This is a genomic window from Clostridium arbusti SL206 (genome assembly GCF_000246895.1).
Classification (GTDB): domain Bacteria; phylum Bacillota; class Clostridia; order Clostridiales; family Clostridiaceae; genus Clostridium_I; species Clostridium_I arbusti.
Map to the genome: position 1 here is coordinate 1 of NZ_BAEV01000010.1, position 57,139 is coordinate 57,139.

A 57,139-nucleotide genomic window follows, 5' to 3' on the forward strand; every position below is an offset into this window, starting at 1 on the left:
ACACGTATATTATTTGGATACAAATGAGAATGTATTAAATTTTCTTCTGAAATAAATAATTTTCTTGGTAAAATCAGTTCCCATTTCTCGAAAGAATATTGGAAATTAATATTTAATGTAAATAGTTTATAAATTTTATATTTAATTCCATATTCTTGACAAAATAATCATTTGACCTTAAAATTTAGTTAGGTGATATTATGAATAGAGAAGTAAGAATACCTATACAGAAAAGATCTATTGAAAAGAGAAAAAAAATTATCGATACTGCTAATAAGATATTTAATGATAGAGGTTATTTTAATACTAATACCGCAGAAATTGCAAAAGAAGCTGGTCTAGCCACTGGAAGTGTATATGCTTATTTTAAAGATAAAAAAGATATATTTTTAGAAGTTTCTGATATGTATGCTAGGTTAGTATACAATAATACAATTAAAAACTTAAATAAAATTAAAGAAAAGAAAGATTTAAAATTATTTGTAAAAACCATCATAAATTCAATAATTGAAAAGCATAAACTTTCACCAAGACTTCATAAAGAGATTACAATGCTAGCTTCTATGGACAGTGAAATTAAAGATTATTATGCTAAACAAGAACAACTTCTAATAAATAAATATCTTGAGAAACTTAAAGAATATAATTTAAACTACTCTCACTCAAAAGAAAAACTATTCTTGGTACATTCTTTAATCGAGGAAATGTGCCATGAAATCATATATAATGACAAGTCAAATTTAGATAAGAATATTTTAATTGGTGAATGTACTAAAGCTGTCCATAAAATATTAGAATGATACCTTTATATAAGACTATAGCTATCTTATTTACTATAATTAGCCATAGTCTTTTTCATATATTTTTATCATCATTATCAATTATCTTTCAACTCAATATAAGATGATCTATTTAAGTATTTACAAATAGCAATGATTAAAGATAGAATTGCAACAATACTTAATATAAAACAAATAGTTCTTCCTTTTTTCATAATAATCACTCCTCATACAATACAATAAGCTTTATATTTATATATATTATAACATAGTTAGAGTAATTTTATTATCTTCTATTACATAAAGCAATGCCTTTATATACGCATGGAAATTCCCCTCTATATGTAAATATCCACCTTCTACAAAAAACCTTTTAGTTTATTTAATTACTATTTCACTGCTATCCTCATTCTGTAACAAAAGTACACCTCAAATTCACTATCACGAAAGATATTCTTAATATTATTTTTAAAATCTATTAGATATGGATTAATTTCAGATATCTCATTTTTTATAATAGACTGAAGACCCCCTTGACTTAAAGCAAGATTAATAAACCTCGCTGCACTACAATTTTCACTATTTGAAAATACTATTTCTCTTACATATCTAAATTTATTACTATTTTTTATATTAGAAAGATGATTATCTTTACTCCATTTTATAAAACTATCCTTAATCTTTGTATTAGAAGACTCAATATTATTTACCTTTTCAAAGAGCTTCTTATATTCAAGTTCAGCTTCCCAATTACATACTGGAGGCCAATCGCAATCATAGACTGCAAAAACTCCACCTTTTTTAAGTATTCTTTCCACTTCCGGTATAGTAGTTTTCGGATTCATCCAGTGAAAAGATTGTGAGCAGGTTACAACATCCGCACACCCATCCTCTAATCCCGTATTATCTGAGAATCTAGAAATAAAGCTTATATTTTTTAATTTGCTCGACTCTTCTTTTGCAATTTTCATCATATCCTTACCTGGTTCTATTCCTATAATCTTGTCACTGGTATCACTCCAGGCTCTTGTAGACAAACCAGTTCCACAACCTATATCAACTACAAGTCTTGGTTTATAACCTAAATAATTTAATATTATTTCTTTAACTTTTTCTGGGCATGTAGGTCTCGCATTGTTATACACATCTGCGAATCCTAAAAACCTATCTGCATTGAGCTGAACATTTTCTTTCATAACATAACATCTCCTTTATATATTTCATATAACATACGTCACACCTATTGATTTTTATTACTTATCTACCATAATTTCATAAAATACATATTTTTTCAATGCTTATATTATTAACATTCTCAATAAATCTTATTTATTGAGAATTTATACTACCTCTAAGTTTATATACTAATTATATTAGTCATGTAAAAATCCTGCTATTATGTTCCTAATGATTACTTATATCTATCATTAGAAGTTTTTAGCAGGATTTTTATCATATATATATGAATTAAAAAAATAACTTTTAATCTTTTTTAACTATATCCGAACTTTTCTGTAGATGTTTATTGTTTGCTTTTCCCTTTTTTGTACCCTTCACCATCATAAAAATCATAAATCCCATCATTATAGGACAAATAAAGGGTGAAATAGTCAATATAACTGCATTAAGTCCTCCATTTAATTTTAGAAATGGAAGGGCTGCAACTAAAATAATTGGAATAGCACAGCAAAGAATCATATGAAGCACATGTTTTAAAGGTCTATGTGGTTTTTCTTGATTACTTTGATTATCATTTTTACTATCATGACAATTCATAGTCTACCTCCTGAAATTTTAATAAAAATCATCGATTAATTTAAATTTTTACCCCAACTTAATCTTAAAATTCTGTCTATCTGTAATCTTAGTTTTATAATAATTTTTATTTTCTTTTGTTTTCTAAGGGTTCATCCTTGCAACAACTATTCATATTTTTTTCAGAGTTAACCTCACTTGCTTCCTGATGGGAATGACTTCCACAGCATCCTCCTTTTCTAAACATCATAAATACCATTGCAAAAACAATTAAGAAATACCACCAGTTCTCAGCTAGAAATTTCAAATCAATCACCTCTCTTTATATTAAAAACACAAATACATTTATGCATATTAAAAGAAATGGCCAGTCATTATACTAATCTACACCTTTGACCTTTACTCATTTTCATGTTCCTTAATTTATTGTCTATATGTATTATATATATAAATTGTGTAGATAAGATGAAGAATTTAAAATCACAGCTTTTTACTAATTTTATCTCACTCTCCTAGCTGTTAAATAATCACTTCTGCCTAAAGGTGATATTTTAACAACATCTCCTGTATGTGGTGCATGTATATACATACCATTCCCTACATACATACCCATGTGATGTGGATTATCATAAGTTCCAAAGAAAACTAAATCTCCTGGCTTAAGCTGATCTCTTGACACTCCTACTCCATCTTTTATTTGATCATAGGTAGTTCTTCCAACTGATACACCAAATTTTTTATATACATATTGGGTAAATCCAGAACAATCAAAACCAGGACTTGGAGACGTACCTCCCCATACGTATGGTGTGCCTAAAAAGCTTGATGCATATGCTATAACTGAATCATTTGAAACAGATCCACTAGTACTTGCTGGTACTGAGCCTCCTCTATTTATACTAACATTTCTATTTGAATTGTTATTTGCCGTAATATTCTTAGATTTATTTGCTTCACTATTCTGATTATTCGAACTATTATTTTGACTTGCATTTGCAGCTGCCTGTTGCGCTGCTTGCTCAGCTACTTTAACAGCTGAAATTCTCTGCTTTATTTCATCAATTTTAGCCTTTGTAGACTCACTTAATTCAACTGCTGAGTTCTGCTGTGCTTTAGCCTCTGCAATAAGTGGCTGCTGCTGTGCTTTTTTATTATTTAAATCATTTAGTTTTTTCTCACTATCATTTCTTAAAGCAATTAATTTTTGTTTATCACTTGCAAATTTATCCTTTTTCTGCTGTACAGCTTGTCTTCTTTCACTTAAATTTGATATTATTTTGTCATTATATTCAACCACATTCCTTATTGTTTCTACTTTTGAAACAAAGTCACCCATTCCTTTAGAATCTAATAGAACGCTTACATATCCACTACTTCCATTAATATACATGGCTCTCATTCTCTTATTATAGAGTTCTTTTTCAGCCTTTATATCTTGTTCAGATCTCTCGATACTTTTTTGTGCATTGTTTATATCTGCCTCTGATTTACTTATTTTACTCTTAAAATTATCAATTTCAATCATGCTCTGCTGAATTTGGTCATCCAACATTTCTATATTCGCTTCTATATTACTAATCCTTTTTTGTGCTTCATTTAACGTATTTTTACTTTGATTATATTGATCCTGTGATGTATTTAATTGTTCATCTAACGCTGGAGCAGCTAAAGTTCTAACATTCATTGTAAGTACTATTCCCAAAGCCATAACAGCAGATAATATTCTTTTGTTCAAATTGTTATCCCCCTAAATTCATGTATTTAATACTAAATAAAATTTTGCTTATAACCTCCCTATATTAATTTCTAGGTTATTTTATCACATTAATATGTAGAACATATGAAGATTTGAATTAATAAAGACAAAAAATTACAAAACCCGATACTTTTATAATATAGAGCTTTGTAAGATATTAAATGAGTAATGATATTATTTTACTTATATAATTACTTATTTCAAACAAAAAAATCAAAGTAACATACCTAGCTTTTATACCATAATTGATATTAGTAAACCCACAATCACAGCCAAATGATATTTTAGTCCGACCTGACCAATGAGACCCATTGTTCTTCCTTTTGTATGAACATTTTTATCATAGGATAAAAAATTAGAAATTGATTTATATGGGAAAAATAAAATAACAGGTGCCAATACAACAATAGGATAAATATGTATTACCACTAAAACAACAGTTAATACAAGTAGTCCTATTACATTAAATATCCAAAGCTTCTCAGCATTTTTAATCCCAATAATTATAGGTAAAGTTTTCCTTCCAACTACTTTATCCTCTTCTAAATCACTTAAATTGTTAGATAATAATATGGTACCAATAAATATTACAGTAGGCACTGCTACTAGCACTGTATTCAAATTAAATACACCTGAATGAATATAAATCACCGTTGTAGTTATACCAATACCCATAGTTACTCCTGAAACGACTTCACCTATGGGTGTATATGAAATAGGTAAAGACCCAAAAGCATATAAGATTGAAACAATACCTCCCACAACAGCAACCAGTAAAATATAATAGCTTGTTTGGCTAGCTATAAAAATGCCAATTATAAAAGCAATCAATTCATATATAAATATAATAAACACTACTTGCTTCGGAGTAATCTCGCCACTTATTAAAGCTTTTTCATCGCCACTCTTCTCATTATCTGCTCCTCGTTTAAAATCAAAATAATCATTAATCATATTAGTGGAACTTTGAATCAACATCATAGCAAATATTAGTAATATAAAATATATAATATTAAATTTTTTAAAAGCATAAAATGAATAAATTGAACCTAAAATTACAGGAATAGTTCCTGCAACAAGAGTTTTTATATCCATAAGTTTTATTATTGACTTAAAACTCATATTCTTACCACTCCTCACTGAAGGGTCTATTCTTAATATAAAAATAGCTTTCTAGTAAAACATAACAACTAATCTTTATTTAATTTAATAATAACATTTGTAACAGTTAAATATGAAATTAACACCTTATTTTCATCAAGCATTTCTATGCTCCAAACATGAGATGTCTTTCCCTTATGCATAAGCTTTCCTTTTGCAATAATATAACCTTCTATTATTTTTGGTCTCATATGATTTGCAGTGATATTTTGACCTACTGCCATTTCATCTTCATCTATCTTTTTATTTGAAGCATAGCCTGCAATAGTTTCTCCAAATGCAATGGTTGCACCACCATGCAAATATCCAAAAGTTTGATCATGGAATTGGGTTAAATTCATTTTAGCCTCAAGTTCACTTTCATATACATGGACATATTCAATATTTAAACCTTTTATTAAGTTCATATACTATTCACCGCCTATTTTTTCGTAGTCAATTGTATAATTTTTTAATAAAGTTTCATCAATATCTACGCCTAAACCATAGCCTTTTGGTATTTTAATAATACCATTTTTAGCTATTATTTCCGGTTTAATTATATCTCTTTTAAAGTACCGGTTTGATGATGACAAATCTCCAGGAATATAAGTATCTTTTAAACTGGCTAAATGTACATGCAATATTTTAGAGATGCCACTTTCCACCATACTTCCTACCCAATACTCTATATTGCTTTCTCTGCATAATTCAATCATTTTCTTTACATAGTATAGTCCACCTACACGTCCTACTTTTATGTTTAATACTTTAAAAGCTTTAAGTTTAATGGCTGTTACTAAATCATTAATTGTTTGAATACTTTCATCCAAACATATAGAAGTTTGCAACTCTTTTTGAAGGCTTTGATATTCTAAAAAATCCACTGAATCCAGTGGTTCTTCAATACAAAGTAAGTTTAGTTTATCCAATTTCTTCAATTCATCAATTTGTTCAATCTTATAACTTTTGTTAGCATCTGCTAACAATTGAATATTAGTATATTTTTCTCTAATAGCCTTTAATTTTAAAACTCCATCTTCTGGTTTAATCTTTATTTTAAATCGAATATATCCTTCCTTCTTATAATGATCAATTTGTTTAATTAATTCCTGAACATCTTGATCCCCTAATACAATTCCTCCATATATATCATCATTAATTTCTTCATTAAATACAACATCCATAATGGATTGCTTTTCCCTTTTAGCATATAAATCCACCAAAGCATTTTCCAGTGCTGCAAGCGTCATTGGATAAGATGGCTTGATCCATTTATGAATATCAAATGGATGTTTAATATCTTTGTGTATTAGATTTGGAATATAATTATATATTAATACATACTTAGAATCTATTAATGTTTCATTAGTATAAAATGGTTCAGTAAATGCAACTACTTCACCATAACCTTTATTCTGAAGTTCATCAGTAATTTTAATTATAATTGTCTCACGGTGATCTATAGCAGTTTTTGATGTTTTAAACATAAAATTTAAAGGAATTTTCACATGAAAAAGTTCTATTTTATTAATCCGCATTTAATTAACCTCTTTTGAAGCAAGTTCTTAATTCAGGTGGGGATTCTTTTACCCCATCTGAATTTTAGAGCTGCAAATTCATGGCTTACTTGGCGTTGAACTCCCACTTTCACAGCGTGCAAGCAAAGTTTTGATTTTGTGTGGGGGCTGTACAGAATGCGTGGGAGACTTACGCCAAGTTAGTCAGGTTAAATTCTTTTTCAATATTTTTCCCGAAGCATTTCTAGGTAGTTTCTCTAGATAAATAATTTTTTTAGGTAATTTATATTTTGCTAATTTATTTGAAAGATATTCTAATATTTTTTGTCTATCCATTGAAGAAACCACATATAACACAGGAACTTGTCCCCATCTTTCATCCTTTTCTCCCACCACTGCGCATTCATATATTTTGGGATGTGCATATAAAATATTTTCAATCTCTTTTGGATATATATTCTCTCCACCGGAAATGATTATATTTTTGCGGCGATCAAGTATATATAAAAATCCATCCTCATCCATATAACCCACATCTTCCGAATTAAAATAATTAAAAACTTTTTTCTTTCCAACGTATCCGGCCATTAACATTGAACTTTTAATTACAATTTCACCTATACCTTTTTTATCGGTATTTTCAATGTGAATAACAACTTTCTCAAGTGGCACTCCCACAGAATCAATTTTTTCTGGATAATCTAATACAGAAAATGTTGTAACCTGACTTGTTGTTTCTGTCATTCCGTAGGTTTTATAAATTGGAATATTTTTTACTATACTTTTTTCAATCAATGGTTTAGGAATAAATTCACCACCTACCAATACTACACGTAAATTATGTTTCTCAATTCTATCCACAATTCTATTTAACATCGTTGGTACAATAGACAACATGTTTATTGTATTGCTCTCAATTAATTTTATAACTTCTTCTTGGTGAAACTTTTCTAATATGGTAACAGAAGTTCCATTGTATAAGCTTCGTATTAAAATGGATAGTCCACTAATATGATACATTGGTAACACCACAAGCCAATTATCCTCATCTGTTACTCCAAGACTTTTTTGAGATGCTTTTACATGGGAATAAAACTGTTTCCATCCTATGGGTACTGATTTAAATTCCCCTGTGGTAGCACTGGTATTCATAATAACTGCAATACTTTCTTCCTCAAAATTTTCAATTGATTTTATATCTTCCCTCTCACCTTTATACACTTTATCAAAAGATATAAATTTATTGTCACAAGAAAAAATAACTTTAATATTTAATGCTTTTAATTGTTTTGCTATTTCTTCATCTGTCAAACATGTATTAAGCATCAATACTTCTTTTTGTAAAAATTGAAATGCTAAAAAGAAAAGTGCCATATCAACTGAGTTATTTGAATAAATGGCAACTCTTTTCTCATTTTTTACATATGAAAATAGTTTTTTAGCCAAATCTACTACACTTTCATATACTTGTCTAAATGTTAGATCATTAATAAACTTTTTATAAGGTCTTTCAATACTATACTTTTTAAGCCAATTCATACTATCACCTTTATCAAATTCATTTCCACTATTTTTTACTCTTATCACATAGTTATATGTTTTATCTATAACTAACCTCGGTAACAGGAACTTTACGGAAATTTAGGAAATTGCTCAAAATCAGGATTTCGCTTTTCTTTAAAGGCATCCCGTCCTTCTTTTGCTTCCTCTGTGGTGTAAAATAATAATGTAGCATCTCCAGCTAATTGCTGTAAACCAGCCAATCCATCCGTATCTGCATTAAAGGATGCTTTTAAGAACCGTAAAGCAGTAGGTGAATGTTGTAAGATTTCTTTTGCCCATTGTATTGTTTCTTGTTCCAATTTATCAAAAGTCACCACTTTATTCACGAGTCCCATATCAAGTGCTTCATTAGCAGTGTATTGACGACATAAATACCAAATTTCACGTGCTTTTTTATGACCGACAATACGTGCCAAATACCCAGCCCCATATCCACCATCAAAGGAACCTACCTTAGGTCCTGTTTGTCCAAACTTAGCATTTTCAGAGGCAATTGTTAAATCACATACTATATGCAGTACATGTCCACCTCCAATTGCATAGCCATTTACCATTGCAATAACTGGCTTTGGAAGAATTCTAATCAAATGCTGTAAATCTAGAACATTTAGACGTGGTATATTATCATCCCCTACATAGCCACCATGACCACGTACCTTTTGATCTCCTCCAGAACAAAATGCTTCTTTATCCTGACCTTGTCCATGATTTGCACCTGTTAAAATAATTACACCTACGTTCTTATCTTCACGAGCTAGTGTAAAAGCATCAATTAATTCCATAATTGTTTTGGGACGAAATGCATTACGCAGCTCAGGACGATTGATTGTAATCTTTGCAATTCCATTATAGGTTTCATAAATAACATCTTCATAATTACGTTTTAATTCTCTCCAAGGAAATTTATTCATTTTGTGACCCCTTTCTAAATTTCAATATTTTATAATTTTTTATAGACTATTAATTATTATTACTGCATTAAAAACTGAATATATGATTTTTACTGTGAAAAATTCCTTATAAGAATTTACTTAAAACTTCAATAAAGGCATTAGGATCTTCAATATGAGTGTTATGTCCAACACCTTTTATTGTTTCATGTTTGATATTGGCATTGAATTTTTTAAAATTTTCACCTACATGCCTATATTTTTTATCATATTCTCCACTGATGTATAATAGAGGCATAGATAATTTACGTATATTACTTTTCATACATGGAAATTTTCCTTGCCCACTGCACATCAATGTATTTGAAAGTGCATAAGTTCTGTTAGATAAACGTCTTTTTCTTATTTCATCTGTAATAGACTTTGATAATTTCCTTTGTGATTCAAATATACTCAAATTTGACCAATAATCATCAAACCATTCTATTCCATCTTTCAGTATACTTTTCGCCAAGTTCAAATCCTTTCTCCGCCGTTTTAAGCGGTTTATGAACCCAGCTTCACCATAAGATGTACTTTCCAAAATCAGTTTGTCAATTTCATTTGAATAAGCTATTGCATAAGCTAAGGCAATTCTTCCACCCATAGAATAACCTAACATTGAATATTTTTTTAAGTTTAATTCATAAATAATCTTGTTTAGGTGTTTAATCATTACTTTCAAACTATAATATTTACGCGAGTATGGTTTATCACTTTTTCCATGTCCAATAAAATCTATCAATATCAATTGATATCCCTCTAATTTAAGTAAATTCCATGTACTTAAATTTTCAGAAAAACCATGTAAACAAATAATTGGTTTTCCTACACCTTTTATTTGAAAATAATATTTAATATTTTCAATTTCAATAATCATACTATCACCCTACAAGGTTGTATATTTATCACTCTTTTTATTTTCTCAAAACTTATTTTACAAAATACTTATAAAGATTTTATGAAGAAAGTAGCTTTTATTTATAATCTGCAATATAAATATATATCTTTCTCTATAATAAATTTCATTTTGTGTTTTATATTTTAATTTTTTAGCCATAATGAGAAGCAGTTAACCATTTAAAGTTTATATTCAATAAATATTTGATAATTATTTTATTAAAATCATCATATTTCCTACCTTTTTGAAACTATCCTACCGAAAAGTGGCTTCTTTTTTTTTGAAATTAATAGGTTTATACTAATACTCGTATCAATGTCACAAAGAAAAATTAATTTAAGGGGGAAATGTAAATGCAAAGATTTACTATACCAAGAGATGTTTATTTTGGAGATAATGCTATAGATCATCTAAAATCAATAAAGGGAACTAAGGCAATGCTTGTTATTGGTTCTGAAAGATTAATAAAGGATGGAACAGTTCCCAAAATACAAGAATTATTAAAAGAAGCTAATATTGAGACAACAGTCTTTTCAGGAGTTGAAAATGACCCTTCAGTTTCAACGGTTAAAAGAGGTGTTGAAGCTATGGAAAATTTCAATCCAGATTTAATAATAGGTATTGGCGGCGGTTCACCAATCGATGCTGCTAAAGCAATGTGGATATTTTATGAATATCCAGAGTTCACATTTGAAGAGGCTGCTAAGCCATTTAACTTACCGGAGTTAAGACAAAAAGCTAAATTTATAGCTATACCAACTACAAGTGGTACAAGTACAGAAGTTACTTCATTCTCAGTAATAACTGATAATGAAACAGGAGTTAAATATCCAATAGCTGACTATAATATAACTCCAGATGTTGCTATAGTTGATACTAATTTAGTTCAAAGTATGACAAAAACATTAGTTGCTAATACAGGAATGGATGCTTTAACTCATGCTTTTGAAGCTTATGTTTCAACAGTTAGAAATCCAATAACTGATGCATTGGCTATGAAATCAATAGAAATGACTGTTGATAATTTAATTAAATCCTTTAAAGAAGAAGAGAAAGCTAGAAAAGCTATGCATATATCCCAATGCTTAGCTGGTATGTCATTCTCTAATGCAATACTTGGAATAGTTCATTCAATGTCTCACAAGACAGGAAAAATATTCAATATTCCTCATGGTTGTGCAAATGCAATATACTTATCGTATGTTATACAGTTTAATGCAAAAAAAGCTGGAGCTACTTATGCTGATATAGCTAAGAGATTAGGGTTAAAGGGAAAAACAGTAGATGAATTAGTTCAATCATTAATTCAATTAGTTAAAGATTTTAGAGTTGCTATGAATATGCCTGCGACTTTAAAAGAATTTGGTTTGTCAGAAGAAGAATTTAAATCTAAATTAGATGAGATTTCTAAAAATGCGGTAGCTGATCCTTGTACAGGTACAAATCCAAGAGAAATATCTTTAGAAGAGATGAAGAAATTATTTGAAGCTACTTATTATGGAACAGAAGTTAATTTCTAAATTTATACAAAAGTTATAGCTGGTTAATAACTAACTATAACTTTAATTATTTATAGAATCAAATAGATTTTAAGAGGTGAAATTTGAGTGTTTATAATTATCTACAAAATACTTTCCCCATTTATCCATCGCTTCCAAAATAGGAATTAAATCTTCTGCCATTTTAGTAAGTGAATATTCAACCATAGGGGGTACTTCATGATAAACAGTTCTATTAACTAGTCCATTTTGTTCTAAATCTTTTAATTGTTGACTTAACATTTTTTGAGTTATTCCTGGAATTAACCTTTTGAATTCATTATATCTTATAACTTTATGTATGCTAAGATTCCAAATAATAAGAGCTTTCCATTTACCACTTAAAATTTCTAAAGTAACTTCAACTTCACATCTATAGGAACTACAACTAACTTTATTTAATCTATCTTTTGGCATAATGTCACTTCCTTGTATAAGATAATTTAGTTGTCTAGTTTATTGTAATCTATCCATCTCTATCAAGTGTATAAAAGTATAGTATAATTATATACAAAGGCGCTAACGAAAGCAAATAATGATATCTTGACCATAAGTTATAAAAGTACCTGCAAAAACCATATTTTTACGCTCTGACAAACTAGTTTTAGGGTCTGTAATAATAACACCACTAGAACTGTCCACACGAAATTCATTTAGAATCTCATTGATTGACTTTTGAAAAAACTCCATTTATTCTCCTCCATTCAATATTAATTATCTTTTTTCAGATAAAATATTTATGCACCTCCTCTAGTTTAATAGAAAATTTCATTATAAGAAAAGACTTTCAACACAATGGAACACTAATAGTGTCCTTGTGTTGAAAGCCTCACTGTGGCAAATGCCATGACAAAGCCAGGTTAAAAAACCAGTATGTTGACTTTATCTCCCTTACTGGTAGTTACTCCCTTTTAACAATATATAAATTATAACAAAAAAATAAATAAATGTAAATAGTTTGTATCAATTATATCTTTTATTATAAATACTAACATCTTTATAAAATCTACACATCTTTTTTGTATAGTTTAAATTGAAATTTATAAAATTAGAAAATTAATCTTAATATTCTATTCATAAAACTTTTAACATAAAAATTAATTGAATATAACATTATTCTCACACAAAATAACTATATTAAAAACTTTCAGGAGGTTTAAATTTGAGTATTAAAAAAGAAAAAATAAAAGTCTTTGACATGACATGTACATCCTGTGAATTAAGAGTAGAAAGAGTAGTTAAAAAATTAGATGGCGTAAAAAATGCTATGGCAAGCTTCAGCGATGAATCTCTAACTATAGAATATGATACAAAACTCTGCAATTCTGATAAGATTAAAGCTGCTATAAAGACAGCTGGCTACAGTATGAAAAGTTCAAATAACTACAAAATTGCAGGTATATTTGTAATCGTAGCTGCAATTATATTAATTGGGAATTCATCAGGTGGATTTGATATAACGTCTAAACTTAATGGTGCTACATATTTTGTTCTATTCATTGTTGGAATACTTACATCAATACATTGTGTTGGTATGTGTGGAGGAATAATGCTATCACAAAGTATGAATAGGGATAGCAAAAGTAAATTTGATTCTATTAAGCCTGCTATTCTATACAATGCCGGAAGAGTTCTATCCTATACAATAATTGGCGGATTAGTTGGTGCTCTGGGTTCAGTACTTTCTCTATCTATATCCATGAAAGCTGGACTTCAAATATTTGCTGGTATATTTATGATAATAATGGGATTTAATATGAGTGGTTATAGTATTTTTAGAAAGATCAATTTAAAGCTTCCATGGTCTGCTTGTTCAGTTAAGAAAAAACCCAAAACACCTTTTTTAGTTGGTGTTCTCAATGGACTTATGCCCTGTGGACCACTTCAGACAATGCAGCTGTATGCCCTAGGAACTGGAAGTGCTTTTAATGGTGCATTATCCATGTTTATATTTTCTCTTGGTACAATACCTCTAATGTTAACCTTTGGTGCATTATCAGGTGTATTAAGCAAAGGATATACAAAAACTCTATTAAAATTCAGCGGAATCCTAGTTGTAGTTTTAGGTATTGTAATGGGAACTAGGGGGCTGGCTTTAGCTGGTGTAAACGTACCGACTCCATCTACACTTACTACTAGTTTATCTAGTAATAAAACATCAGCATCTTCATCAGCTGCTAAGCCAATTATAGAAAATGGAGTTCAAGTAATTAAAATGACGGCGGATAATGCAGGATATACTCCAAATGGTCTATATGTTCAAAAAAACATGCCTGTTAAATGGATAATAGACGGTAAAGCATTGAATTCCTGCAATGGGCAAATCATTGTACCATCCTTAAATATTCAGAAAGATTTACAATCTGGTGAAAATATAATTGAATTTACACCAAAGGACAAAGATATAAGCTTCAGCTGTGGAATGGGTATGATTAGAGGTTTAATTAAAGTAGTTGATAATATTTCAACTGTAGATACCTCAAAACCTGATTCTTCAATACCAGCCCCATCCAGTGGAATGCCTGGTTGTAACATGAATGAGCCAGCTTCATCACCTGCTGCTCCTGAAAAACCAAGTATTTATGGAACAGATTTAAGTAAAATTGAAACTAGTCGATTTATCCACAAGGCTGTAGTTTCTGGAAATATACAAACTGCTTCACTTAAAGGCATAGGCTATGAGTTCGAACCATTAATCGTAGTTGTAACAAAAAATGTTAATACAACCTTAAACTTTGATTTAAATAGTTTTGATAATCCAAGCGGAACTTTTACAATTTCATCTGCAACTACAGGTAGTCCAGTTACTTCTTTTGAAGGTAAAAAAGGGATTATTAAAGTTGATACCTCTTTTAATGAAAATGACATATATCCAATCTCAAAGGATGGTAGTGTTATAGGTGCCGTAGTTGTGGTAGATGATCTGAAAAATGTAGATTTAGAAAAAATAAGAAAAGATTATATAGGTGGTTAAATTAACCACCTATTGTTCAATAAAATCAAGCTATTAAATTCACATAATAGCCTGATTGCATTGAATAAACTAATTCCATCATATCCTTTAGTTGTACAATGTACTTTATAACCTTTTTTTCGAAATAAGCTTTAATTATCTCTGATACTTTTTCTTCAATATTGATTGGGATGGCTTTTACTGCTGGTCGTACTTCCTGCGCAGGTCCTATATTATCATCTCTTAAAATTATGCATTTTCAAAACGCAGCATCTTCCAAATCATGTAGGATACTCCCCATGATACAATAAATAAGCCTACTAGTAAATATCCAATTCCACCGAACTCAAGATTTTGTATCCATTTCCAAATTCCACTATCCAAGCCCAATTTAGGTGTTAATATTTGAGCTAATTCAATAAACCCTATACATAATGCTGCTACAATAGACAATCCAGTAACCGATAAATTATAATAAATTTTACGTAAAGGTGTTGAAAATGCCCAATTATACGCAGTAGTCATAAATACTCCATCGGCAGTATCCATTAAGCTCATTCCTGCAGCAAAAATAATAGGTAAAGATATTATCATGGAAAATGGAACAGCTTGGATAGCTGCATTTGCTGAAATAGCTAGAAGTGCTACTTCAGAAGCAGTATCGAATCCTAAACCAAATAGAAAACCAAGTGGATATACATGCCAACTCTTATTAATGAAGCGATATAATGATCCGAAAAAACGTGAAACAAATCCGCGTTGTAATAAAAGCTGATTCATATGTTCTTCATTAACTTCCCCCTTATGTACTCCAATAAAAAGTTTGTAAATATCAAACCAGATATATAGGTTTAATATCCCTATAAGTATAAGGAAAGTACCTGATACAGTAGTACCAATCATACTACCTATCACTTTCATATGAGGGATATTGTATTGAGCCCATTTCATTGAAAATGCAGTCAATATTGACATTACAAATACTACAGAGGAATGTCCAATGGAAAAGAAAAAACCAACACCTGTAGGTTCTTCTTTTTGTTGTACTAATTTACGAACAGTATTATCAATAGAAGCTATATGATCTGCATCAAAAGCATGTCTTAATCCAAGTGTATAGGCTAAAAATGCCAATCCAACTATCTGAGGGTATTTATAGACGTTAGATAATAAAAGTATTACTCCTATAATATGCAATAGTACCACTATAGTACCATAAGGAAGCCATTTAGGATATTTTTTTAATGGGACCTTCATTTTAAACTCCTCCCTATCATTAATTTGTGGTAATAAATCACATCAATTTCTTAGCTTGATAAGCCACATATTTTACAATAAACTGCAGGCTATCTATTGAATACATTCTTCTATACTAAATGTGCTAGTTAGATACAATGATTTAGCAGCACTTATAGCAAAATGATTTACTGTGGTGCCACTGACTGCAATGCAAGTTTTCATCTGCTCTTTAAAAAATATAAGTTAACTGTTATACCTATAATAAGCCGCACAAGTTCCTTCAGAAGATACCATACAAGAACCTACAGGATTTTCTGGTGTGCACGCCTTCTTAAATAGTGGACATTGAAGCGGAGTTATTTTTCCTTTAAGTATGTCACCACATCTGCAGCCCGGACTGCCATCATACTCCTTATACTCTATATTAAAATGCTTTATGGCATCAAATTCTTCATATTCTCTATTAAATGTATATCCGCTATTTGGAATAGTACCAATTCCCCTCCAAGTGCTATCACTAACTTCAAAAACTTTGTGTAAATACTCTATAGCCTGAGAATTTCCATCATTTCGTACTATCCTTTTATATTCATTTATTATATTATAATCCCTATTATTTATCATGTTTATAAGTGAATTTAAGCCCTTAAGTATATCTAAAGGTTCAAAGCCAGTTATAACTCCAGGTATACTGTATTCACTGCTTAAAAATTCATAGGGCTCTTTACCTATAACAGCACTAACATGCCCTGGAAGTAAAAAACCACTGATATTAAGTTCCTTATCATCTACAAGAGCTCTCATAGCTGGTGGTACAATCTTATGCGCAGTGAGGAAAAATAAATTTTTAACCCCCTGTTTTCTTGCCTCTATAGCCGTTATAGCCGTCATTGGTGTTGTTGTTTCGAATCCTACTGAAAGGAAAACTATTTCTCTTAATGGATTATTCTGTGCTAATGTCAATGCATCCATTGGTGAGTATACAATTTTAATGTCAGCGCCCTCTGCTTTTCTTTTCATTAAAGAAGTTTTATTTCCAGGTACCCTTATCATATCTCCAAAAGTTGCAATAATAACATCCTTATTTAATGTCAGTTCTAAAGCAGTATCAATATAACTTTGTGGAGTAACACAAACTGGACATCCTGGTCCAGAAATGAGATTTATGTTGCTTGGAAGTATATCTCTAATGCCATATCTAAATATAGCCATAGTATGGGTACCACATACCTCCATTATATTTATTTTTTTATCAGTAATATTTTGTATTAATTTTACCAGGCTTTTAGAATAATCTCCATTTCTAAATTCATCAACATATTTCATTCACTTATATCCCCTTTATTATTCTAAAATTTTGTTGCTTCTTTAGCTTAAATTATTTGAATTGTATAATCCTATATAAACTAGAAGATCAATGAATCTTACTTGGTGGGAGTTTGTATTCCCACCAAGTTTAGATGAATTATCCAGCGACTAGTCATCGGATAAAATATTGCAACTTCAAGTCTTAATTACTTATCACTTAAAACCTTATTTGCTATAACAATTTGTCCTAAAGCCACTCCACCATCATTTGCAGGTATTAATTTATTTATATAAACAATAAACCCTTCATTTTTTAATTCATCTTTTAAATTTTCTAGTAAATAATAGTTCTGAAATACCCCACCACTTAATGCTATTTCGTTAACATCTGTATCTTTTCTAATTAGTTTGCATATATCTTTTGAAAAATTGACTATTGTGTTATGAAATTTATCTGAAATAACATTATCTTGTTCATCCAGCAGTTTATCTTTTATAATACCCATAATAATCTTTTCTGTCTTCACAATATAACCATTCTCTTTGACTACATCATAGTCATAGAAATCTGAACTCTTTTGAGAAGCAACAGCTTCAAGTTCTATAGCCGCCTGTCCTTCATATGTAACACTATCCCTAATTCCAATTAAGCTTGCAGCAGCATCAAAAAAACGTCCCATACTTGATGTTTCAGGGCAGTTAATATCTGCTTCAATCATAGCTATAATATTGATTGCCTTATTTCCATATAGCTTAATCAATATTTCTCTTAACTGTTTATTAGTGTTAAGTTCATTATACTTACTAGACTTGAACGTGTTATAAATGTGAGAAACGGCCATTCTCCATGGTTCCTTCACTGCCATTTCACCACCAGGCATCTTTACATAATTCAAATGTCCCAGCCTAGTAAATTCCTTATTATCGCAGAGCAGAAACTCTCCTCCCCATATTCTTCCATCAACACCGTAGCCTGTTCCATCATAGGCAATTCCAATAACTTTTCTATCTATATTGTTTTCTGCTAAACAGCTTACTATATGTGCATGATGATGCTGAACTTCAATTCTAGGCAGCGACGATCTATATGCATATTCACTTGATATGTAGTTTGGATGCATGTCACAAGCTATATACTTTGGAGTAAAATTAAATATATTCTTAAAATGCTCAATGTTATTTTTATAATGTTCAATTGTTTCTACATTCTCCAAATTCCCATTATGTTGGCTCAAAAATATAAAATTCTCCTTTGCTATGCAGAATGTATTTTTCATATTTGATCCACAGGCCAGAATTTCTCTTATATTATCTTTTTTTATGGGTTCCGGTACATATCCTCTCGCCCTTCTTATCATATGGATCTCATTATCTATTACCTTTACCACTGAATCATCTATAGCTGCATTAATATCTCTATTGTGTTGTAAAAAATAGTCTGCAATATGCCCTAATTTTTCAACTGCGCTTTCATTTTTATATTCCAAAGGCAATGCATTACCATTTGCACTAGTCATGATTAAAGCTTCTATGTCATTTCCAAATAGTAGATGATGTAAAGGTGTATATGGAAGCATAACTCCTAATGTTTTCTGATGTGGTGCTATACATTTTGGCAAATCATATCCATTAGTTTGATCCAGTATTACTATAGGCTTTACATAGCCTGTCAATATCTTTTCTTCCTCCACAGTTACAGCACAATGCTTTTTCACAGTTTCTATATTTCCTAACATAACTGCAAAAGGTTTATGAGGTCTATTTTTTCTGATCCTCAGTAATTTCACTGTATGCTCATTTGTTGCATCACAAACTAGATTAAATCCACCCAGTCCCTTGATAGCAAAAATTTTCCCATCCTTAAGCTTTTGCCTTGTCCAATCAATTACATCCTCGACTTCTATTTTTATACCATTAGAATCCTCAATCCAAATATGCGGCCCACAAGCTTTACAGGCGTTAGGTTCAGCATGGAATCTTCTGTTAGTTCGATCAGTATATTCTGTATTACATTCTTCACACATATTAAATTTTTTCATTGTTGTCTTGTCCCTATCATAGGGAATAGATTTTATTATAGAAAATCTTGGACCACAGTTTGTGCAACTAGTAAATGGATACATGTATTTTTTATTTAATGGATTTGTGATATCCTGAATACATTCTTCACAGATAGCCACATCAGGAGCAATAAGAGTAATTTTTTTATTACTTATCTCACTCTCCCTTATTTCAAAACTATTGTAATTTACAGTTTTTCTTTCCTCTACAGTTATGTTTTCTATTCTAGCCAAGGGAGGATGCTTATATTTTAGTTTTTCTATAAAACTATTTAATTTTTCTTCTTCACCCTCTATATCAATATGTACTCCCTGGGAGTTATTATTAATCCATCCTTTTAGTTTAAAGGAAAGTGCCTCATTATAAACAAAAGGTCTAAAACCTACACCCTGGACAATTCCTTCCACCTTTAAAAATAGTCTTTTCACACTAACACCCTCTAGCATATTCTAGGTAACTGCTGCCCCGATGGCATATCTACTATTCTTCTTCCACCGATAATAGTTTTCAAATAAACATTTTGTGATACCTGTTCTACAACTTTACCAATAATTTTAGCATTAAATCCTAATTGGTGATTTCTCATCTGCTCCAATACTTTGTCAGCATATTTTTCTGGTACAAAGCAGCATAGCTTTCCTTCGTTAGCAATGTATAAAGGATCTAATCCCAGTAATTCACAGGCACCCTTTACTTCTTCGCTTACAGGAATAGCATCTTCTTCCAATTCAATAGATACTCTGCTGGTTTCCGCAATTTCATTTAGAACTGCTGCAACTCCACCTCTAGTAGCATCCCTAAGCACATGAATATCCTTACATATGTTTAATATTGAATCTACTAGTGTATTTAAGGGAGCACAATCACTTTTCAATTCACCATATATATCTATTCCACTTCTTTCACACATAATAGTCATTCCGTGATCTCCAAGCATTCCATTTACAATAACTACATCTCCAACTTCAGCGTTATTTGCTTTAATATTAACACCTTCATAAATTGTACCTATTCCAGTAGTATTAATGAATAGTCCATCTACTCCACCTTTTTCTACTACTTTTGTATCTCCTGCTACAATTTGAACTCCTGCTTCCTTTGCCGTTTCAGCCATAGATTTTACAATTGTCTCAAGACTTTCAATTGGATAGCCCTCTTCTATAATAAATGCACTGGTTAAATAACGCGGTTTAGCACCACTCACTGCTAAATCATTTACTGTGCCACATACTGCAAGCTTACCAATATCTCCACCTTTAAAAAAGGATGGTGTGACTACAAATGAATCTGTAGTGAAAGCAATTCTATTGTGTTCTAAATTAAGCTGTGCAGAATCATTCATTTGTCTTATGGTTTCATTATCAAAATACTTTATAAATAGATCACTTATTAAATTATTAGTTTGTTTACCGCCACTTCCATGACTTAATAATATCTTATCCTCCATTTTATCTCCCCGCCTTATTAAGTAATATTTCTGATTTTACACACTGCTTTTCTCATATTAATAACTAGTTGTTATTACATCATATATTCAAAATTTGCAATTATAATACTCTATGCACACCTACCTTGTTCTTTAGTATAATCTTCGCTCCGAAATTCATCAGCATATTTCATTCTCTGATAGCTCCTTTATTATTTCCAGAGTTTTTGCTGCTTCCTCCTCATCAATTGTTTCAATTGCACAGCCTGCATGAACTAAAACATATTGACCAACTTTTATATCTGGAATAAGGTGCATAAATACTTCTCTTTTCATATTTCCTATTTCTACAATACCTTTATAGTTATCTATTTTTAAAACCTTGCCTGGAACTGCTAAACACATACTAATCCCTCCAAATTGACATATTAACTTTTACTTTTTTCTTTTCTAACCTTTTTTCTGTAAAATAAACAATCCATATGCTAGTCTCATACAATATCAATATAGGAGCTGCAACAAGTATACAAGTAATTAAGCCCGCATTTGAAATAAATAATCCTTCAAGTGTCAGCGTAGCTATAATAATATACTTTCTCCACTTTCTAAGACGTTTTGAATTTATTAATGACAACTTACCCAAAAGTACAATTATATAAGGAATCAAAAATACAATTCCAGTAAAGAAACAAAAAATACCTATGAAATTGAAATATGTACTACCTGAAAGCAGCGGATTCATATAATTTTCTCCATAAGATATTAAAAAATTAAGAGCATAGGGCAGTACTAATATATATCCAAAAGTCATACCAGTAAACAGTAGAATAGCCATAAAGAATAAATTTTTATATACTAACCTTTTCTCATTTTTAGACAATCCTGGGTTAACAAAGGCAGCTAATTGGTATAATATAATGGGACTTACAATTATACTCCCAGCGAACAGTGATAGTCCCATTCTTGTCATAAAACCTTCTGTTAAAGAAAAATATACAAGCTCCAATCTAAATTTGGCTATAGGCAGCATTAAAAATTTGATTAAATAATAAGCTTTCTCATAGATAATTCCAGTAGCAGCAGCTATTGCTATTATAATAATTATCAATCTCTTTCTAAGTTCACTGAGATGATCTACCACAGACATATCTTTTATATTTTCATTAGTCATATATTCACCTCTAATGTTGACATTTAAGCACTTTTTTCAAGTTTAGATGATTTCTTCTTTTTATCACTCTTTTCTAAAAAGTATACACACCAAATACTGATTTCATATAGTCCTATTATTGGTAAAGTTACTAAAATGAAAGTCATAGCATCTAGTGAAGGTGCTATAAGTGCTACAGCTATAAGTGAAATCATTAAAGCAATTTTTCGTTTTCCCTTTAGCATTTTTGAATTAACAATATTTATTCTGGATAAAGCTATTAAAACCAATGGGAGCTCAAAAATTAGACCTACGGCCAGAAGTATAGTCTCTACAAAGGAAAAATAATTATCACCAGACAAATTTGCTTTCATAAAATCATTTCCAGAACTCATCAAAAAACTAATTGTGGAAGGAAGTAATAGCTTATATCCAAATAAAATTCCACCACTAAAAAGCAGTAATGCAACTGGAGTTACAAAAAAATAAAGAATCCTTCTAACTTTTCCGGTTAATCTTGAACCTGCTTGATAAATTAATAAATATGCTATAAATGGAAATGAAATCACTATTCCTCCTAAAAAGGCAATCTTCATTTTCACCATCATTCCTTCAGCTGGCGTCATAAAATATATTTTAATCCCATGAAGTGGTTCTGTTAAAATACCTATTATAGAATCAACTTCAAAATACATAAGGGAGGCTGCAATAATAACAATGACAAGCATTGTTATTATTATCTTTCTAAATTTCTCCAGTAGCTTTGCAACACTAACAATTTGTTCACTTTTTATCATGATATACCTCTAACTAATCTTCTTTCTTTTCTTCTGACTTTGTTGCAGCAGCGGTACTTTCAGCAGTACTTTCTTTAGTAATTTCACTTGAAGCTTTCTTAAACTCCTTAATTGATTCCCCTATAGACTTACCTACTGAAGGTAACTTTCCTGGTCCAAAAATCACTAATGCAATTACTAATATCATAATTAACTCTGGAAATCCTATTCTTGGCATAATATTCTTCCTCCTAAAAATTTATTTTATATGTTGAATTTTTACTTTTTCTCTTTTCAAAAACCTTATCTATTAACCATGCACATAATTCAGCTATTCCTTCATCTTTTATACAGCTTGTTTCAAAAGTAATAGCGTTAGCATTTAAAGAATTAATATCTGAATAAAATTCTTCTCTATTAAAATTAGTAAATGGCATTAAATCTACTTTATTCAAAATAACTGCCCCACTTTTTTCAAACATTAAAGGATACTTAAGTGGTTTATCATTTCCTTCAGTTGTGCTTAAAACGCATACCTTTATATCCTCACCAATCTCAAATTCAGCAGGGCACACAAGATTACCTACGTTTTCTATAACAAGCAGATTAACCTCATCTAAATTTAATGAATTTAGTGAATTTTTAATCATATCTCCATCTAAATGGCAGGCTCCGCCTGTATTAATTTGTACAACCGGTATCCCCTGTGCTTCAATTCTCTCTGCATCCTTTGTGGTATAAATATCCCCTTCTATAACTGCAATTTTTATATCATCTTTAAGTTTTGCAATAACTTTTTCTAGTATTGATGTTTTACCTGAACCAGGTGAACTCATCAAATTAACAACATATATACCCTTTTCGTCTAATATTTCTTTATTCTTTGCAGTTATTTCGTCATTGGTTTGAAGTATATTTGTTACTACCTTAATCTCACTCATTCTTTATTCTCCTTCAATTGTATTAACATAGAGTTCATATCCACTTAAAATGTTAGTTGAAAACTTATTGCAATTTGGACATAATTTATTAAAATGATCTATTTCAAATGTAATACCGCAGTCATCACACATAGCTGTTGCATCAACTTTTTCTATTAAGAACTTTGCTCCTTCAGCTATAGTTCCTTTAGATAAACTGTTAAATGCAAATATTAGTGAATCAGACATTACTCCAGAAAGTTCTCCAATCTTTATAGTAATTTTAGATATATTATTTAAGTTATTTTCCTTAGCCTTTTCTAAAACAATCTTTATAGAATTTTGCATAATTGAAACTTCATGCATATTTATCACCTAACTTACATTTTCTTGCTTTTCTTTAAGATTTAACTCCATCTTAAGCAGTTTTATAATTTCAGGTATTTTATTCTTCATAGTTTCTGTCATTTCCGTATCTAAACATATTTTTTCAGGCTCTATTCCGAATATTGTGACCTTTGGAAACTTACCTAACATATTTGCTATTTTGACTACATCCAAAATTTGAACATCATGTATAGATAAATTTTCACTTTTATAGCTTTTTATGTCTTCTGGATTAATCTTATATATAGTACCAGGTTCATATCCAGCTTTTAAACAGTCTACAATAATTACTTTTTTATAATCTAGAAAATAACTTAATGTATCCAGTGTAGAAGTACCTCCATCTACTAATTCTATAGTAGATGGAAGCTTTTCATTCTCTAACTCTCTTATTGTACAGACTCCTACACCGTCATCTTTTAAAAGTATATTACCTATTCCTATGATGACAGTATCTTTCATAATTAAACTCCTGGTTGTACTATAAATTTAGACATTTCTACTCCTTCAGGTGACATTACGTGTACTGAACATCCTGTACATGGGTCAAAGGAGTGCACTATTCTTAGTAATTCTACTGGCTGAGTTGTATTAGCTACATGAGTTCCTATTAGTGCTTTTTCTATTGGACCAACATTACCGCTGTCATCCATTGGTGAAGCATTCCAGCAGGTTGGTGTAATAATCTGATATTTTGATATTTTAGAACTTGATACTGATACCCAGTGTCCAAGAGCTCCTCTTGATGCTTCTGTTAATCCTATTCCACTTCCTGAAGTTGGAGTTCCTATATTAGTGTATCCACTTGTACCAGTTACTATCTCATTTATCCAAGTACTCATATTGCTTACAAGTTTAGCTGTTTCTGTATATTTTGCCATATGTCTGTCCATAACTGATACACCATGTCTATAATCTCCACTTACCCAAGTTCTTGCTAATGAACCTGCCTCGTAAGGTTGTCCACTATATCTTGGTGCCTTAAGCCAAGTATATGCTCCTGATTTTCCATAGCTTGGTGTTGTTGTCTCACTAGCTGGATTTACTCCAGATGGTGAGGAATACCAGGAATTTCCTACATATTCTTTTATATTAGCCTGACTAAAGCTTCCTAATGTTCCATTAGTTACTATACCAGCTGGAAATAACTTACCTCCAGTGGTATTTGTATCAAATACACCATAAGCTATTAAATTACCATAGCCAGCACCTATGCTATAGTAATCACTATAGGTGGAAGCTAAATTATTAACATCCCCTTGATATGTATTTGTAATAAATGATGTTATTGTAGTTAAATAATTTTTGAAATTAGTTATATCTGTTGAGGTTGGTATTGCAGTTACACCACCTGGTACAACATTAGCAACGTGTGGAAGCTTACCACCAAATATTGCTCCCATTTCGTGAGCTTGTCTCCTTATTGATAGTGCAGTTATATAATTGTTAACCAAGTTTTGGTTATCTGTTGAATTAAATCTGTAATCCTGGCTGTATCCTGGTGTCCATGGGGACATTTGTGGTCCTTGAACATAATCCATTAAAGATAGATGATAAAAATGTAGAAGATTGTCTGCTATATAATTGGAACCTTGAATAAGATCTCTTAAAAGTAATCCTTGTAGGGTAGGTGTAAATCCAGCTGCTTGCTCTATTGCCTTTGATGAAGCTATAGCATGTGAAACTGGACATAGTCCGCATATTCTCTGTGTTAAAAATGCTGCATCCTTTGGCACTCTATTTAGAAGCATATTTTCAAAATCTCTGTAAAGACCTCCTGAAGCCTGTGCTGCTGTTACATTATTATTTGAGTCAAGTGTTACATTAATTTTTAAATGTCCTTCTAATCTTGTTATTGGATCTAATACTAATGTACTCATTTATATATCATCCCTTCCTTTTTTTAATTATTAGTCATGATTAGCACAATGGATTTGTAGGGAACGTTGGATTAGCACAACCAATACATGGATAATTTGATATAGTACAAAAACTTACTCCATTATTCCACTGCATAGTAGAACATACATTTTCACACCCTGGCCCTTTACATCCTATGCTTTTGTAACATCCATATACACCTGGCTGACCTGCAGATCCTGCTCCACGTCTAGGACAGTTAAAGTGAAGAGCAGTCCCATAGTACTGAGTTGGTCTATTTTCGCTATCTAAAGCTGGCATTCCAGTTAATATAAGATTCAAAAGTGTTTGAACCATAACTGTTGGATGAACTGGACATCCTGAAAGGTTTATAACTGGATTAGCAGTTTTACCACTTAATAATGTTTCTACTGATTGGCAGGAAGTACTATTAGGGCTAGCTGCCGATACTCCTCCAAAAGCTGCACAAGTTCCTGCTGAAACTACATATTTAGCCATAGGACCATAATTTAATAAAGCCTGCTGTAATGTTAAAGGTAAACCATTTTGCTCACCAATTATGCAGTAGTTTCCACTTGAACCTGTTGGTACTGCACCTTCAACTACAAGTATAAATTGACCATTGTAAGTATTTGCAGCTTGATCAAGAGTCTGTATTGCAGAATCCCCAGATTGTGTCATAAGTGTAGTATCGTACTTTAAGCTTATTTTGTTTAAAAGTACATCATCAATAGTTGTTGGATTAGTAACATTTAAAGTTGATATGGTACATCCTGAACATCCAGCTCCATTTAACCAGATAACCGGAGGATCTGTTTCTGCTGCAAATACTGTATTAAACTTATCCATATCCAGTTCAAGATTTAGAGCTACTGCTGTAGCTGCAGACCACTTTAGAAAGTCTCTTCTGCTAATTTTCATAGTAACACTCCTTTAATATTTTTTATGATTTCATGCATGGATTAACATTGTTATCCTAATTGGAGATAAAACTATAACTCTATTTCTTCCTCTTTTACCGACTAATAACATATGTCTAATACTAGGATAAAACACATTTCCTATTTATAAGTTATGTAATGGTTAAATTATTTTTAATTTAAAGTTAAATATAATTATACTTTTCATTATATTTAACTTTATAAAACGAAGCTGCAATAGAGCTTCTATTTTAATCTACAGGCTAGAATTTCTCTTATTTTATCAATATGCTTAAATTTCTTGTCACTAATCTTGATTAATTTGAGTTTATCATTGGATTATACAGAGTTGTATATTTATCACTATCTTTGTTTTCCTAAGACTTGTTGTACAAAATACTTATAAAATTTTATGAAGAAATGTAATGTTAAAAATTGTTTATACCTTTATCCTTATTAAAAAAGTCATGTAAAAAGAGAATTACTCTTTTCACATGACTAATAAAGCACAATATTAGTTTCCCATCATGTCCTGATGCATTTTTGTCATATTGTCTTTGCCCACAGATTCCATCATCTTAGCCATAAATCCATATCCATTGTTTTGCATTATATCAATCATCTTTTTATAATCATCATCATTCAAATTATTCATAAACTTATTCATAGCATCATAATCTCTATTTTGCATAGCCTTTGCTTCATCACTAAAACCATTATCTTGCATTATCTTTATCATATTGTTAAAGCTATCATTTGACTGAGATCCTATATTTTGTGCACTCAGCACTGGTCTACTTGAATTATCGGAACTTATATTGTTTCTTCCCTTTGCATATGCAACTGAAATACTACCTACTACAAGTACACCTGATATTATTAAAACCAAAATTTTATTTTTCATTTAATATCACTCCCATAATTATTTTTTCTTTATATGTTTATTGTACTGCTTAATTATGGAGCTATTATGAAGCTATATAATATTAAATTTTTCTAAGTTTAAAGAACTTATCCTCACATTAATTTATTCTACAAAGTTGTATATTTATCATGAAGCATCTTACTTAACTCAGAATCAATTTTCACTTCAATAAGCTTAATTCCATCTAAAATTAATGCTTCATTGAAAGCATTTTCAAATGATTTATAGTCAATTGCCTTATAATATGTTATACCATATAAAGTTTTTATACCTTCAAAGTTTATCTTATGAGGAGTTAAAAATAAATAACTGAAATTTTTTTCTTTACTTTGTGGTAAATATCTAAATATACCTCCACCATTATTATTCAATAATAGGATAATTAAATTTAAATTATGTGTTTTTCCAATTAGCAATCCATTTAAATCATAATAAAATGATAAATCGCCAGTTAATAATACCGTTGGTTTATTTGATGTAGATATTCCCAATGCAGTAGAAACAATACCATCTATTCCATTTGCTCCTCTGTTGCACAATACCTTTATATTTTGATTTCGTGCTTCAAAAAAATAATCCATATCACGAATTGCCATGCTATTTGAAACAACTAATCTACTTCCATCTGGAAGCATATTTTGCATCATTTGAATTAGTTTTCCTTCAAATAAGTTTATATCCTCTTTAGCACTATTTAATTGTTTCCGCATTTGATTTTGATATTTTAACCATTTGTATAAGTAAGCTTTGCTACTATTTTCTATAGAAATAAACTGAGCAAACAATTTGGGTGATGAAACAATATATTTTTTCGTAGAAAGAGCTGGATTATGATAGTAAAATGTTTCACAGACTTGTAAGTATAGAACATCTTTATGCATAGACAAAAATTGTTGAAGGCGTTTTGATACAGCTACTTGCCCAAAGTGAATTATAAACTCAGGCTTCAATTCTCTTTTAATATTATCATTTTTTAGAAATGCATCATAGCTATCAACAATTATATCACTTGAATAATTTCTAAAATTTGAAATTGGATCTGCCAATATAGGTGCTTTTAACCGTTCTCCTAATTCTATAACTTCTTTATGATAATTTAAATATGCATCTCCCCCGCAAATAATAATACCATTCTTGTTTTTTAAAATTGAAGGTTCAAAAATAACTTGATTTTCACCTTTTATATATTCAAATTTATTTTCAAATCGGCCTTTACTAAAATCTACCTTGCTAAACTCTGGAATTAAAGGTTCCCTAAGTGGCACATTAATATGAACTACCCCATATTCTTTTGACATAGCATTTGAATATGCCTTTTGCATAACTACACGCACATAACGATACATATTTTCATTTTCCTCTGGTAAATGTAATTCTTCATAATACTTAGTAAAATTATCAAATATTTTATTTTGATCAATTGTCTGTGGTGCACCAACATTACGCAATTCAAAGGGGCGATCAGCTGTTAAAACAATTAATGGCACTCCTGAATATTTTGCCTCTACAATTGCAGGTAAATAATTTGCTGATGCTGAGCCTGAAGTACAGACTAATACTACTGGTTTTTCATACTCCTTTGCAATTCCAAGTGCAAAGAAGGCAGAAGATCGTTCATCAATATTCACAAAATTATTAAAATTATGTTCGCAAAATAAATATGCTAAAGGTGTAGATCGTGAGCCAGGACTAATTACAACATCCCGAACACCTAATTCATATAATTCATCCACTAAAGCTGCAATGTAATTTGTCATTTCTTTCCCCTCTCAACTATAGGTAAATCTGAACTTAGTGACAATTTGTATTCACAAACTAAATTTAAATTAAATTACCCAATGACGTATCGTTGTTATCCCAATCTTTAAGATCGAGTATTACAGCAAATAATCATCTTATAAACTTTCAATTATAGTTTTCAATTTATTTGTAGTTTCAATATATTCACTTTCACAATTTGATTTATCCACTATACCGCAACCGCTGTATGCATAGACTGTATTTTTTTCAATCAGTGCAGATCGTATTCCTACTACAAAAATCCCGTCCCCATCTTCATCTATTATTCCTATTGGAGCAGCATACAAGCCTCTTTCATGCTTTTCATATCTTCTAATAAGTTCCAATGCTTTATTTACAGGATTTCCACCTAATGCTGGTGTAGGATGTAACAGCTTTACCCATTCAAGCAATGTTCTACTTGTATTATTTCCATGAATACAGGTTTGTAAATGATATAAATTTTTAAGTGTCAAAATCTTTGTTTCATCCACTACCAGTTCATCTGTAAAATTCCTCATTAAATTAGCTATTGAATCAATGACGATTTGATGCTCCTGACGATTTTTAGTATCAATTAATAGTTTTTTCTTTTCACATTCATCCTCTTTATCACTCCGCAAAACAGTACCAGCTAAGGCATAACTTAAAACATTATTTTTTTCTTTTTGAATTAAAATTTCAGGTGTTGCACCCAGAAAGGTTTTTCCATCTTTACAGTATGAAAATATAAAACTGTTTTCATTCTGCTTCAAAAGATTTTGCAAAATGCTTTCTGTGTTTATCGATTCATCACACTGAATTTTAACTTCTCTTGAAATAACAACTTTATCTAATTCTTTATTTGATATAGCATTATGGGCAGCAGAGAATAGTTGCTTCCAATCTTTATAATCATCCATTACACATCTGAAAGAATGTCTGCAAATTTCCACTTCCATACTTTCAATTTCAACAAAATCCTTTAAATAATAAAGTGTCTGTTTACCTTCCTTTTCAACCAAATAATATTCAAATGCAATATTTTCGTTTCCAAAACCTGACCACTTTTCATCTTGAATAAAATTAAAGAATGTCATTGATGAAAAAGTATATGGATAATTTTTTAAACTTTTCTCCGAATAAAAAGCTTTTAAACGCTTTGCCCCAAGGATAAATTCCTTTTTTAATGGATTATAAAATGAAAAACATTCTTCATTTTTAAAGTACTTTAAGAAAGTAAGTGAACTATCTAATTTGATTTGTATTTTCTGATATTTCAAGTTATCCACCTCATTAATTACGAATAAATCTTTAGTTCTCTTGTGGATTTATTATAATATAACGCTATGTAGGTTTTATGAAGATGGTTCTGCACTTACATTCACTACTTTAAACCAATGAAACCGAAAACTCAGTAGAAAACTAATACTTTGAGTCTCTCTCACCACCAAATTTATAACCTGCTTTAATAACAGTAATTATGTATTTTGGTACCTTACTGTTATCTTCTATTTTTTTTCTTAAATTTTTAATATGAACATCTACAGTTCTATCATATCCTTCAAAATCAATACCATATATATTTTGAATAAGTTGTTCACGTGATAAAACTTTACCTTCATTTGAAGCAAGGGTATATAGAAGTTCAAATTCATTGGGAGTCAAAACTGTATATTCTCCTTTTACCTCCACAGTTCGCTTTTCTTTATCAATCTTAAGTTTCCCATTGTCATATGAAAGCATTGTTAATTTATTAGAATCTACTCTTCTAAACAAAGCATTCACCCTTGCAGTAAGTTCCCTTGGACTTAATGGTTTAGTGAGATATTCATCAGCTCCCATATTAAGTCCCTGAATTTTGTCACTTAACTCTACCTTTGCAGTAAGCATGAATATATGCACATCTGATGTTTTTCTTATAATCTTACAAACCTCTTCACCATCAATATCTGGAAGCATTAGATCTAATATAACCAGCTGAAACTCTATTTTATTGAATAAACTAAGTCCCTCATATCCTTTAGTTGTGCAATATACTTTGTAACCCTCTTTTTCAAGATAAGCTTTAATTACCTCTGATACTTTTACTTCATCTTCGATTATTAAAATAGTATTCATCCTTATTCTCCTATCTTTTAAATAATGATTATCAATTTGTATTTTAAAGCATTTTAGTATTAAAACATAATGTAAATGATGTTCCTATACCAGCAATACTATCAACATTAATAGTCGCAGAATGAAGAGTAATTATTCTCTTTACAATAGTTAACCCTATCCCGCTTCCTTCTATCTCATTTCGACTCCTATCTCCTCTATATAATCTTTCAAAAATATAAGGTAAGTCTTCCTTTTTTATACCCATACCATTATCTTTTACTTTAATTATAACCTTATCCTTGTTTACGTCCAAATCAATACACACAGTTCCTCCAGGCTGAGTAAATTTAATAGCATTAGTTAATAAATTTATAAAAACCTGCTTAAGCTTATCTTCATCTCCTACTATTTTAAAATTTTTATCTTTTTCAATATTCAAATTAAGCTTAATATTTTTGTTTCTGAAATCAATAGAAAACTCATTACTTACAGAAGAAACAAGTTCATCTAAAAATACAGTAGTCATATTTAAATTTAATTTTTCCTCCTCAAATTCTTTTAAAATATTTAAGTTATTCAATAATTTTCCAAACCTTATGACCTCTTCATTCAGATAATTCAAGCGTTCCTCATTTACAGGAAATATTCCGTCAATCATTGCTTCTAAGTTATTTTGAAGAATGTTTAACGGAGTCCTTATTTCATGAGAAATATCTGAAACTAGTCTCTTTCTAAGCTGATCCTGCTCTTTTAATCTCTTACCCAAGGTATTTATGCTCTGAGTTAAATTATTGAGTTCTTTTATATTACTTTTTATATTTGAGGTAGCATCATAGTTTCCATTAGAAAGTTTAACAGAAGTATCTGAAACTGCTTTAATAGGTGAAGAAAATTGCTTTGATATAATTATACTTATTACAACAGCAATAATAATTGCTATTAAAACACTTATAATAATACTTCTATTTATTGACATTTTAAAATTTATATCCTGCTGCGTTAGTAGAATTGGAGAATACTGACCAATTTCCACATAGCCCACCAATTTTCCAGCCGACTTAATTTCAAAGGAATTTGATACATAAATTCCTTTGTTATTATCAGCTTTTTGCATTATTGTGTGAGCTCGTTCTCTTATGTCATCAGGATTCATACCCCAAACTACATTTTTATTAGCATCTAAAAGAGTTAAACAATAGTTGCTCATATAAGCTTCATGCATCATTTCTTCCCCAGAATTTATAGTCCATTTTTTATCTCTTTTATATACTTGTTGAAAATAATCTACAATCCTATTGTTCCTTTGGTTCTGGATATTCACCATATATTTATTAAAGGTGCTGTTAAGTGTAAAGTTAACAGACAGTGCTGATAAAATAACAGCAATAATTGAACAAGAAATTATTATTATACTCAATCTTCTTCTAATGCTCTGCAAAAATATTACCTCCAAATTTATTATACAAGCTTTATCATATGTTACAGATAACGTTATACTAAATAGATTTTTAGAAATTATATCTGATAATTTTAGTTATTATATTTCTAAATTATTTTATCAAATTAATATGTTGATTTTATGAAGTTACAAGCTAACAAAAATAAAAATACACCAGTCGCAGCATTTTAGCTTGCAAAACCATATCTATCAGCTTACTAATTTTATTTTTCATCTTCATAATATCTTCATATAAAATTTATATACTTAAGCCATTCGGTTCAATATAGTTGAGTTAATAAATCACATAGAAAGAGGTGTAACAAGTGGAATTTAGTGAAATTTATTTGCCAATAACCAAAGAACTTCGTGAAGTAGAAGCTGAATTAAAAGCTGTCATGAAAAGTCTAGGTGGTACTTCAGCAAGAGACATTTTTAAATACTTCTTCTCGGACTCAGAAAAATATCTTCGCCCGATATTAGCATTATTATCAGCCAAAGCCATAAATAATCAATTGCCTGAAAGTGTATATCATGAATTAACGCAACTATGCGTTGGTATTGAACTTATTCATAATGCAAGTCTAATTCATGATGATATCATTGATGAAGACTCAATAATACGTAATCAACAAGCACTCAATAAAGTTTATGGAAATAAAATAGCTATACTAGCTGGTGATTCATTATATTCCAGAGCTTTTTTTATTTTTTCAGACAAACTGCCAAAAATTTTTTCAAAAACTATGGTAAAAGTTATAAAAACTATGTCTATAGCTGAAATATTAAATGCTAGAACCTCAACTATAAATCGTGAAATGTATTTGAAAATAGTTGAAGGAAAGACAGCATTTTTTATGAGTGTATGCTGTGGCCTTGGAGCTACTTTAGCTGGTGCAAATGAAAAAGAAATTAACGCACTATCGAATTATGGTCATAATTTAGGTATTGCATATCAAATATTAAATGACTATATTGATAAGGATCCAGTTGCTATAAAAAATATAAGCATAGAAGATGCTTTTAAATTTGCATCTACTGCTAAAGATGCCCTTAAAAATATTAAAAATTCTATTTATATTGAAAGCCTGATTAATCTAGTGGATTATGTATTAGATTTCTATGAACCTACCATTGAAATGTCTAGCATTGAAATATAAAATAAAAAAATAGATTGGAGATTAAAACTATGAAAATATTTCGTGACAAAAGATTTAGTATAATTTGGACAGTTCTTCGTGTTTGGCTTGGATATCAATGGCTGACTGCAGGAATAGCAAAAGTTACCGGTCAAGGTTGGATTGGTAGTAAAGCTGGCGTATCTATAACTGGATTTTTAAAAGGTGCACTATCAAAAGCAACTGGAGAACATCCATTAGTGCAAGGATGGTATGCAAGTTTTATTAAAAGCTTTGCCTTACCCAACGCTGAAGTTTTTAGTTACTTGGTTGCATTTGGAGAAATATTAGTTGGTATTTCTTTAATTCTTGGAGCTTTAACTATTATTGGTCTTATTGCAGGAGCTTTCATGAATTTGAACTATATGTTAGCAGGTACAACCAGCACAAACCCTATTTTGTATACTGCAGCTATTCTGCTCATGGTTGCTGGTACTAATGCATATATTTTAGGTCTTGATAGATTTATTTTACCTAGAATAAGCAGCGTATTTTATAAAAAGTAACTAGTTAAAATCTTAATAGAATGTATATGGAATTCAATTTATTAAATTAATTATATTTAGGAGGAATTTTATAACATGGGAAAAAAATTAATGAAAAATCTGCTTTTAGGATTACTTTTTACACTTATATTATCCACAACTGCACTAGCGAATAGCGGTGGTGGAACTAAAATTGAAAAAAATGTGGATGGAATAAAAGTTGATTTAATTTTAAGCGGTGATACAGTAAAAACCGGTGATAATGAGTTAACAATTAAGCTTTATGATGAAAAAGGACAACCGTTAGAAAATGCAAATGTTAAAGTAACTGCTGAAATGCCAGGAAACAGTATGGATGATATGAAGATGAATAATTCTAAACCTGAAGCTATTAGCTTTAAAGCAGGACATGAAAAGGGCGAATATACAGGAAATATAAATTTTTCTGATAAGGGTAATTGGACAGTAAAAACAGATTTCACGGTAGAAAATCAGGAAAAAATGGCTGATTTTGATGTAAAAATAGCTAGCTCTGGTCCTAATTGGTTCATCATAGGTGGATTTCTAGGAGTAGTCGTTATAATTATCATTATTGCTGCAGTATCTAAAAATAAGAAAAAAGCTTCAGCAGCATAGAAAGTGAGGAATTAATTCTTATGGAAGAAAAGAAAAAACATACAGATAAAAAAGATTCTAATTCTTCATCTAAGGTAAATTTACTTAACAATAAAATATTTAAAAAGTTTATACAAAGTAAATGGTATCCTGGTATATTCCAATGGCCAGTTTTAATTATTTTTGCTTTTATTGTCTATGAATTATTAGTTGGTCCATCTACTGCTCATGATAACTTTGGTACAGCTGGTACATGGGTACTATGGTGGCCTATACTTCCAATTATGTTATTTGTTCTTGGTAGATTCTGGTGTGCTATATGTCCCTTTGGCCTTATAAATGATCTTGTTCAAAAGTTTGTGGGAAACAACCGACCAGTTCCTAAATTCTTAAGAAAATACGGAATATGGATTATAGATGCAATGTTTATAATGATAACCTGGAGTGACCATGTTTGGGGAGTTGTTGAATCACCTCGTGGTTCAGCAGTTGTACTGCTACTTATTACTGCTGGAGTTATTTTTTCAGGTGCATTCTTTGAACGCAGAACTTGGTGTAGATATCTATGCTTCCTTGGTGGTGTATCTGGTAACTATACAAGAGTTGGCATGATGGAATTAAGAGCAACTCCAGAAAAATGTGCTAAATGTAAGGTACTTGCCTGTTATAAAGGTAGTGAAAAAGCCGATGGATGCCCAATGTTTGAGTTCCCAAGAACCATGGAAAGCAATGCAGAATGTAATTTTTGTGGTAACTGTGTAAAGAACTGCCCTAATGATTCTATTAAAGTGTACCCACGTGTACCTACTAAAGAATTATGGTTTATTCGTAAACCTAAGCTTCCAGAATCATTTCTAGCTGTTGTAATTATGGGTATCGTATTTGTTCAAAATATTACTATGGTGGATATATGGAAAGATATCTTAAACTGGCTGGAAAATGTAACTGGAACTACAAGTTACTATGTAACCTTCACTGTAACTTTTATTATTGCAATGCTAATTCCTATTTTTTTACTTTCTGTAACAGGATTAATTGCAAAGAAATTTAATGGAGATTCAGTTAAACAAAACTTTGCTAGATTCGGATATGCTATTATACCATTGGATTTAGCAGGTCATATAGCTCATAACTTATTTCATTTACTAGCAGAAGGTAAATCTGTAATTTTCACCTTTGTAGAACTTTTTGGAGTAGAGATGCATGGGTCAACAGCCATCTTAGACAATAAAACTATACAAGCACTTCAGTTCATTTTAATTGGGCTTGGAGCTTTAGGTTCAATATACACCGTTTATAGGATTTCAAAGCATACTTATGGCAACAAAAATGCTTTGAAAACCACAGTTGTTTATACAATCTTAATAGTGTTTTTAGCAGTTGTAAATATTATATTATTTGCTCTTCCAATGGCAATGCGTATGTAATTTAAGCTATTAAAATCTAGATATTAAAATTTTAAGACCATATCTTTCATCAAAAATCAATGACTTAGACATGTAGCTTCAAATGCTATAGCTCCTAGTTATCAGATAAATGATGATAGTATGGTCTCTCTTTATAAAATATTTATATTAATTCATTATATTAGCCATATAGCCATATAATTTCTATTATTATTATTTCTTCTTATATATTGATTTCATATAACAAATATTATTTTGTTTAAATTAGCTAATATGAATTTTTAACCTTTAGATGGAGATGATATTTTGGCTGAAAATAAAAAAAGTTTGACTTATATATTTTTCACATTAATTTTAGCATCAGTTCTATGGTATCTATTGTTTGTTATTAAGCCTTTTAACTTTTGGATAGAAATGAGCTTTTCTATTCTTGTTCTAATACTTAGTGCTTCATTTTCAAAAAATAGCTTTTTTATATTTAAGAAAGTAAGCTTTAGAGATATACTTTTAGGTATTTTTTCAGCTATTGTGTTATATGCTATATTTTATTTTGGAAATATAGTATCAGGATATTTGTTTTCATTCAAGGATACAGAAATATTATCAATTTACAATAATAGATCACAAGAAAATCTAAAACTTATAAGTGTACTACTTCTTTTCTTAATTGGTCCAGGAGAAGAAATTTACTGGAGAGGCTTTATTCAAACAACCTTAGCTAGAATATTAGGAGAAAATAAAGGATATATCTTATCAGCAGTACTTTATGCATTAGTACACATTATCACTGGAAACATCATGTTAGTTTTGGCAGCTTTTGTATGTGGATTATACTGGGGATGGCTTTATAAGAAAGAACAAACTCTTATACCAGTAATTATATCACACGCACTTTGGGATCTTACAATATTTGTTTTATTCCCACTAATATAAAAAGGAGGTTATAATATGCTCAGTCAAAAGTCAAATGTTCAAAATATCTTTTCATCTATTGCTGAAAAATATGATATGTTGAATACAGTATTAACTCTTAATATTGATAGTCTTTGGAGAAAAAAAGCTATAAATATTTCAAATATAAATGAAAATAGTAAAGTTTTAGATTTATGCTGCGGTACTGGTAAAATGGTATACTATACCTGCAAAAAAGTTGGTAAGAGCACTGAAGTTATAGGTTTAGATTTCAATGAAGCTATGCTTGAGGTAGGTTATAAAAATCTTAATAAAAGTATTACTGACTATAAATTTAAATTACTTAAAGGTGATGTGCAAGCACTTCCCTTTAGAGATTGCAGCTTTGATTGTGTAACTATTGCCTTTGGATTAAGAAACATTCCCAATAAAACAAAGGCACTATCTGAAATCTACAGAGTACTAAAGCCAGGTGGAAAGGTAATATGCTTAGAATTATCAACTCCACAAATACCTATATTTAAGCAATTATATGGATTGTATTTTAACAATATGCTTCCCATTATTGGATATTTAGGCACTGGTAGTAAAAATGCCTATTCCTATCTTAGAGACTCTGTAAACAAATTTATGTCAAAAGCTGAACTTAAATATGCCTTTAAATCCATAGGCTTCAATGATGCTAACTACAAATCTCTGTCTGGAGGTATAGCTTCTATACACTACGGTACAAAACCAGTTGTACTTAAATAACCTGTTTACACGTATTTGTAACACATAAAAAACTCGCTACTTTTCTATAGCGAGTTTTAATGTTTTTTCAAATAATCTACTTTTCGCCCATTCTACCGTTGGACTGCCTTAAATTATTCCCCAAATTAAAGGTCCTGCACTTCTTTTGTTACGGCAAAAACGCTTTAGAAACCGCTAAGACCACATTGATTAATTGGTTTGGGTAAATTCCAAGAATAACAAGCGCTATCATGGATACGGATAATGCTAATTTGGTGCTTTTGGAAACAGTAATTGCTTCAAATTCCTTAGGCCCTTCTCCAAAGTACATGACCTTAACCACTCTAAGATAGTAGTATGATGATACCACGCTCATACCAATACTTAAAAATGCTAGCCATAATTGTCCCTTCTCTATTATAGCTAAGAAAAGATAAAATTTTCCTATAAATCCAGCCAATGGTGGCATTCCTGCCAGGGAAAGTAAAGAAATGAGCATGACAGCCGCCAGAAAAGGTGACCTTCGCGCTAAACAAGCATAATCTTTAATTTCATTACTACCTGTTGCTTTAGAAACAGCAATTGCAACCCCAAAAGCACCCATATTGGCAAAAATGTAAAATAAGCTATATAGTAAAATGGATGCCACACCAAGGCTTGAATTAGCAATAACACCCAATAAAAAATAGCCAGCTTGTGCAATACTTGAGTAAGCTAACATTCTTTTGATATTGGTCTGAGGAATGGCAACTAGATTACCTAATATAACGGTTAAAACAGATAAGAGAATGATTAATTCAACCCAATAACTAGAAACAGATGACATGCCGCCTATAAAAAGTCTTAGTAGTACTACCAAAGCAGCAGTTTTAGATGCTACTGCCAAAAATACAGTGATTGAAGTAGGTGCTCCTTCGTAAATATCTGGTGCCCACATATGAAAAGGAACAATAGAAATTTTAAAAGCAAAACCTGCCATTAGAAATATCATTCCCAGTATTTCTAATGGTACAAACTGTCCTGCTCTTAACACATCTGCAATTTCTTTAATAATGGTAGTTTGCGTTACACCGTACATTAGACTTAATCCATACAGAAAAATTGCTGAAGACATTGCACCCAAAATAATATATTTTAAACTTGCTTCTTTGGACTTTTCATCCCCTTGATAAGCAATTAAAATACAAAAAGAAATGGTCATTAGTTCTAGCCCCATATACAGGGTTATAAGTTCTCCAGAGGATGCCATAACCATCATTCCCAAAAGTGCTGAAACAATTAAGGCATAGAACTCTCCTTGTTTAGATACTATATGATCTTTAGAAACTAAAACAGTTAAAATGGCAGCAATTAAAAATAGCTGTTTAAAAAAAATACTAAAAGAATCAATAATGTAAGCTCCACCAAACAAATTTTGTGGATGACTGCCATTAAATAAAGAAATTATTAAAATTGTGAAAAGACCTATTCCTGTGAGCAATGCAAATTTCTCTTTATGCTTTGGCAGTAATAAATTTACTACCAAAAGAATAATACATAAAGTCGCAGTTAAGAGTTCAACTATATAGCTAACCATTAAAATCCCCTCCCGATAATCCCTGCTTCTGATATTCTCTTAATCAAGGGAATTGCCCCACTATGAATAAGATTAATTAACGGTGCTGGGAATAGGCCAAAAAATATTAATACACCTGATAAGATAACTATAGGAATCATTTCCACACCTTTAGCATCTTTTAAGTGATCCCATTCTTTTTTTCTAGGACCAAGGAAAGTATCTTGAATCACCTTCAATATATAAACAGCTGTAATGACAATTCCTAGAACAGCTAAAATTGAGATGACTTTAAAAGGTATAACTGAAAATAATTTTGTTGTTTTGCTAAAGGAACCTACAAATATGAGAAATTCAGCAACAAAATTATTTAGCCCTGGCAAACCCAGTGATGCAAAGCCGGCAATTATAAAACCAATGGCTATTCTTGGCATCTGATGCATTAGTCCTCCAAATTGAGCAATTTCTCTTGTATGAGCCTTATGATAAATATTACCTATTAAAGTAAAGAACAAAGCTGTCATAATACCATGAGCAAACATCTGCGCTACTGCCCCGTCAATTCCTGCAAAATTTAAAGAGGCAATCCCCAAAAGTACATATCCCATATGACTTACGCTAGAATAGCCAATTACAAATTTCAAGTCCTTTTGAGCCATGGCAACCAAAGCACCATATACTACATTGGCAATAGATAGTACTGCAATTAAAGGAACCCAGTATTTTGCACCTTCTGGGAAAAGAAATATTCCTGCCCTGATAATTCCATAACCGCCTAGTTTCATCAAAACTCCAGCATGGAGCATGCTCACAGCTGTTGGTGCAGCTACGTGCCCATCAGGAGACCATGTATGAAAGGGCCACATAGGAACTAAAATGCCAAAGCCTATTAGCATTAGAAAAAAAGCAAATTTCTGAAAACCAAAACTATAATTAATACTGCTAAGAGTTTGAATATCGAAACTTCTTATCCCTAGGCTATTGCCATATACAAAGGTTGCAATGATCCCAACTAAAACAATTGAACTACCTACCAATAAATACAGAGTTAACTTCATTGCTGCGTAGTCTTTCCGAGTACTTCCCCAAACGCCGATTAAGATATACATTGGAATAACAGCTATTTCAAAGAATAGAAAGAAGAAAAATAAATCTTGGGAAATAAATACCCCAAAAACACCTGCAACCAATAATAGTAGAAATATGAAGAATTCCTTGATTCTATTCTCCATTTTCCATGATGCAAAAACACCTGTAAAAATAACAATGGAGGTAAGCAGTATCAAAGGCAAGCTTAAACCATCTACTCCCACAGAATAATTAATTCCGAAGGCAGGTATCCATGGATATGTCTCCATAAATTGAAGCCCACCTATTCCTCTATTATAAGTTACAAAAGCTACAATGGATAACAACAATGAAATTGAAGTGACAATTGCTGCGGTTACTTTTATTTCCTTCACCTTAGTTGCTGGAAGCAAAAGTATTATCATAATACCTAAAATCGGTGCTAATAATATTAATGTTAATATCGGAAATTGCATCTATATCCCTCCTAAAATCGGTGCTGCTAACCATAGAATTATGAAAGCAATTGCTATAAAAAAAATGAAAGCATAATTCTGCACACTACCCGAGTTAACAAATCTAAGTCTTATACCCATCCTTTTTATTAAAGAAGTAGTATTATCAAAAATTCCATCTACTATCTTTCGATCACACCAATGGAAGAAATGAGAAATATTTAAAACAATTCTATCGTATATCCAATTATAAAACTCATTGAAATAATATTGATTAAAAAGAAGTTGATGAATTGGTTTGAATCTCACACTAAGGGCTTCACTTGACACTACTTGCTTACCATAAATAAGCCAGCTTAATATGATTCCACCAAAAGCTGCCGCCACCGATTCACCCATAATGATTGGGTTTGGTAATGTACTTTGGGCCGCCTGAAAATATATGTATGAAGCAAAAGTCTTATTGAGGAAACCATAGAATATTGCAAAAACTGATAATATTATTAAAGGCAATGTCATATTCCAAGGATTTTCGTGTACTGAATGCTTCTGCTTTTCCTGGCCAAAGAAGACGGTAAAAACCAGACGCGCCATATAAAAAGCTGTTAAAAATGCTGTTATTAAACCTAAATAATATAAGAACTTATAGCCATGTTCGTAAGTTACAGACAAAATTTCATCCTTGCTGAAAAAACCAGACAAAGGTGGAATCCCTGCCAAGGCTAAAGAACCAATAATGAAAGTCCAGCTGGTAATTTTCATTTTTTTAATTAGACCACCCATTTTAAAAATGTCCTGTACACCAATAGCATGAATAATACTACCAGCACCTAAAAATAATAAAGCTTTAAAAAATGCGTGACTGGTAAGATGAAATACACCAGCGGTAAATCCACCTACACCCATTGCCATAACCATATAACCTAACTGGCTCATTGTTGAAAAAGCCAATATCCTTTTTAAATCCCTCTGCACCAAAGCAATAGTACCTGCCATAAAGGCAGTTATTCCTCCAATGTAAGCAATTACTAAACTCACTTCATGTAATGAGGAAAATAAGATATAACCGCGTGCAAGGAGATACACACCTGCTGCCACCATTGTAGCTGCATGAATTAAAGCACTTACTGGTGTTGGTCCTTCCATAGCATCCGGAAGCCAGACATGCAGTGGAAATTGAGCTGACTTTGCAACTGGACCTGCAAAAATTAATAATGCTGCAATAGTAAGGAAGAAAACATTGGGATAAGTGGGAATACTAACAGCAAGTTCCCTAAAATTAAAAGTTCCAAAAGCTATGAAAAGACAAAGGATTCCTAATAAAAATCCAAAATCTCCCACTCTATTGGCAATAAATGCTTTCTTACTAGCTCTTGCAGCTGAATGCTTATGAAAATAAAAACCAATGAGAAGATAGGAACATAAACCTACCAATTCCCAGAAAAAAAACATCTGAAAATAGTTATTGGCAATAACTAAACCTAACATAGAGCTGCTGAACAGCGATAAATTTGCAAAGAATCTAGAAAACCCTGGATCATTTTGCATGTATCCTAAGGAATATATTTCCACCAACAATCCAATAAAAGTCACAATTAGAAGCATAATTGCGGTAAGTGGATCCATTAATACTCCTGCTGCAATATTAATTGGAACCGAAAGCCATGAAACAGCATATTCAACAGGCTGATTAATACTAACTCCAGAAGCAATAACGTCATAAAAAACACCTAAAGAAAATATAAGCGAAAGGGACATTCCTGTTATTGCAATTATTGCACTAATACGTTTAAATCTTTTTGTAATAAAGGCTATAAGTAAAAATGTAATTGCTGGAAATATTGGAATTAACCAAGCTAAACCTATAAATATCATAATAACACCTACCATTTCAAAATATTGAAATCCTCTACATTAGTTGTATTACGGCTGCGGTAAATATTTAAGATAATAGCTAAACCTACAGCAATTTCAGCTGCTGCAACCACAATGACAAAAATAGCGAAAAGCTGTCCTGTAACTTTTGCGGGTGCTAAGAATTTATTAAAAGCTACTAAATTAATATTGACTGCATTCATCATAATTTCCACCGACATTAATACACTGATAACATTTCTTTTTGCAAAAGCTCCATAAAGTCCAACACAAAACAAAGCTGCTGCTAATAGAAGATAACCCTCTAAACCAACCATTTAATTTTTCACTCCTTTAGCTAAAATAATGGCTCCTACCATAGCAATTAACAAAAGTATGGCAGAAATTTCAAATGGAATCATATAATTTCCAAAGAATCCTTCTGCAATAGAACCAATGGTATTTTTTACTTCTAAATTTTCATAAGTAAAACGACTCACTAGAATCAAACGTGCAATCAGCGCAAAAAATCCTAAACAAAATATTAGACTGACCCATTTTAATTTATTAAATGGATTACTATTTTTCATTTCATTTTTTCGTGTAAGCATTATAGCAAATACTATTAAAATAGAAATAGCACCCGCATAAATTAAAATCTGTACTAAACCCAGAAAATCCGCTTCAAGTAAAATGAAAACTACTGCGATACCTATAAATGTTAATATCAGTAATAGTGCACTATGTACAATATTTTTTGAACGGACCACGCCTATGGCACAAGCTAAAATTAGAATTGCTATAGGCCAAAAAACAAAAGATGAAATCATAATAAGTCCCCCTTACTGCTGAATAGTGTCAATTTGGTTTCAGCTCTATTATAAGTACTTAATTCAAAATTAGTAGTAGACTGTAACGCTTTACTAGGACAGCTTTCAACACAAAGTCCACAAAAAAGGCAATACATTAATTCCATTTCATACTTACTTAAATGTCTTTTATTATTTTCATCTTTATAACTGTCAATGGTAATAACTCTATTAGGACAGCTCAAAGCACAAATACCACAAGAAATACATTTCTCTGAATCCAGTTTAAAAGAACAACGTGAACGTGGTGGTAACTTAGGATGCTGTTCTGGATACTGCTCTGTAATATTTTTTTCAAATAAATGCCCTAAGGTTACTCTAAGACCATTGATTAATCCTTTACCAAACATCTAACTCACCCCTTAATTAACTGAAAGATTTTAATACCTATCCCTGTAAATAAAACATTCATTAAAGAAATAGGAATAAGATATTTCCAATTTAAAGACATCATATGATCCAGTCTAAATCTAGGAAAAGTCCAGCGAACCAACATGAATAATAAAATTATTACATAGGTTTTTAATATAAACCAAATCCAGGAAGGTAATATAGGACCACTTGCTCCACCTAAAAACAAAGTGACTATAAGTGCTGAAATAGCAAACATATTGGTGTATTCAGCAAGATAAAAAAGTGCATAGCGCATTCCACTATATTCTGTAAATGGTCCAGCTACTATTTCCTGTTCTCCTTCAGGCAAGTCAAAAGGTCCTCTATTTAACTCAGCTGTTGCAGCAATAAAGTAGACAACAAAGGCAATAGGCTGTAGAAAAATGAACCAGACATTATGTTGTGCTCCAACGATTTCTGTCAATTTTAAAGAACCACTTAGCATGACAATGCCAAGAAGAGAAAAAATCATAGGTATTTCATAGCTAATCATTTGAGCAACTACTCGCATTCCTCCTAAGAGAGAATATTTATTATTAGATCCCCATCCCGCCATTAGAATGGGTACAGAAGCAGTTCCGGAAATGGCTATAAAATAAATTACACCCAAGTTTAAATTAGCTGCAATCATATTTTTGCCAAAGGGTAAAACCACGTAGATTAATAGCGCAGGAACCATCACTAATAAAGATGCTAACCGAAAAACCCATCGGTCTGCTTTGCTCGGAATAATATCCTCTTTACCTAAAAGCTTGACCACATCAGCTAAGCTCTGAAACAACCCTCTAGGCCCAAATCGATTTGGACCTAGACGCTGCTGCAGAAAGCCACAAAATTTTCTCTCTAGATAAATCAGATACATAGCATTTAACAAAACAAAAACTACAATAGCTATAAAATAAAGCACGCTCATAATTATACTCACAAAAATATGTGGTATTCCTAATGCCAAAATCAATTTTTTGGCCAAGCTAGATATATTTATAAAGATATTCTCCATTTTTCCCTCCTATTATCGATCGACTTCACCTAATATAGGATCAAGTGATGCTAAAATAGCAACTGCATCCTGAATTGTACTTTCTTTAGCCATTTCAGGAAAGGCACCAATATTAACAAAAGATGGTCCATGTATGTGAAGTCTATAAGGTTTATTCAATCCATCGCTTACCAGATAATAACCTAGAGTACCTTTAGACCCCTCAATTTGGTGATAAATATCTCCTTTTGGTAGTTTTATCATCCTAGGAACTTTAGCTAAAATTGGTCCCTCTTGAATTTGCTGTAGCGCTTGCTTAATAATTTTTAAACTTTCCTCCATTTCGCCAATACGCATTAACCATCGCTCATAGCAGTCACCATTTTTTCCAACAATCACCTTAAATTCGAAACGTTGATAAATACCATAAGGTACATCACGTCTTAAGTCCAAATCGATACCAGAAGCTCTCAAATTTGGGCCTGTTAATCCATAAGCCAAAGCTCTTTCCCCGCTAATAATTCCAACATCTTTAGTTCTGGCTTGAAAAATTTCATTGCCTGTAATGATGCGTTCATATTCCACAAAATTTTTGTCCATATCTGTAAGGAAATTTCTTAACTCTGGTATAAATTCCTCAGGCAGCTCCTGACTTACTCCTCCAATGCGCATATAATTTGTTGTCATTCTAGAGCCACAAACCATTTCAAATAAATCCAGAACTTTTTCTCTATCTCTAAAAAAATACATCCAAGGAGTAGCTCCGTTGAGATCAATTGCCATGCTCCCTAAAAAAACTTGGTGACTGGCAATTCTCTGTAGTTCAGCCATAATGATGCGAAGATATTCAGCTCTTTCCGGAACTTCAATTTCCATAAGCTTCTCCACCGTTTGGACATAACCTAATTCATTTAACATCCCAGACAAGTAATCCAATCTATCGGTATAAGGTATAAATTGAGTATAGGTTCTAGATTCAGCTAATTTTTCCATACCTCTATGTAAGTAGCCAATGACATTTTCAACATTAACAATACTCTCTCCATCCAAAGTGAAAATTGCTCGATATACTCCATGAGTACTAGGGTGCTGTGGGCCAAAATTCAGAGTCATTTCCTCAGTATGAAACATTTTCTGTCGTATCATCACCAAACCTCCTCTCTATCTTCTCTCAATAATTTTAAAATCTTTTCGTAAAGGATGCCCAACAAAATTATCTGAACACAATATTCTCTTTAAATTGGGATGACCAATAAAGTTAATTCCAAATAGATCATATACTTCTCTTTCCTGAACATTTGCCGCCGCCCACTCCTTAGTCAATGAAGGAATCTCAAGTTTTTCATCAAGTTTTACCTTGATTCTAATTAGCTCATGGGTCCTTAATGACATAAAATGATAAATACAGCTTAATCTTTCTTCTTCAACTGCAGTTAAATCCACTAAAAAATTAAAGCCATACTCTTTTACCTTTTTTACAATACCTAGAAAAGTATTAATTTCTATACAAATAGCTATTTGCGTGTTTTCCATGATTTCAACATTTTGTTGATACTCTTCTTTTAATGCCAAAATCAGCTTTTCACTAATTCTACTCACCTATACTCACCTCTTCCGGATGAATAATTTTTTCTTTTAAAGTTAAAAGACCGTGAAGTAATGCCTCAGGACGCGGAGGACAGCCTGGAATATATACATCTACTGGTAAAAATGTGTCTGCACCAGGGACAACATTATAGGAGTCTACAAAAGGACCACCACTAGTAGCGCAGCTCCCCATAGCAATTACCCATTTAGGTTCCGGCATTTGTTCGTAAATTCTTTTCACAATAGGTGCCATTTTTTCAGTAACAGTTCCAGCAACGATCATCAAATCTGCTTGCCTTGGTGAAGCACGAAAAACTTCATAGCCAAAGCGTGCAATATCATAACGAGCGCCTCCAGCCGCCATCATTTCAATAGCACAGCAGGCTAAACCAAATGTCAGAGGCCAAAATGAATGAGCACGACAAAAATTTAATGCATCATCTAATTTGGTTAATTTAATATTTTTTTCTATCTCTTCTTGAATGTATTTATTCTGTTCAAATTTCATTTCCACTCTAATGCCCCCTCTTTCCACGCATACCATAACCCAATGATTAGAATTCCAATAAAAATAAACATCTCAGCAAAAGCGAATAAACCCAGTGTCTTAAATTTCACTGCCCATGGCAAAAGAAAAACTGTTTCAACATCAAAAAATAAAAATACCAAAGCATACATAAAATAACTGGCTTTAAATCTAATCCAGGTTGATCCAGTAGTTTCAACACCACATTCATAAGTAGATAACTTTTCTTTATTCGGCTTATTAGGCCTTACAAAGGAAGCAGTTAACAAAACAACCACTCCAAAGATGAATGAGGCTATGAGAAAAATTCCAACCATTAGAAAATCTTGTAGCATTTTTATCACCTCCTAAAACGTAATTTACTTATAATTTAGCAAGTAACTCATTTATTGCATCCACTTTTTCCTCCTATCTGATTGTCCTTTATCTTTATTCATTTGCATTCCTCATTTCTATTTAACTCTTAAAGCGAAATGTTTTAATTTATTTTTCCTCCCTATAGTGGGAGGATATCACTTAAAAACTACTAAGTTATTGATATCTTTCTCTTTGCTTACATACTACCCAATTCTTATGAAGACTTTATGTAGATTGAAAAAATAAACAGATAAACTTTTTTAGTGCACTTAATATCTACATATTATCTTTACATTTTTTTTATATAATTAACCGCAGCATAAATTATAGGATATTTAACATAATTGATGATGCTATTTTAATTATTAATAAATAAATTTTTTATTATCCTTAGTAATTAAGAAAGGGGTGAAAACAAATGAAATTTCAAGAAATTCATAAACCGATAAAAAAAGAATTAGATCAAGTAAAATCAGATCTTAAAAATTTGAGTTCAGATATACCTAATAGCTCACTACCTGAAATAATTGAATACTTTTTTAAAATTCCTGGCAAACACCTTCGTCCCACTTTAGTCTTATTATCCGCAGGAACAGTAAATTCAAAACTCTCAACAAGCCCTAACTCTTCATTAATACAATTAGCTGTAGTAGTAGAACTCATTCATAGTGCAAGTTTAATCCATGACGATATAATTGATAATGATTTTTGTCGTAGAGGTCAAAAAACTTTAAACAAAATTTATGGTAGAAAGGTTGCTGTTCTTGCTGGTGATGTGATTTTTTCTCATGCTTTTTCAATAATTAACGAATCACTCCCTAAAAAGTTTGTGAAGCCTATCGTTCAATTAACTACTGAGATGTGTGCTGCTGAGATAGATCAGGCTCAATATAATTTACCTAATAAAGAAATGTATTTTAATATTATTAAAGGCAAAACAGCCTCATTCATGGGACTTTGCTGCCGCTTGGGTGGTGAAATTTCAGGTGGAAGTGAGAAAGAAATTCTAATTTTAGAAGAATACGGTTTAAATCTTGGTATGGCCTACCAAATAATTGATGATTATATGGATGGCGATATTAAAGCGAAAAGTAATGTAACCATGGAAGATGCTCATTATTTTGCTCAAAAAGCTATAGATGCATTAAGAAATTTTGAAGCTTCTTCATATAAGGATAGCTTAACAAATTTGGTTAATTACATTTTAACATTTTCCCACAGCAAAGCTCAGAATGCTTAATTAATATAAAATATAATCAATATGTAAAATAACAGTTGAATTGACTAGATTTTATACTAAATCATTCCAACTGTTATTTGCAAAAACTAAATGAAATAACCTAATTTAAATTTATCAAATTTTAGCCCCTAAAATATATTACATGCATATATCTTTTTTAGGAAATTCTATACTAAACGCAGTACCTTCACCTATCTTACTTTTAACCTGAATTTTCCCTCCATTGGCTTCTACTAAACTTTTAGTTATAGTGAGTCCAAGACCTGATCCACCGCTATTTTTATCTCTTGATATATCACTTCTATAAAATCTCTCAAATATATATGGTAAATCTTTTTCAGAAATACCTATACCATTGTCTTCTACCTCTATTACAATATAACCTCTACTTTCAAATAAAGATACTTTTACTCTACCATTAATTTCAAGATACTTATTCGCATTTGAAAGAAGATTATACAGTATTTGTTTTAAATTATCTTTATCCATATATACAATTATTTTTTCTGTAATTTCAGTTGTAATCAAATAATTTTGTTTCATAAATATAGGTTTAAAAGTATCTACAATATTTGTAATTTCAGAAGATAAATCAAATTTACTTTTATTAAGAGTTATACCTGCTTGCTCAAGCTTTGATATGTTTCTAAGATTATTTACTAATTTTGAAAGTCTATCTAATTCTTCATAAAATACTTGAAACCTTTCTTTTGAGGGTTCCCATATGCCATCAATTAAGGCTTCCACATGAGTTTTTAGTGTAGTAAGTGGAGTCCTTATTTCATGGGCCATATCGGAAGTAAGTCTTTTCCTGAGTTCTTCTTGATTCTGTAATGTTTCTGCAAGGTAGTTTATTGAACAAGCTAGTTCTTCTATTTCTTTTGTATTACATTTTATATTAGAACGAACTCCTAAATTTCCTCTTCTCATATCCGAAGCAGTTTTAGTTATTTTTTCAAGTGGAGATGCAATCTGTCTTGATAGAAAAAAACTTATTAATAATCCAAGAATTAGTGTTATAAAAAAAGAGATTATAAAGGATTGATTAAGATTATTTATAAAAGTCAATGAGTTTGAAGAAAAATAAGAACTGCCGTAGTAACCAATAATTATTGTCCCCACTACACTGTTATCCTTAGTTATTTCATGTTTTTCTTCTTTATATTCTCCAGTATTAATATTTGATAAATCACCCATCATACTGCTTTTTCTTCCACCCATCATTGAATTCATCATATTTTTATGCTGCATATATGCAGTCCCTGAAGAAAATAGAGTATTACCTGAATTATCTCTTACTTCAATATATAATTCGTCCATATTTGCATTCCTAACTATTGATTCTTGGCTATCATTTGAGAACCCATTATTTTTATTATATGAACCTTCAATAAATTTAACTATTTCATTTATCTTTGTGTTGTGTTCATCCACTAGATATTTTTTAAATTCATTAGAAATTCTTACATTTGAAATAATACTGGTAATAATTAAAGAGCCAATAAGTGCAATTAAAAAACCCAAAGATAGTTTTTTACCAAGTGTTATTTTCACTACTATGACCTCCTGCATTATTTATATTAACTACAATACTATCAACTCTTTGAGCCTGTAAATTTATAACCTACTCCATAAATTGTATTTATGTATTTAGGATTCTTAGTGTCATCCTCAATTTTATGTCTTATATTCTTTATATAGCTGTCCACAGTTCTATCAAATCCTTCATATTCAATTCCAAAGGCTTTTTTTACTAACTGTTCTCTTGTGAATACCTGACCGGGATTTGTAAGTAATGCTAATAGTACTTTGAATTCATAGGGAGTAATATCTATTTCTTTAGTTCTCTTTTTAACCTTCATTTTTGTTACATCTATTTCCAAATCCCCATCATTAAATACAAGATAATCTGCAAGTGGATTCTGGTCTCTATAAGCTCTTCTAAGAAGTGCTCTGACTCTTTCAACTAGTTCTCTTACACTAAAAGGTTTTGTAAGATAATCATCTGCGCCCATTGCTAATCCTTCAATTTTATCATCTTCCTCTATTTTAGCAGTAAGCATAATAATAGGAACATCAGACACTGCTCTTATCTTTCTACAAACTTCTTCTCCAGAAATTTTAGGAAGCATTAAATCCAATACAATGAGTTTAATATTTTCTTCTTTAAAGATTCTAATTGCCTCTTCACCATCTGTTGCTGTATATATTTTAAATTTATCCTTTTCCAAATAAGCTTTAATTACTTCCAATATATTATCTTCATCATCAACTACCAGTATATTAATAGTATCCTTCATTTTTCAAACACCTCAATACAATTTATTACTTCATTCAATTATAATTATATCAAAAATAACTAGAGATTACTCTCTAGTTATTTTTGATAAATTCTTTTCTCTTTTTATATTCTTCTTCGGTAATTTCTCCTTTGGCATACATACTGTTAAGAGTTTTAATTGCGTTGTTATTTCCATTGAAATAGCCTTTTAATAATTTTATTCCTACAACAACTATTCCTATAATTATTAAAAATCGTATTATCATAAATATTATAAGGTATGGACTTCCCCAGCCTATGAATCCATTACCATAACCACAACCAAACATAATATCCTCCTCCTTTTAATTTTCTATAATTAAATTATAAAATTAAATTATGGAGCAATTATGAATAATTTATATCTATTACTGTAAAACACATTTAATAATACAATATTGAGGCTTTAGCTTTATAAAGCATATTACAAATTCATCTTTACTCCGTTATTTTTAAGCCACTGATCTCTTTGCTTATAATCTGGCAATATAGAAGCTACTGCTTTCCAGTAATCCTTAGAATGGTTCTTATGAACCATGTGGCACATTTCATGAACTACTATATAGTCAAGTACAGATTCTTTAGCCATAACACATCTCCAGTTAAACAGAAGTGCATCTTTATAAGTACAACTTCCCCATCTTCTCTTTTGTTCTTTTACTTTAATTTCTGAAGGCTTCATATTAAAATACTTTTGATAAAAACTGACCCTCTTATTTATCTCCTTTTTTGCCATTTCTCTATACCACAATTCCAGAGCTTTTCTTATGTATTCTTTATCGTTATTCTTAGTAGTTACTATGATTTTATCATTCAAAATAGTAACATTTGGCCTATCTATATTAACATCTAAGTTTATCTCAATAGGACACTCTCTTCCAAGGTACATAAACAATTCACCCGTAACAAATTCCCTACTTGCAGACTGATAGGGCCTATGTTTAAAATAGTAAAGTTTTTTAGAAATCCATGCTGCCTTTCCCTTTACCATTTCTATTATTACATCCTCTGGTATTCCAATAGGTGATCTTACTTTAATATCCCCCGTAGGTTCTATAGATATTCCCATGGTCTTTCGTTTACTAAATAACACTTGAAATTCTATATCTTCACCAGCATACCTAATTTTTAATTTCATAATAATCACCTGATATTTTATATATGCATATACCTCATTCTGTTTATTTATGAGTTTTAAAACTTCTGTTAATACTTATATGTAATATTCATTAATCCTAAATTTCATCTAATATATTTATAGCATCTTTTATAAGTTTAGGGCATATATCTTTGAATAAACCTTTTTCTCTAGCATATTCCCTCATACCTTTTTGGTTTAAATTACATCCAAGCAGATCCCTACAGGTAATTGAAGAATTCATTTTTTTAAACTTTTCATTGAAGATTCCAACCATTTCATAAACTTTTTCTTTAGATTCCTTATCTTCAATCTTGTCTGGACCATATTTAAGTCCTAAAACCATTATTGCTCCAGCTACAGCACCACAAACTTCACCTTGACGTATTCCACCGCCAAAGCCTGTACCTACTTTTAATAGTGAGCTCATATCTAGATCCAATTCATTGCAGTAAGTTAATAATACGCTTTGAGCACAATTGGCTCCTCTACTAAATTTGCCTACGGCTTGTTCCACTTTATTCATAATATCCACCAGCTATCTTTAAAATTATAAACTCATATTTTCATACCGTTATATAACAGTTTCTCTTTTTTAACTTTATTCTATAATACCACAACTTAATAAAAAAATATATTTTATTATTGAATTTCACGTTATTAATTATTATTTTTTTATATTTACTAAAAAAATCAATTAAAAGATGGATATCTCGTAAATAAATCTTGTTTATACCTAGCTAATCACTCTACAAATTCTGTTTATGCATTAATATTCATTGATAAAGCAGATTATTATAAAATATTTTATAGCTTTTCTATTTTAATATTTTTAATAAAATTATTAATCTATCAATTATATCTATAAATGCAATGTACATTTTATTAATTTGCTAATTTTCAAGCATTTATATATTAAATTTCATTATTTTACACATATACCTCTTCATTAAATTATGCTAAAATAAGAGTAATTTCAATAGCTTGTATATATTAAGAAACAAGAAGTTTATATTAAAATCTTTTGTACAAAAGTCAATCTCATTACCGAAAACAAATTTTCCAATTAACTAATAAATTAATATATGAGGAGTATTAAAATGAAGAACATTATTATTATATTCACTGGCGGGACTATATCCATGAAAACAGATAAAAAAAGTAACTCTGCTGTACCCTCTTTATGTGGCGAAGATATACTAAAGTTAATTCCTGGTATGGATAGTATAGCAAATATTGATTGCATGGATTTCGGCATAATACCCGGTCCCCATATGACTCCAGAAAAAATGATGGAATTATCCAAAATAATAAGTGATAAATCTAAAGATTATGATGGTATAGTAGTTACTCATGGAACAGATTCCCTTGAGGAAACGGCCTATCTTATAGATCTTACTTATAATAATTTAAAGCCTGTAGTTTTTGTAGGTTCAATGAGAAATAGTTCAGAACTAGGATGGGACGGCCCTTTAAATATTATAAATGCTGTTACTACATCTATCTCTGAAGATGCAAAAAACAGAGGTGTCTTAGTAGTAATGAATAACGAAATACATTGCGCTGCACAAGTTACTAAGACAAACACCTCCTCACTAGATACTTTTAAAAGTTTAGATTTTGGCCCTATAGGTTTTGTTGACAACAATAAAGTTTATTTTTATTTTAACTATACAAGGCATGAGCATATACCTACGAAAAAAATTCAAAGCAATGTGGACCTTATAAAATGTGCCTGTGGTATGGATCATCGTCTCTTAAAATTCTGTGTAGATTCAGGAACAAATGGCATAGTAATTGAAGGTATGGGCAGGGGGAATATTCCTCCGAAAATGCTTTCTGGAGTTGACTATGCACTGAGTAAAAATATACCTGTGATTTTAGTTTCTAGATGTATTTCTGGAAAAGTTTCTGATAATTATGGTTATGAAGGTGCTGGAAAAGACTTAACTAAAAGAGGAGTAATTCTTGGTGATAACCTTCCAGGTCAAAAGGCTAGAATTAAGTTAATGGTGACTCTCGGACTTACTGATGATTTATCTGAAATAAAGAAAATATTTGAAGAAAATTATTATTAATGTACTTAACCCCACCCACAAGTGGATGGGGGTTTTTAATTCTCCTCTTAAATCAACTGCTTTCGCTTATTAAAGAAATTACTATAACACATATAGCATGCTATAAATGAAGATATAGCTGTAGTTGAGAGAAGCATAAACATAACTATAATTTGATATTTAATAGCATTAACAGGTGAAGTACCAGCTAAAATAAGTCCAGTCATCATACCCGGCATTGATACAATTCCTAATGTTTTTGTTGAATCTATTGTAGGCAGCATACCTGTCTTAATGGCATTTCTTATTATCTCTATAGAAGATGGTAAAATATCTGCTCCCAACGAAAGTTTTGTCTCAACTTCTTCACGTTTATTTTTAAAATCTGAACTCATCTGTTTAAAACATAATCCCAACGCCACCATTGCATTACTTATAATCATTCCACTTACAGGTATTATTTGATAAGCCTCATATTTTATAGTTCCTGAAAATACAAGTATTGATAAAGTACTAATAGTTCCTACAGCTATTGAAATAAATGAGATTACTAAAGCATTCTTAACCTTACCCCTTTTAGCAGCATTATATGCCGCATTAAAGGTCATAAAAACTAGTAAGAATGTGGTGAAAAGTGGATTCTTGAATCCAAATATATAGTTAAGCACATAGCCAAGAGCAATCAACTGTATTATACCTCTGATTACACCTATAATTATTTCCTTTTCAAGTTTAAGCTTCTGAAAGTATGAGAAAAAAATAGAAATTAGTACAAGTAATGAAGATATTAATATTGAAGAAATATTAATGTTTGTTCCAGTATTCATCTTAAAACCTCCAAAGATGTTATTTCACCCTTCTCCATAGATATTATTTTATTTGCATATTTTTTACTCTGATCAAGATTATGAGTTATCCATAAAATAGTGATACCTTCTCTATTTAAGGATTGAATTATATTTTCAACTATTAATGTATTGTCTACATCAAGTGCTGAGGTAACTTCATCTAACAGCAAAATTTCTGGTTTAAATAATAAAGTTCTAATTAATGCTATCCTTTGTTTCTCTCCACCCGAAAGATTCTTTACCTTCTTATTTATAGAGCCCTTCTCGAGTCCAAAAATTGATAGAAGTTTGTCTACTCTTTTCAAATCAATCTTCGTATTTCGTATTGAATATGGAAATTTACAATTATCAATTACAGTATCCCCAAATAAATAAGGATTTTGAAAGCAATAAGCTATATTTCTTCTCCATTCATTAGGACTATACTCCGTATAAGATTTATCTTTATAAAGTATACTACCCTCTGTTGGGCTTATAAGCTGAGAACACAATTTTAAAAATGTACTCTTTCCGCTACCAGAAGGCCCTACTATCGAAATAAAATCTCCACGATTAATATTTATTGATATATCTTTTAATATGACTTTATTATCATTAGTATACATAACATTTTTAAAGTCCAATAAAGGCACTATGAACACCTTCTCTAATTATTATTTTGTTTAAACAATTCTTCTTTATTTACATTGCTAATCAATTCAAATAGCAACTGTGTAAATACCATTTTTTTATCTTCTTCAAATGTATTAAATAGATTATGTGCAAATATTTTATCTTGATTAATATGATCCTGTATCACCTGACTGCCCTCTTCAGTTACAATAAGTTCAACAATCCTCCTATCTGTATTATTTCTAATTCTTTTGATATAATTTTTAGATTCTAATCTATCAATAATCCCTGTAGCCGTTGAAGCTGGTATATTATATTCCTTTGATATATCCTTAACTTTTAACTTCTTGCCAAAATATATTCTTTCTAAAATATACATGTCCTGTGGCTGAATATTTGATGTTTCAAATTGATACAGATTTTTATATTGTAAAATTTCTATCAATTTATGCAATAAAATATTTTCATCCAAGACAATCTCCCCCCTTTAAATTATATTGTTAAAAAAAACATATAATATCTACTTTTCATTATTACATATGACTATAAGGAAATATTATCTTTCATCAATTTATCAAAAGTTCATTCTTGTTAAGTAATTTACGCTATACGTTTATTACGAGTTACGTATATTATAATACTTATTGTAATATAATACAATAAAGATTTCTATTTCTTAATTTTTTATTGAATTAAACAGTATTTCCAGATTTTATTTACGAAATAAAATAGATGTAGTCATAAGACTACACCCATTTAAATGAGACAGTTACAGAAAACGCATTTATATTATTAGCACATATGCAAAATATATTCACTGTCAATTA

General features: G+C 30.7%; 60 protein-coding genes. 11 read left to right on the top strand and 49 right to left on the bottom strand.

Going from position 1 to position 57,139, the window contains the following annotated elements; genetic code table 11:
• Nucleotides 1-200: 200 nt before the first annotated feature.
• On the top strand, nt 201-800 hold the full coding sequence (locus tag RH99_RS03235; protein ID WP_010233883.1) for a TetR/AcrR family transcriptional regulator: 600 nt from the start codon (nt 201-203) through the stop codon (nt 798-800).
• Between the two features lie 368 nt (nt 801-1,168).
• Here the strand turns inward: RH99_RS03235 and RH99_RS03240 are convergent, their stop codons facing one another.
• The 10 genes from RH99_RS03240 to menH all read right to left on the bottom strand — a co-directional run bounded on the left by RH99_RS03240 (nt 1,169) and on the right by menH (nt 10,322).
• Nucleotides 1,169-1,975 (bottom strand): class I SAM-dependent methyltransferase, encoded by an 807-nt coding sequence (locus RH99_RS03240; RefSeq protein WP_010233886.1) that lies wholly within the window; start codon nt 1,973-1,975, stop codon nt 1,169-1,171.
• 286 nt (nt 1,976-2,261) lie between these two features.
• Entirely contained in the window at nt 2,262-2,555 is a 294-nt protein-coding gene (locus tag RH99_RS03245) for a hypothetical protein (RefSeq protein WP_010233889.1), read from the bottom strand.
• 106 nt (nt 2,556-2,661) lie between these two features.
• Nucleotides 2,662-2,841 carry a hypothetical protein gene (locus RH99_RS03250; RefSeq protein WP_026038382.1) on the bottom strand — a complete coding sequence of 60 codons (180 nt, stop codon included), beginning with the start codon at nt 2,839-2,841 and terminating at the stop codon, nt 2,662-2,664.
• A gap of 192 nt (nt 2,842-3,033) precedes the next feature.
• Nucleotides 3,034-4,269 (bottom strand): C40 family peptidase, encoded by a 1,236-nt coding sequence (locus RH99_RS03255; RefSeq protein ID WP_010233892.1) that lies wholly within the window; start codon nt 4,267-4,269, stop codon nt 3,034-3,036.
• Nucleotides 4,270-4,524: 255 nt separating this feature from the next.
• Complete coding sequence (locus tag RH99_RS03260) at nt 4,525-5,412, bottom strand: prenyltransferase (protein WP_010233893.1); 888 nt, start codon at nt 5,410-5,412, stop codon at nt 4,525-4,527.
• Nucleotides 5,413-5,480: 68 nt separating this feature from the next.
• Nucleotides 5,481-5,858, bottom strand: coding sequence for a PaaI family thioesterase (locus RH99_RS03265; protein ID WP_010233895.1), 378 nt, complete (start codon nt 5,856-5,858; stop codon nt 5,481-5,483).
• Nucleotides 5,859-5,861: 3 nt separating this feature from the next.
• Nucleotides 5,862-6,971, bottom strand: a complete 1,110-nt coding sequence (gene menC / locus RH99_RS03270) for an o-succinylbenzoate synthase (RefSeq protein WP_010233897.1) — start codon at nt 6,969-6,971, stop codon at nt 5,862-5,864.
• A gap of 183 nt (nt 6,972-7,154) precedes the next feature.
• Nucleotides 7,155-8,489 (bottom strand): o-succinylbenzoate--CoA ligase, encoded by a 1,335-nt coding sequence (gene menE, locus RH99_RS03275; protein ID WP_026038383.1) that lies wholly within the window; start codon nt 8,487-8,489, stop codon nt 7,155-7,157.
• A 92-nt stretch (nt 8,490-8,581) separates the two neighbouring features.
• Nucleotides 8,582-9,424, bottom strand: a complete 843-nt coding sequence (menB, locus tag RH99_RS03280) for a 1,4-dihydroxy-2-naphthoyl-CoA synthase (RefSeq protein WP_010233901.1) — start codon at nt 9,422-9,424, stop codon at nt 8,582-8,584.
• A 106-nt stretch (nt 9,425-9,530) separates the two neighbouring features.
• Nucleotides 9,531-10,322 (bottom strand): 2-succinyl-6-hydroxy-2,4-cyclohexadiene-1-carboxylate synthase, encoded by a 792-nt coding sequence (gene menH / locus RH99_RS03285; RefSeq protein WP_010233903.1) that lies wholly within the window; start codon nt 10,320-10,322, stop codon nt 9,531-9,533.
• A 374-nt stretch (nt 10,323-10,696) separates the two neighbouring features.
• On the opposite strand from menH, the gene RH99_RS03290 reads away from it, so the two are divergent.
• Nucleotides 10,697-11,863 (top strand): iron-containing alcohol dehydrogenase, encoded by a 1,167-nt coding sequence (locus tag RH99_RS03290; RefSeq protein WP_010233905.1) that lies wholly within the window; start codon nt 10,697-10,699, stop codon nt 11,861-11,863.
• A gap of 69 nt (nt 11,864-11,932) precedes the next feature.
• Here the strand turns inward: RH99_RS03290 and RH99_RS03295 are convergent, their stop codons facing one another.
• Complete coding sequence (locus RH99_RS03295; RefSeq protein ID WP_010233907.1) at nt 11,933-12,298, bottom strand: winged helix-turn-helix transcriptional regulator; 366 nt, start codon at nt 12,296-12,298, stop codon at nt 11,933-11,935.
• Nucleotides 12,299-12,400: 102 nt separating this feature from the next.
• Nucleotides 12,401-12,571: a hypothetical protein gene (locus RH99_RS19155; protein WP_010233909.1), complete on the bottom strand. Its 171-nt coding sequence runs from the start codon at nt 12,569-12,571 to the stop codon at nt 12,401-12,403.
• A 472-nt stretch (nt 12,572-13,043) separates the two neighbouring features.
• On the opposite strand from RH99_RS19155, the gene RH99_RS03300 reads away from it, so the two are divergent.
• Complete coding sequence (locus RH99_RS03300; RefSeq protein WP_010233912.1) at nt 13,044-14,855, top strand: urease accessory protein UreH domain-containing protein; 1,812 nt, start codon at nt 13,044-13,046, stop codon at nt 14,853-14,855.
• 228 nt (nt 14,856-15,083) lie between these two features.
• Here the strand turns inward: RH99_RS03300 and RH99_RS03305 are convergent, their stop codons facing one another.
• The 18 genes from RH99_RS03305 to RH99_RS03390 form a co-directional block, all read right to left on the bottom strand.
• A complete protein-coding gene (locus RH99_RS03305; protein WP_010233915.1) occupies nt 15,084-16,091 on the bottom strand; it encodes a HoxN/HupN/NixA family nickel/cobalt transporter in 1,008 nt (335 codons plus the stop codon).
• 225 nt (nt 16,092-16,316) lie between these two features.
• Entirely contained in the window at nt 16,317-17,399 is a 1,083-nt protein-coding gene (hypD, locus tag RH99_RS03310; protein WP_010233918.1) for a hydrogenase formation protein HypD, read from the bottom strand.
• Between the two features lie 188 nt (nt 17,400-17,587).
• Nucleotides 17,588-19,888: a carbamoyltransferase HypF gene (hypF, locus tag RH99_RS03315; RefSeq protein WP_010233921.1), complete on the bottom strand. Its 2,301-nt coding sequence runs from the start codon at nt 19,886-19,888 to the stop codon at nt 17,588-17,590.
• Nucleotides 19,882-20,889, bottom strand: a complete 1,008-nt coding sequence (hypE, locus tag RH99_RS03320) for a hydrogenase expression/formation protein HypE (RefSeq protein ID WP_010233924.1) — start codon at nt 20,887-20,889, stop codon at nt 19,882-19,884. Before hypE ends, hypF begins: the two co-directional genes overlap by 7 nt.
• Nucleotides 20,890-21,048: 159 nt before the next feature.
• A complete protein-coding gene (locus tag RH99_RS03325) occupies nt 21,049-21,273 on the bottom strand; it encodes a HypC/HybG/HupF family hydrogenase formation chaperone (RefSeq protein WP_010233926.1) in 225 nt (74 codons plus the stop codon).
• A gap of 1 nt (nt 21,274) precedes the next feature.
• Nucleotides 21,275-22,039 carry a twin-arginine translocase subunit TatC gene (gene tatC / locus RH99_RS03330; protein WP_010233930.1) on the bottom strand — a complete coding sequence of 255 codons (765 nt, stop codon included), beginning with the start codon at nt 22,037-22,039 and terminating at the stop codon, nt 21,275-21,277.
• A gap of 23 nt (nt 22,040-22,062) precedes the next feature.
• Entirely contained in the window at nt 22,063-22,815 is a 753-nt protein-coding gene (gene tatC / locus RH99_RS03335) for a twin-arginine translocase subunit TatC (protein WP_010233933.1), read from the bottom strand.
• A 13-nt stretch (nt 22,816-22,828) separates the two neighbouring features.
• Nucleotides 22,829-23,032, bottom strand: a complete 204-nt coding sequence (locus tag RH99_RS03340) for a Sec-independent protein translocase subunit TatA/TatB (RefSeq protein ID WP_010233935.1) — start codon at nt 23,030-23,032, stop codon at nt 22,829-22,831.
• Between the two features lie 13 nt (nt 23,033-23,045).
• Entirely contained in the window at nt 23,046-23,735 is a 690-nt protein-coding gene (gene hypB, locus RH99_RS03345; protein ID WP_010233937.1) for a hydrogenase nickel incorporation protein HypB, read from the bottom strand.
• A 3-nt stretch (nt 23,736-23,738) separates the two neighbouring features.
• Nucleotides 23,739-24,080, bottom strand: a complete 342-nt coding sequence (gene hypA / locus RH99_RS03350) for a hydrogenase maturation nickel metallochaperone HypA (protein ID WP_010233939.1) — start codon at nt 24,078-24,080, stop codon at nt 23,739-23,741.
• A 9-nt stretch (nt 24,081-24,089) separates the two neighbouring features.
• Entirely contained in the window at nt 24,090-24,563 is a 474-nt protein-coding gene (locus RH99_RS03355; RefSeq protein WP_010233941.1) for a HyaD/HybD family hydrogenase maturation endopeptidase, read from the bottom strand.
• A 2-nt stretch (nt 24,564-24,565) separates the two neighbouring features.
• Nucleotides 24,566-25,981 carry a nickel-dependent hydrogenase large subunit gene (locus tag RH99_RS03360; protein ID WP_010233943.1) on the bottom strand — a complete coding sequence of 472 codons (1,416 nt, stop codon included), beginning with the start codon at nt 25,979-25,981 and terminating at the stop codon, nt 24,566-24,568.
• Nucleotides 25,982-26,021: 40 nt separating this feature from the next.
• Nucleotides 26,022-26,903 (bottom strand): hydrogenase small subunit, encoded by an 882-nt coding sequence (locus tag RH99_RS03365; protein ID WP_010233945.1) that lies wholly within the window; start codon nt 26,901-26,903, stop codon nt 26,022-26,024.
• 513 nt (nt 26,904-27,416) lie between these two features.
• Nucleotides 27,417-27,806 carry a hypothetical protein gene (locus RH99_RS03370; protein WP_010233948.1) on the bottom strand — a complete coding sequence of 130 codons (390 nt, stop codon included), beginning with the start codon at nt 27,804-27,806 and terminating at the stop codon, nt 27,417-27,419.
• Between the two features lie 128 nt (nt 27,807-27,934).
• Nucleotides 27,935-29,584, bottom strand: a complete 1,650-nt coding sequence (gene menD / locus RH99_RS03375) for a 2-succinyl-5-enolpyruvyl-6-hydroxy-3-cyclohexene-1-carboxylic-acid synthase (RefSeq protein WP_010233950.1) — start codon at nt 29,582-29,584, stop codon at nt 27,935-27,937.
• A 138-nt stretch (nt 29,585-29,722) separates the two neighbouring features.
• A complete protein-coding gene (locus RH99_RS03380) occupies nt 29,723-30,868 on the bottom strand; it encodes an isochorismate synthase (RefSeq protein WP_010233952.1) in 1,146 nt (381 codons plus the stop codon).
• 142 nt (nt 30,869-31,010) lie between these two features.
• Nucleotides 31,011-31,706 (bottom strand): response regulator transcription factor, encoded by a 696-nt coding sequence (locus RH99_RS03385; RefSeq protein ID WP_010233954.1) that lies wholly within the window; start codon nt 31,704-31,706, stop codon nt 31,011-31,013.
• Nucleotides 31,707-31,749: 43 nt separating this feature from the next.
• Complete coding sequence (locus RH99_RS03390; RefSeq protein WP_010233956.1) at nt 31,750-33,126, bottom strand: sensor histidine kinase; 1,377 nt, start codon at nt 33,124-33,126, stop codon at nt 31,750-31,752.
• Between the two features lie 326 nt (nt 33,127-33,452).
• Here RH99_RS03390 and RH99_RS03395 point away from each other — a divergent pair, with 326 nt between their 5' ends.
• The 6 genes from RH99_RS03395 to ubiE all read left to right on the top strand — a co-directional run bounded on the left by RH99_RS03395 (nt 33,453) and on the right by ubiE (nt 38,475).
• A complete protein-coding gene (locus RH99_RS03395; RefSeq protein WP_010233959.1) occupies nt 33,453-34,286 on the top strand; it encodes a polyprenyl synthetase family protein in 834 nt (277 codons plus the stop codon).
• A 29-nt stretch (nt 34,287-34,315) separates the two neighbouring features.
• Nucleotides 34,316-34,810, top strand: a complete 495-nt coding sequence (locus RH99_RS03400; RefSeq protein WP_010233963.1) for a DoxX family membrane protein — start codon at nt 34,316-34,318, stop codon at nt 34,808-34,810.
• 75 nt (nt 34,811-34,885) lie between these two features.
• The gene (locus tag RH99_RS03405; RefSeq protein ID WP_010233965.1) at nt 34,886-35,425 is read left to right on the top strand and encodes a FixH family protein; all 540 of its coding nucleotides are present in this window, start codon (nt 34,886-34,888) and stop codon (nt 35,423-35,425) included.
• Between the two features lie 20 nt (nt 35,426-35,445).
• A complete protein-coding gene (locus tag RH99_RS03410) occupies nt 35,446-36,831 on the top strand; it encodes a 4Fe-4S binding protein (protein WP_010233967.1) in 1,386 nt (461 codons plus the stop codon).
• 285 nt (nt 36,832-37,116) lie between these two features.
• The gene (locus RH99_RS03415) at nt 37,117-37,743 is read left to right on the top strand and encodes a CPBP family intramembrane glutamic endopeptidase (RefSeq protein ID WP_010233969.1); all 627 of its coding nucleotides are present in this window, start codon (nt 37,117-37,119) and stop codon (nt 37,741-37,743) included.
• A gap of 15 nt (nt 37,744-37,758) precedes the next feature.
• Nucleotides 37,759-38,475 carry a bifunctional demethylmenaquinone methyltransferase/2-methoxy-6-polyprenyl-1,4-benzoquinol methylase UbiE gene (gene ubiE / locus RH99_RS03420; protein WP_010233971.1) on the top strand — a complete coding sequence of 239 codons (717 nt, stop codon included), beginning with the start codon at nt 37,759-37,761 and terminating at the stop codon, nt 38,473-38,475.
• 148 nt (nt 38,476-38,623) lie between these two features.
• Here the strand turns inward: ubiE and RH99_RS03425 are convergent, their stop codons facing one another.
• The 11 genes from RH99_RS03425 to RH99_RS03475 are packed head-to-tail and all read right to left on the bottom strand — an operon-like array spanning nt 38,624 to nt 48,075.
• On the bottom strand, nt 38,624-40,030 hold the full coding sequence (locus RH99_RS03425) for an NADH-quinone oxidoreductase subunit N (protein WP_010233973.1): 1,407 nt from the start codon (nt 40,028-40,030) through the stop codon (nt 38,624-38,626).
• The gene (locus RH99_RS03430; protein WP_010233975.1) at nt 40,030-41,553 is read right to left on the bottom strand and encodes a complex I subunit 4 family protein; all 1,524 of its coding nucleotides are present in this window, start codon (nt 41,551-41,553) and stop codon (nt 40,030-40,032) included. Before RH99_RS03430 ends, RH99_RS03425 begins: the two co-directional genes overlap by 1 nt.
• The gene (nuoL, locus tag RH99_RS03435) at nt 41,554-43,407 is read right to left on the bottom strand and encodes an NADH-quinone oxidoreductase subunit L (RefSeq protein WP_243441439.1); all 1,854 of its coding nucleotides are present in this window, start codon (nt 43,405-43,407) and stop codon (nt 41,554-41,556) included.
• 8 nt (nt 43,408-43,415) lie between these two features.
• Nucleotides 43,416-43,724, bottom strand: coding sequence for an NADH-quinone oxidoreductase subunit NuoK (gene nuoK, locus RH99_RS03440; RefSeq protein WP_010233981.1), 309 nt, complete (start codon nt 43,722-43,724; stop codon nt 43,416-43,418).
• Nucleotides 43,725-44,216, bottom strand: coding sequence for an NADH-quinone oxidoreductase subunit J family protein (locus RH99_RS03445; RefSeq protein ID WP_010233983.1), 492 nt, complete (start codon nt 44,214-44,216; stop codon nt 43,725-43,727).
• Nucleotides 44,213-44,605, bottom strand: a complete 393-nt coding sequence (locus RH99_RS03450) for a NuoI/complex I 23 kDa subunit family protein (protein ID WP_010233986.1) — start codon at nt 44,603-44,605, stop codon at nt 44,213-44,215. The genes RH99_RS03445 and RH99_RS03450 overlap by 4 nt, the downstream gene beginning before the upstream one ends.
• A 5-nt stretch (nt 44,606-44,610) precedes the next feature.
• On the bottom strand, nt 44,611-45,648 hold the full coding sequence (gene nuoH, locus RH99_RS03455) for an NADH-quinone oxidoreductase subunit NuoH (protein ID WP_010233990.1): 1,038 nt from the start codon (nt 45,646-45,648) through the stop codon (nt 44,611-44,613).
• 12 nt (nt 45,649-45,660) lie between these two features.
• Nucleotides 45,661-46,773 (bottom strand): NADH-quinone oxidoreductase subunit D, encoded by a 1,113-nt coding sequence (locus RH99_RS03460; protein ID WP_010233992.1) that lies wholly within the window; start codon nt 46,771-46,773, stop codon nt 45,661-45,663.
• A 15-nt stretch (nt 46,774-46,788) separates the two neighbouring features.
• Nucleotides 46,789-47,226, bottom strand: coding sequence for an NADH-quinone oxidoreductase subunit C (locus RH99_RS03465; protein ID WP_010233994.1), 438 nt, complete (start codon nt 47,224-47,226; stop codon nt 46,789-46,791).
• On the bottom strand, nt 47,219-47,728 hold the full coding sequence (locus tag RH99_RS03470; RefSeq protein ID WP_026038386.1) for an NADH-quinone oxidoreductase subunit B: 510 nt from the start codon (nt 47,726-47,728) through the stop codon (nt 47,219-47,221). Before RH99_RS03470 ends, RH99_RS03465 begins: the two co-directional genes overlap by 8 nt.
• Entirely contained in the window at nt 47,719-48,075 is a 357-nt protein-coding gene (locus RH99_RS03475; RefSeq protein WP_010233999.1) for an NADH-quinone oxidoreductase subunit A, read from the bottom strand. The genes RH99_RS03470 and RH99_RS03475 overlap by 10 nt, the downstream gene beginning before the upstream one ends.
• A 440-nt stretch (nt 48,076-48,515) precedes the next feature.
• Here RH99_RS03475 and RH99_RS03480 point away from each other — a divergent pair, with 440 nt between their 5' ends.
• Nucleotides 48,516-49,337: a polyprenyl synthetase family protein gene (locus tag RH99_RS03480; protein WP_010234002.1), complete on the top strand. Its 822-nt coding sequence runs from the start codon at nt 48,516-48,518 to the stop codon at nt 49,335-49,337.
• A 138-nt stretch (nt 49,338-49,475) separates the two neighbouring features.
• Here the strand turns inward: RH99_RS03480 and RH99_RS03485 are convergent, their stop codons facing one another.
• From RH99_RS03485 to RH99_RS03505, 5 genes are all read right to left on the bottom strand, one after another.
• A complete protein-coding gene (locus RH99_RS03485) occupies nt 49,476-50,891 on the bottom strand; it encodes a HAMP domain-containing sensor histidine kinase (RefSeq protein WP_010234006.1) in 1,416 nt (471 codons plus the stop codon).
• A gap of 41 nt (nt 50,892-50,932) precedes the next feature.
• Nucleotides 50,933-51,637 (bottom strand): response regulator transcription factor, encoded by a 705-nt coding sequence (locus RH99_RS03490; protein ID WP_010234010.1) that lies wholly within the window; start codon nt 51,635-51,637, stop codon nt 50,933-50,935.
• A gap of 73 nt (nt 51,638-51,710) precedes the next feature.
• Nucleotides 51,711-51,947: an SHOCT domain-containing protein gene (locus tag RH99_RS03495; protein WP_010234013.1), complete on the bottom strand. Its 237-nt coding sequence runs from the start codon at nt 51,945-51,947 to the stop codon at nt 51,711-51,713.
• 134 nt (nt 51,948-52,081) lie between these two features.
• On the bottom strand, nt 52,082-52,795 hold the full coding sequence (locus RH99_RS03500; protein WP_010234014.1) for a M48 family metallopeptidase: 714 nt from the start codon (nt 52,793-52,795) through the stop codon (nt 52,082-52,084).
• Between the two features lie 97 nt (nt 52,796-52,892).
• Complete coding sequence (locus RH99_RS03505; RefSeq protein ID WP_010234016.1) at nt 52,893-53,321, bottom strand: C-GCAxxG-C-C family protein; 429 nt, start codon at nt 53,319-53,321, stop codon at nt 52,893-52,895.
• Between the two features lie 574 nt (nt 53,322-53,895).
• On the opposite strand from RH99_RS03505, the gene RH99_RS03510 reads away from it, so the two are divergent.
• Nucleotides 53,896-54,873, top strand: a complete 978-nt coding sequence (locus RH99_RS03510) for an asparaginase (RefSeq protein ID WP_010234018.1) — start codon at nt 53,896-53,898, stop codon at nt 54,871-54,873.
• 47 nt (nt 54,874-54,920) lie between these two features.
• Here the strand turns inward: RH99_RS03510 and RH99_RS03515 are convergent, their stop codons facing one another.
• From RH99_RS03515 to RH99_RS03525, 3 genes are read right to left on the bottom strand one after another with little or no spacing between them, the layout of a single operon-like run.
• The gene (locus RH99_RS03515) at nt 54,921-55,679 is read right to left on the bottom strand and encodes an ABC transporter permease (RefSeq protein WP_010234021.1); all 759 of its coding nucleotides are present in this window, start codon (nt 55,677-55,679) and stop codon (nt 54,921-54,923) included.
• A complete protein-coding gene (locus tag RH99_RS03520) occupies nt 55,676-56,332 on the bottom strand; it encodes an ABC transporter ATP-binding protein (RefSeq protein ID WP_010234023.1) in 657 nt (218 codons plus the stop codon). The genes RH99_RS03515 and RH99_RS03520 overlap by 4 nt, the downstream gene beginning before the upstream one ends.
• Before the next feature lie 14 nt (nt 56,333-56,346).
• Entirely contained in the window at nt 56,347-56,784 is a 438-nt protein-coding gene (locus RH99_RS03525) for a MarR family winged helix-turn-helix transcriptional regulator (protein WP_010234024.1), read from the bottom strand.
• Nucleotides 56,785-57,139: the final 355 nt, after the last annotated feature.

Bases quoted from the DNA above. Each gene is read 5' to 3' on its own strand.
- nuoL (WP_243441439.1), bottom strand. From the start codon at position 43,407: ATGATATTTATAGGTTTAGCTTGGTTAATTCCAATATTTCCAGCAATT.
- hypD (WP_010233918.1), bottom strand. From the start codon at position 17,399: ATGAAATATGTTGATGAATTTAGAAATGGAGATTATTCTAAAAGCCTG.
- RH99_RS03290 (WP_010233905.1), top strand. From the start codon at position 10,697: ATGCAAAGATTTACTATACCAAGAGATGTTTATTTTGGAGATAATGCT.
- RH99_RS03340 (WP_010233935.1), bottom strand. From the start codon at position 23,032: ATGCCAAGAATAGGATTTCCAGAGTTAATTATGATATTAGTAATTGCA.
- RH99_RS03245 (WP_010233889.1), bottom strand. From the start codon at position 2,555: ATGAATTGTCATGATAGTAAAAATGATAATCAAAGTAATCAAGAAAAA.
- menH (WP_010233903.1), bottom strand. From the start codon at position 10,322: ATGATTATTGAAATTGAAAATATTAAATATTATTTTCAAATAAAAGGT.
- RH99_RS03405 (WP_010233965.1), top strand. From the start codon at position 34,886: ATGGGAAAAAAATTAATGAAAAATCTGCTTTTAGGATTACTTTTTACA.
- RH99_RS03500 (WP_010234014.1), bottom strand. From the start codon at position 52,795: ATGAAATTAAAAATTAGGTATGCTGGTGAAGATATAGAATTTCAAGTG.
- RH99_RS03445 (WP_010233983.1), bottom strand. From the start codon at position 44,216: ATGATTTCATCTTTTGTTTTTTGGCCTATAGCAATTCTAATTTTAGCT.
- RH99_RS03385 (WP_010233954.1), bottom strand. From the start codon at position 31,706: ATGAATACTATTTTAATAATCGAAGATGAAGTAAAAGTATCAGAGGTA.
- RH99_RS03490 (WP_010234010.1), bottom strand. From the start codon at position 51,637: ATGAAGGATACTATTAATATACTGGTAGTTGATGATGAAGATAATATA.
- RH99_RS03295 (WP_010233907.1), bottom strand. From the start codon at position 12,298: ATGCCAAAAGATAGATTAAATAAAGTTAGTTGTAGTTCCTATAGATGT.
- nuoH (WP_010233990.1), bottom strand. From the start codon at position 45,648: ATGGAGAATATCTTTATAAATATATCTAGCTTGGCCAAAAAATTGATT.
- tatC (WP_010233930.1), bottom strand. From the start codon at position 22,039: ATGACTAATGAAAATATAAAAGATATGTCTGTGGTAGATCATCTCAGT.
- RH99_RS03305 (WP_010233915.1), bottom strand. From the start codon at position 16,091: ATGAAGGTCCCATTAAAAAAATATCCTAAATGGCTTCCTTATGGTACT.
- RH99_RS03365 (WP_010233945.1), bottom strand. From the start codon at position 26,903: ATGAAAATTAGCAGAAGAGACTTTCTAAAGTGGTCTGCAGCTACAGCA.
- hypB (WP_010233937.1), bottom strand. From the start codon at position 23,735: ATGAGTGAGATTAAGGTAGTAACAAATATACTTCAAACCAATGACGAA.
- RH99_RS03505 (WP_010234016.1), bottom strand. From the start codon at position 53,321: ATGAATAAAGTGGAACAAGCCGTAGGCAAATTTAGTAGAGGAGCCAAT.
- hypE (WP_010233924.1), bottom strand. From the start codon at position 20,889: ATGGAGGATAAGATATTATTAAGTCATGGAAGTGGCGGTAAACAAACT.
- RH99_RS03430 (WP_010233975.1), bottom strand. From the start codon at position 41,553: ATGCAATTTCCGATATTAACATTAATATTATTAGCACCGATTTTAGGT.
- RH99_RS03425 (WP_010233973.1), bottom strand. From the start codon at position 40,030: ATGGTTAGCTATATAGTTGAACTCTTAACTGCGACTTTATGTATTATT.
- menB (WP_010233901.1), bottom strand. From the start codon at position 9,424: ATGAATAAATTTCCTTGGAGAGAATTAAAACGTAATTATGAAGATGTT.
- RH99_RS03360 (WP_010233943.1), bottom strand. From the start codon at position 25,981: ATGAGTACATTAGTATTAGATCCAATAACAAGATTAGAAGGACATTTA.
- RH99_RS03325 (WP_010233926.1), bottom strand. From the start codon at position 21,273: ATGTGTTTAGCAGTTCCAGGCAAGGTTTTAAAAATAGATAACTATAAA.
- RH99_RS03475 (WP_010233999.1), bottom strand. From the start codon at position 48,075: ATGCTACAAGATTTTCTAATGGTTGGAATTTTTCTCATAGCCTCATTC.
- RH99_RS03480 (WP_010234002.1), top strand. From the start codon at position 48,516: ATGAAATTTCAAGAAATTCATAAACCGATAAAAAAAGAATTAGATCAA.
- ubiE (WP_010233971.1), top strand. From the start codon at position 37,759: ATGCTCAGTCAAAAGTCAAATGTTCAAAATATCTTTTCATCTATTGCT.
- nuoK (WP_010233981.1), bottom strand. From the start codon at position 43,724: ATGGTTGGTTTAGAGGGTTATCTTCTATTAGCAGCAGCTTTGTTTTGT.
- RH99_RS19155 (WP_010233909.1), bottom strand. From the start codon at position 12,571: ATGGAGTTTTTTCAAAAGTCAATCAATGAGATTCTAAATGAATTTCGT.
- RH99_RS03400 (WP_010233963.1), top strand. From the start codon at position 34,316: ATGAAAATATTTCGTGACAAAAGATTTAGTATAATTTGGACAGTTCTT.
- tatC (WP_010233933.1), bottom strand. From the start codon at position 22,815: ATGATAAAAAGTGAACAAATTGTTAGTGTTGCAAAGCTACTGGAGAAA.
- RH99_RS03265 (WP_010233895.1), bottom strand. From the start codon at position 5,858: ATGAACTTAATAAAAGGTTTAAATATTGAATATGTCCATGTATATGAA.
- menC (WP_010233897.1), bottom strand. From the start codon at position 6,971: ATGCGGATTAATAAAATAGAACTTTTTCATGTGAAAATTCCTTTAAAT.
- RH99_RS03410 (WP_010233967.1), top strand. From the start codon at position 35,446: ATGGAAGAAAAGAAAAAACATACAGATAAAAAAGATTCTAATTCTTCA.
- menE (WP_026038383.1), bottom strand. From the start codon at position 8,489: ATGAATTGGCTTAAAAAGTATAGTATTGAAAGACCTTATAAAAAGTTT.
- RH99_RS03355 (WP_010233941.1), bottom strand. From the start codon at position 24,563: ATGAAAGATACTGTCATCATAGGAATAGGTAATATACTTTTAAAAGAT.
- RH99_RS03370 (WP_010233948.1), bottom strand. From the start codon at position 27,806: ATGAAAAATAAAATTTTGGTTTTAATAATATCAGGTGTACTTGTAGTA.
- RH99_RS03510 (WP_010234018.1), top strand. From the start codon at position 53,896: ATGAAGAACATTATTATTATATTCACTGGCGGGACTATATCCATGAAA.
- hypF (WP_010233921.1), bottom strand. From the start codon at position 19,888: ATGCTAGAGGGTGTTAGTGTGAAAAGACTATTTTTAAAGGTGGAAGGA.
- menD (WP_010233950.1), bottom strand. From the start codon at position 29,584: ATGACAAATTACATTGCAGCTTTAGTGGATGAATTATATGAATTAGGT.
- RH99_RS03515 (WP_010234021.1), bottom strand. From the start codon at position 55,679: ATGAATACTGGAACAAACATTAATATTTCTTCAATATTAATATCTTCA.
- hypA (WP_010233939.1), bottom strand. From the start codon at position 24,080: ATGCATGAAGTTTCAATTATGCAAAATTCTATAAAGATTGTTTTAGAA.
- RH99_RS03460 (WP_010233992.1), bottom strand. From the start codon at position 46,773: ATGATACGACAGAAAATGTTTCATACTGAGGAAATGACTCTGAATTTT.
- RH99_RS03495 (WP_010234013.1), bottom strand. From the start codon at position 51,947: ATGTTTGGTTGTGGTTATGGTAATGGATTCATAGGCTGGGGAAGTCCA.
- RH99_RS03260 (WP_010233893.1), bottom strand. From the start codon at position 5,412: ATGAGTTTTAAGTCAATAATAAAACTTATGGATATAAAAACTCTTGTT.
- RH99_RS03450 (WP_010233986.1), bottom strand. From the start codon at position 44,605: ATGTTTGGTAAAGGATTAATCAATGGTCTTAGAGTAACCTTAGGGCAT.
- RH99_RS03235 (WP_010233883.1), top strand. From the start codon at position 201: ATGAATAGAGAAGTAAGAATACCTATACAGAAAAGATCTATTGAAAAG.
- RH99_RS03240 (WP_010233886.1), bottom strand. From the start codon at position 1,975: ATGAAAGAAAATGTTCAGCTCAATGCAGATAGGTTTTTAGGATTCGCA.